51 protein-coding genes (1 of these 51 running past the window's edge) are annotated in these 56850 nt (G+C 65.0%); 30 read left to right on the top strand and 21 right to left on the bottom strand.

The annotated features are described in order from the left end of the window. Nucleotides 1-168 precede the first annotated feature (168 nt). A complete protein-coding gene (locus NWE53_RS03235) occupies nt 169-1062 on the bottom strand; it encodes a hypothetical protein (protein WP_265052943.1) in 894 nt (297 codons plus the stop codon). Nucleotides 1063-1512: 450 nt separating this feature from the next. Here NWE53_RS03235 and NWE53_RS03240 point away from each other — a divergent pair, with 450 nt between their 5' ends. Genes NWE53_RS03240 through NWE53_RS03270 form a run of 7 tightly spaced genes read left to right on the top strand, consistent with a single transcriptional unit; the run spans nt 1513 to nt 8992 of the window. Further along, nucleotides 1513-2298, top strand: coding sequence for a DeoR/GlpR family DNA-binding transcription regulator (locus NWE53_RS03240; RefSeq protein ID WP_265052944.1), 786 nt, complete (start codon nt 1513-1515; stop codon nt 2296-2298). A gap of 43 nt (nt 2299-2341) precedes the next feature. Further along, the gene (locus NWE53_RS03245; protein ID WP_265052945.1) at nt 2342-3892 is read left to right on the top strand and encodes an ABC transporter substrate-binding protein; all 1551 of its coding nucleotides are present in this window, start codon (nt 2342-2344) and stop codon (nt 3890-3892) included. 2 nt (nt 3893-3894) lie between these two features. Next, nucleotides 3895-5646: a dipeptide ABC transporter ATP-binding protein gene (locus NWE53_RS03250; RefSeq protein ID WP_265052946.1), complete on the top strand. Its 1752-nt coding sequence runs from the start codon at nt 3895-3897 to the stop codon at nt 5644-5646. Beyond that, nucleotides 5643-6560 (top strand): ABC transporter permease, encoded by a 918-nt coding sequence (locus NWE53_RS03255; RefSeq protein ID WP_265052947.1) that lies wholly within the window; start codon nt 5643-5645, stop codon nt 6558-6560. The genes NWE53_RS03250 and NWE53_RS03255 overlap by 4 nt, the downstream gene beginning before the upstream one ends. Further along, entirely contained in the window at nt 6557-7417 is an 861-nt protein-coding gene (locus NWE53_RS03260; protein WP_265052948.1) for an ABC transporter permease, read from the top strand. Before NWE53_RS03255 ends, NWE53_RS03260 begins: the two co-directional genes overlap by 4 nt. Then, entirely contained in the window at nt 7414-8184 is a 771-nt protein-coding gene (locus NWE53_RS03265) for a glycerophosphodiester phosphodiesterase (protein WP_265052949.1), read from the top strand. The genes NWE53_RS03260 and NWE53_RS03265 overlap by 4 nt, the downstream gene beginning before the upstream one ends. Then, on the top strand, nt 8177-8992 hold the full coding sequence (locus NWE53_RS03270; RefSeq protein WP_265052950.1) for an HAD-IIA family hydrolase: 816 nt from the start codon (nt 8177-8179) through the stop codon (nt 8990-8992). Before NWE53_RS03265 ends, NWE53_RS03270 begins: the two co-directional genes overlap by 8 nt. Before the next feature lie 151 nt (nt 8993-9143). Here the strand turns inward: NWE53_RS03270 and NWE53_RS03275 are convergent, their stop codons facing one another. The 3 genes from NWE53_RS03275 to NWE53_RS03285 all read right to left on the bottom strand — a co-directional run bounded on the left by NWE53_RS03275 (nt 9144) and on the right by NWE53_RS03285 (nt 11549). Next, on the bottom strand, nt 9144-9599 hold the full coding sequence (locus NWE53_RS03275) for a cytochrome P460 family protein (protein ID WP_265052951.1): 456 nt from the start codon (nt 9597-9599) through the stop codon (nt 9144-9146). A 22-nt stretch (nt 9600-9621) separates the two neighbouring features. Next, nucleotides 9622-10455, bottom strand: coding sequence for an SDR family oxidoreductase (locus tag NWE53_RS03280; protein ID WP_265052952.1), 834 nt, complete (start codon nt 10453-10455; stop codon nt 9622-9624). 107 nt (nt 10456-10562) lie between these two features. Next, nucleotides 10563-11549 carry an aldo/keto reductase gene (locus NWE53_RS03285; protein WP_265054806.1) on the bottom strand — a complete coding sequence of 329 codons (987 nt, stop codon included), beginning with the start codon at nt 11547-11549 and terminating at the stop codon, nt 10563-10565. A gap of 290 nt (nt 11550-11839) precedes the next feature. Here NWE53_RS03285 and NWE53_RS03290 point away from each other — a divergent pair, with 290 nt between their 5' ends. Beyond that, nucleotides 11840-12733, top strand: a complete 894-nt coding sequence (locus tag NWE53_RS03290) for a LysR substrate-binding domain-containing protein (RefSeq protein WP_265052953.1) — start codon at nt 11840-11842, stop codon at nt 12731-12733. A gap of 183 nt (nt 12734-12916) precedes the next feature. On the opposite strand, the gene NWE53_RS03295 is transcribed toward NWE53_RS03290, so the two are convergent. The 4 genes from NWE53_RS03295 to NWE53_RS03310 form a co-directional block, all read right to left on the bottom strand. After that, nucleotides 12917-14947, bottom strand: coding sequence for a putative bifunctional diguanylate cyclase/phosphodiesterase (locus NWE53_RS03295; RefSeq protein WP_265052954.1), 2031 nt, complete (start codon nt 14945-14947; stop codon nt 12917-12919). 765 nt (nt 14948-15712) lie between these two features. Further along, nucleotides 15713-16150 (bottom strand): class I SAM-dependent methyltransferase, encoded by a 438-nt coding sequence (locus NWE53_RS03300; protein ID WP_265052955.1) that lies wholly within the window; start codon nt 16148-16150, stop codon nt 15713-15715. A 428-nt stretch (nt 16151-16578) separates the two neighbouring features. Beyond that, nucleotides 16579-16860: a hypothetical protein gene (locus tag NWE53_RS03305; RefSeq protein WP_265052956.1), complete on the bottom strand. Its 282-nt coding sequence runs from the start codon at nt 16858-16860 to the stop codon at nt 16579-16581. Between the two features lie 151 nt (nt 16861-17011). Then, entirely contained in the window at nt 17012-18181 is a 1170-nt protein-coding gene (locus tag NWE53_RS03310; RefSeq protein ID WP_265052957.1) for a zinc-dependent alcohol dehydrogenase, read from the bottom strand. 651 nt (nt 18182-18832) lie between these two features. Here NWE53_RS03310 and NWE53_RS03315 point away from each other — a divergent pair. The 3 genes from NWE53_RS03315 (at nt 18833) to NWE53_RS03325 (ending at nt 19883) form a co-directional block, all read left to right on the top strand. Continuing rightward, nucleotides 18833-19336: a YciE/YciF ferroxidase family protein gene (locus tag NWE53_RS03315; protein ID WP_265052958.1), complete on the top strand. Its 504-nt coding sequence runs from the start codon at nt 18833-18835 to the stop codon at nt 19334-19336. Nucleotides 19337-19398: 62 nt separating this feature from the next. Further along, a complete protein-coding gene (locus NWE53_RS03320) occupies nt 19399-19641 on the top strand; it encodes a hypothetical protein (protein ID WP_265052959.1) in 243 nt (80 codons plus the stop codon). Continuing rightward, the gene (locus tag NWE53_RS03325; RefSeq protein ID WP_265052960.1) at nt 19638-19883 is read left to right on the top strand and encodes a hypothetical protein; all 246 of its coding nucleotides are present in this window, start codon (nt 19638-19640) and stop codon (nt 19881-19883) included. The genes NWE53_RS03320 and NWE53_RS03325 overlap by 4 nt, the downstream gene beginning before the upstream one ends. A gap of 235 nt (nt 19884-20118) precedes the next feature. On the opposite strand, the gene NWE53_RS03330 is transcribed toward NWE53_RS03325, so the two are convergent. Continuing rightward, complete coding sequence (locus NWE53_RS03330) at nt 20119-20340, bottom strand: hypothetical protein (protein ID WP_265052961.1); 222 nt, start codon at nt 20338-20340, stop codon at nt 20119-20121. 305 nt (nt 20341-20645) lie between these two features. On the opposite strand from NWE53_RS03330, the gene NWE53_RS03335 reads away from it, so the two are divergent. Then, a complete protein-coding gene (locus tag NWE53_RS03335; RefSeq protein WP_265052962.1) occupies nt 20646-20948 on the top strand; it encodes a DUF982 domain-containing protein in 303 nt (100 codons plus the stop codon). A gap of 61 nt (nt 20949-21009) precedes the next feature. Here the strand turns inward: NWE53_RS03335 and NWE53_RS03340 are convergent, their stop codons facing one another. Next, nucleotides 21010-21309, bottom strand: a complete 300-nt coding sequence (locus tag NWE53_RS03340) for a PRC-barrel domain containing protein (protein ID WP_265052963.1) — start codon at nt 21307-21309, stop codon at nt 21010-21012. Nucleotides 21310-21393: 84 nt separating this feature from the next. On the opposite strand from NWE53_RS03340, the gene NWE53_RS29970 reads away from it, so the two are divergent. Further along, nucleotides 21394-21714, top strand: coding sequence for a DUF6894 family protein (locus NWE53_RS29970; protein WP_442864946.1), 321 nt, complete (start codon nt 21394-21396; stop codon nt 21712-21714). Between the two features lie 311 nt (nt 21715-22025). On the opposite strand, the gene NWE53_RS03345 is transcribed toward NWE53_RS29970, so the two are convergent. Further along, nucleotides 22026-22400, bottom strand: coding sequence for a VOC family protein (locus NWE53_RS03345; protein ID WP_265052964.1), 375 nt, complete (start codon nt 22398-22400; stop codon nt 22026-22028). Nucleotides 22401-22461: 61 nt separating this feature from the next. On the opposite strand from NWE53_RS03345, the gene NWE53_RS03350 reads away from it, so the two are divergent. The 8 genes from NWE53_RS03350 to NWE53_RS03385 all read left to right on the top strand — a co-directional run bounded on the left by NWE53_RS03350 (nt 22462) and on the right by NWE53_RS03385 (nt 34014). Next, nucleotides 22462-22839 (top strand): cupin domain-containing protein, encoded by a 378-nt coding sequence (locus NWE53_RS03350; RefSeq protein WP_265052965.1) that lies wholly within the window; start codon nt 22462-22464, stop codon nt 22837-22839. A gap of 143 nt (nt 22840-22982) precedes the next feature. Then, nucleotides 22983-24161, top strand: a complete 1179-nt coding sequence (locus NWE53_RS03355) for a pyridoxal-phosphate-dependent aminotransferase family protein (protein ID WP_265052966.1) — start codon at nt 22983-22985, stop codon at nt 24159-24161. Nucleotides 24162-24520: 359 nt separating this feature from the next. Continuing rightward, complete coding sequence (locus NWE53_RS03360) at nt 24521-25387, top strand: ImuA family protein (protein ID WP_265052967.1); 867 nt, start codon at nt 24521-24523, stop codon at nt 25385-25387. Next, nucleotides 25293-26837: a Y-family DNA polymerase gene (locus NWE53_RS03365; RefSeq protein ID WP_265052968.1), complete on the top strand. Its 1545-nt coding sequence runs from the start codon at nt 25293-25295 to the stop codon at nt 26835-26837. Before NWE53_RS03360 ends, NWE53_RS03365 begins: the two co-directional genes overlap by 95 nt. Then, nucleotides 26834-30499 carry an error-prone DNA polymerase gene (locus tag NWE53_RS03370; RefSeq protein WP_265052969.1) on the top strand — a complete coding sequence of 1222 codons (3666 nt, stop codon included), beginning with the start codon at nt 26834-26836 and terminating at the stop codon, nt 30497-30499. Before NWE53_RS03365 ends, NWE53_RS03370 begins: the two co-directional genes overlap by 4 nt. Nucleotides 30500-30653: 154 nt before the next feature. Then, a complete protein-coding gene (locus NWE53_RS03375; protein WP_265052970.1) occupies nt 30654-31463 on the top strand; it encodes a phosphoadenylyl-sulfate reductase in 810 nt (269 codons plus the stop codon). Further along, nucleotides 31460-32362, top strand: a complete 903-nt coding sequence (cysD, locus tag NWE53_RS03380) for a sulfate adenylyltransferase subunit CysD (RefSeq protein WP_265052971.1) — start codon at nt 31460-31462, stop codon at nt 32360-32362. The genes NWE53_RS03375 and cysD overlap by 4 nt, the downstream gene beginning before the upstream one ends. After that, a complete protein-coding gene (locus NWE53_RS03385) occupies nt 32362-34014 on the top strand; it encodes a sulfate adenylyltransferase subunit 1 (RefSeq protein ID WP_265052972.1) in 1653 nt (550 codons plus the stop codon). The genes cysD and NWE53_RS03385 overlap by 1 nt, the downstream gene beginning before the upstream one ends. Nucleotides 34015-34134: 120 nt before the next feature. Here NWE53_RS03385 and NWE53_RS03390 read toward each other — a convergent pair whose 3' ends face one another. The 6 genes from NWE53_RS03390 to NWE53_RS03415 all read right to left on the bottom strand — a co-directional run bounded on the left by NWE53_RS03390 (nt 34135) and on the right by NWE53_RS03415 (nt 39693). Then, on the bottom strand, nt 34135-34542 hold the full coding sequence (locus NWE53_RS03390; RefSeq protein WP_265052973.1) for a RidA family protein: 408 nt from the start codon (nt 34540-34542) through the stop codon (nt 34135-34137). A gap of 45 nt (nt 34543-34587) precedes the next feature. Beyond that, entirely contained in the window at nt 34588-36228 is a 1641-nt protein-coding gene (locus tag NWE53_RS03395; protein WP_265052974.1) for a benzoate-CoA ligase family protein, read from the bottom strand. A gap of 65 nt (nt 36229-36293) precedes the next feature. Next, nucleotides 36294-37553 (bottom strand): acyl-CoA dehydrogenase family protein, encoded by a 1260-nt coding sequence (locus tag NWE53_RS03400; protein WP_265052975.1) that lies wholly within the window; start codon nt 37551-37553, stop codon nt 36294-36296. A 1-nt stretch (nt 37554) separates the two neighbouring features. Further along, on the bottom strand, nt 37555-38388 hold the full coding sequence (locus tag NWE53_RS03405) for an enoyl-CoA hydratase family protein (protein WP_442864947.1): 834 nt from the start codon (nt 38386-38388) through the stop codon (nt 37555-37557). Further along, nucleotides 38388-38936, bottom strand: coding sequence for a MarR family winged helix-turn-helix transcriptional regulator (locus NWE53_RS03410; RefSeq protein ID WP_265052976.1), 549 nt, complete (start codon nt 38934-38936; stop codon nt 38388-38390). The genes NWE53_RS03405 and NWE53_RS03410 overlap by 1 nt, the downstream gene beginning before the upstream one ends. Before the next feature lies 1 nt (nt 38937). Beyond that, nucleotides 38938-39693 (bottom strand): SDR family NAD(P)-dependent oxidoreductase, encoded by a 756-nt coding sequence (locus NWE53_RS03415; protein ID WP_265052977.1) that lies wholly within the window; start codon nt 39691-39693, stop codon nt 38938-38940. A gap of 233 nt (nt 39694-39926) precedes the next feature. Here NWE53_RS03415 and NWE53_RS03420 point away from each other — a divergent pair, with 233 nt between their 5' ends. Beyond that, on the top strand, nt 39927-42251 hold the full coding sequence (locus tag NWE53_RS03420; RefSeq protein WP_265052978.1) for a bifunctional salicylyl-CoA 5-hydroxylase/oxidoreductase: 2325 nt from the start codon (nt 39927-39929) through the stop codon (nt 42249-42251). A 7-nt stretch (nt 42252-42258) separates the two neighbouring features. On the opposite strand, the gene NWE53_RS03425 is transcribed toward NWE53_RS03420, so the two are convergent. Continuing rightward, nucleotides 42259-43515 carry an MFS transporter gene (locus NWE53_RS03425; protein WP_265052979.1) on the bottom strand — a complete coding sequence of 419 codons (1257 nt, stop codon included), beginning with the start codon at nt 43513-43515 and terminating at the stop codon, nt 42259-42261. A 457-nt stretch (nt 43516-43972) separates the two neighbouring features. Here NWE53_RS03425 and NWE53_RS03430 point away from each other — a divergent pair, with 457 nt between their 5' ends. Together NWE53_RS03430 and NWE53_RS03435 are read left to right on the top strand one after the other, a co-directional pair. Next, nucleotides 43973-45055: a tlde1 domain-containing protein gene (locus NWE53_RS03430; protein WP_265052980.1), complete on the top strand. Its 1083-nt coding sequence runs from the start codon at nt 43973-43975 to the stop codon at nt 45053-45055. Between the two features lie 237 nt (nt 45056-45292). Continuing rightward, on the top strand, nt 45293-45688 hold the full coding sequence (locus NWE53_RS03435; RefSeq protein WP_265052981.1) for a RidA family protein: 396 nt from the start codon (nt 45293-45295) through the stop codon (nt 45686-45688). Between the two features lie 31 nt (nt 45689-45719). Here the strand turns inward: NWE53_RS03435 and NWE53_RS03440 are convergent, their stop codons facing one another. Continuing rightward, nucleotides 45720-47630 (bottom strand): methyl-accepting chemotaxis protein, encoded by a 1911-nt coding sequence (locus NWE53_RS03440; protein ID WP_265052982.1) that lies wholly within the window; start codon nt 47628-47630, stop codon nt 45720-45722. Nucleotides 47631-47765: 135 nt separating this feature from the next. Then, a complete protein-coding gene (gene topA / locus NWE53_RS03445) occupies nt 47766-50432 on the bottom strand; it encodes a type I DNA topoisomerase (RefSeq protein ID WP_265052983.1) in 2667 nt (888 codons plus the stop codon). Between the two features lie 206 nt (nt 50433-50638). Here topA and panB point away from each other — a divergent pair, with 206 nt between their 5' ends. Beyond that, entirely contained in the window at nt 50639-51511 is an 873-nt protein-coding gene (panB, locus tag NWE53_RS03450) for a 3-methyl-2-oxobutanoate hydroxymethyltransferase (protein ID WP_265052984.1), read from the top strand. A gap of 33 nt (nt 51512-51544) precedes the next feature. Here the strand turns inward: panB and NWE53_RS03455 are convergent, their stop codons facing one another. Continuing rightward, complete coding sequence (locus NWE53_RS03455) at nt 51545-52681, bottom strand: serine hydrolase domain-containing protein (protein ID WP_265052985.1); 1137 nt, start codon at nt 52679-52681, stop codon at nt 51545-51547. A 138-nt stretch (nt 52682-52819) separates the two neighbouring features. Here NWE53_RS03455 and NWE53_RS03460 point away from each other — a divergent pair, with 138 nt between their 5' ends. The 5 genes in view from NWE53_RS03460 to dprA are tightly spaced (at most 31 nt apart) and all read left to right on the top strand, a layout consistent with a single transcriptional unit that may run on beyond the window. After that, entirely contained in the window at nt 52820-53764 is a 945-nt protein-coding gene (locus NWE53_RS03460) for an aspartate carbamoyltransferase catalytic subunit (RefSeq protein ID WP_265052986.1), read from the top strand. Nucleotides 53765-53769: 5 nt separating this feature from the next. Continuing rightward, nucleotides 53770-54012 carry a hypothetical protein gene (locus NWE53_RS03465; protein ID WP_265052987.1) on the top strand — a complete coding sequence of 81 codons (243 nt, stop codon included), beginning with the start codon at nt 53770-53772 and terminating at the stop codon, nt 54010-54012. Continuing rightward, nucleotides 54005-55351 carry a dihydroorotase gene (gene pyrC, locus NWE53_RS03470; RefSeq protein ID WP_265052988.1) on the top strand — a complete coding sequence of 449 codons (1347 nt, stop codon included), beginning with the start codon at nt 54005-54007 and terminating at the stop codon, nt 55349-55351. The genes NWE53_RS03465 and pyrC overlap by 8 nt, the downstream gene beginning before the upstream one ends. A gap of 31 nt (nt 55352-55382) precedes the next feature. Next, nucleotides 55383-56006 carry a glycerol-3-phosphate 1-O-acyltransferase PlsY gene (plsY, locus tag NWE53_RS03475; protein ID WP_265052989.1) on the top strand — a complete coding sequence of 208 codons (624 nt, stop codon included), beginning with the start codon at nt 55383-55385 and terminating at the stop codon, nt 56004-56006. A 15-nt stretch (nt 56007-56021) separates the two neighbouring features. Next, nucleotides 56022-56850, top strand: the 5' portion of a protein-coding gene (gene dprA / locus NWE53_RS03480; protein ID WP_265054808.1) for a DNA-processing protein DprA. Its footprint extends 389 nt past the window's final position; only the first 829 of its 1218 coding nucleotides appear in the window; the start codon lies at nt 56022-56024; the stop codon falls past the right edge of the window.

The following is a 56850-nucleotide window of genomic DNA, read 5'->3' on the forward strand; positions in this document are numbered from 1 at the left end:
GCGTTCGAGTTCGGGTCCGGTGATCCTTTCCAGGGAGTTGCAGCAGCCAACTGGCTCCCGCGCCTAAGGGCGATGCTCCGGCGCTTCCAGGGCTGACGACCTGACCGGGGCGTATTAGTTCTGCAGTCAGAAAGGCGCCGTAGTCAGAACCGCCATGCTGGCCCTGCTTCAGAACCGCAGGCTGAGCCCGACGACGGGCCCATGCATTAACATATCGAAAGCGTAACGCCGACGCCCCTCGCCCTGAGCATAGTCGGCATAGAGCGCCCGATAACCGATGACGCCCGAATAGGTGATGCCGTTCTTCTCGGCAAAATCGAAGCTGTAAGCGGCAATGCCCTGCCACGAGAAATTGCTGCCGCCACCACCCACGTCGCCGCGCACCACGAATTCCTGACCAGGCGCCAGGCCAATCCGCACGCGGGCACCAGCAAAGCCGTCGATCCAGTCCACCGAGCCGGAGCGGGCGATCGCCACGTTGCGCCTGAAGCTGAGGTCGCCGATGTCGACCGTCGCGCCCGCATCGAAAGAGAGCTCGGCGCGCTGATTCCAATAGCGCGCGCCCGCGAGGATGTCGAAGGCGACCGACCCGAAGCGGGCGACCTCGTAAGTAGCTCCTGCTTCGAGGATGGCCATCGAGGTCTTGGCGTCGCCCGACGCGCCGATGGCGCCCGCGATATCCGGCGTTGCGCTACGTGTTCTCACGCCCCCGCGATCCACGCTGACCTTGAGCCCGGCGAAATTGCCGAGGAGGGAGAACCTACCATTGCGGGCCTCAATATCTGCCATCAGCGCAAACAGAGTGCCTCCGTCGCCTAGCGAAGCATCGAGGATATCGATGAAGCTCGCATCGACCCTAGCGGTTCGCCCCTTCACTGTCTGATTTCCGTTTAGCGAAATGAGCCAGCCATAGGGCGTAAACCGGTAGGTCCACGCCGAGGTCATCACGGGCGCCACGGGTGCGGCGGGGGGCGGTAGATCGGCGGCTTGCGCCGCGGCGCTGCCCAGCCCCAGGATTATCGATAAAGTGAAGCCGCAGGCCTTCGCGTGGCTGAGTGTCATCGCAATCCCCATTGTTGCGATTCATGCTGCGAATTCGAAGGCACAGCATCTGCCGAACACTGCTCCCGCACAATGCGGAACTTGCTTCCCACTGCAAGGCAGCGATGGATGTGACATATTTACTAATAAGGTATGCCCGAATTCGACGTCGAAATCACTCGCCCTGCTGGTATGAACCTGAATTTGCTGCGTTTGCACGGCGCGGCGAAAACGTCCGCTCTCGCCGGGAATTCGGACACGGACGAATCGTTTTCCAGTGTCCGAGATGGGTCGCCAACAGACCTCACGTAGATGAACTCCGAAGGTCCGGGTCCGGGCAACCATCCAGAGTCCGCTCCTGGCGCTGTCCGGAATAGGAACCGCTTTCCTTACATAAAATCCGGACTGCAGGGGAGGCTGTGGCGGTTTTACATCCTTGACAGAAGTCTCTCCTTTCGCTCGAATGAACATATGAATGCTTCATATGAACGAGATGGGCAACTTGTGGAATTCGTTCAATCGAACGGATATGTTTCGATTGAAGATCTATCTCGCTCGTTCGGCCTTTCGCCTCAAAGCATTCGACGCCTCGTCAACCGGCTGTCTGATCAAGGCAAGTTGAAGCGCTCTCACGGCGGGGTCAGCCCGCCTACCGACGGGGCCAATCTGGAATACAGGACGAGGCAGGTGCTTCGTTTGGCCGAGAAGAAGCTGATCGCAGCCGCAGTCGCGCGGTTCGTGCCCAATGGCGCTTCGTTGTTCATCGGACTGGGGACGACCCCGGAATGTGTGGCGGTCGCTCTCGCGGATCACAGTGATCTGCGCGTGTTCACGAACAGCCTGAACGTTGCGGCTGCCTTGTCGGCCAATCCCGGCGTCGAGATTGCCATTGCCGGAGGACTGCTGCGCCGCCGCGACCGCGACGTCATCGGTTCGGGGGCTGTCGCTTTTTTCCGACGCTACAAGGTGGACTTCTCCATTTTCGGTGTAGGCGGCGTCGACCCCGACGGTATGCTCCTCGATTTCGACGAGGGCGAGGTCGAGGCGCGCGAGGCGATGGTCGAAGGATCGCGAAACTCGCTTCTCGTCGCCGACCACACGAAGTTCGGCCGCAGCGTCCCGGTCAGGGGCGGCAAGATTGGCGAGGTCGACCATCTCTTCACGGATCGACTCCCGCCGGCCGAATTCATGCCGGCCATCAGGAAAGGCGACGTTCAGGTGCACCACCCACCTGATGACCGTGTCACGGCCGCGTAACGCGGCCGGGCAAGAACAAAAAAGAAAACATAGGGAGGAAGAGATGACGCTTTTGAGAGCATCGGCGCTTGCGGGCGCCTTCGTCGCATGCCTCGTTCTGGCGGGCCCCTCGTCGCAGGCGCAGGACAATCGACCGACCTTGCGCATCGCGGTTCAGGCCAACCCGCCCACGGCTGAGCCGCTCGATGCCGAATCGAATGTCGGCTACCGCACCAACTATTCCATCCACGACACACTGCTGCAGTTCGACTATGGCGGCGATTTCCAATTGAAGCCGCATCTCGCGGAAAGCTGGAGCTGGAAGTCGCCGACCGAGCTTGAAGTGAAGCTTCGGCATGGCGTGAAATTCCACGACGGCAACGAGATGACGTCCGAGGACGTGGTCTTCTCGTTCGGCCCCGAACGTCTGACGGGGCAGAAAGCGCCAGGCTTTCCGATGGTTCGGCGCTACTGGGTCAGTCTCGACAAGGTGGAAGCCGTCGACCGCTACACGGTGCGTTTTTCCTCCAAGTATCAGGACCCGATCTTCGAGCAGCGCCTCGCAGCCTGGACAGCGCAGATCATCTCCAAGGCGGCTTACCTCAAGGCGCCGGACTACAATGCCTGGCGTCTCAAGCCCGTTGGAGCCGGCCCCTATAAGGTCGACCGCGTCGTCGCGAACGATGCCATCGTCCTCACCGCCCATGACGATTACTGGGGTGGCAAGCCGAACGCCAAGACGGTGTTGTTCAAGGTCGTCCCGGAGGTGTCCGCGCGCGTAGCCGGGCTCCTGGCAGGTGACTATGACATCGCCTCCGACATCCCGCCCGACCAGCTCAAAGTTCTCGAACGCAACCAGGACATCAAGATCGTCGGCGGCCCGGTGAACAACCACCGTGTGATCTGGTTCGACAAGACGCACCCTGTTCTCAAGGATCCGCGCGTCCGGCAGGCAATGATCGTCTCGATCGACCGGCAGGCGATCGTCGAGGCCATGTGGGATGGCCGCACTAAAATCCCCAACGGGCTGCAATACGATTTCTACGGCAAGATGTATCTGCAGGACTTTCCGAAATACCGCTACGATCCGGAAGAGGCGAAGAAACTCCTCAGGGAGGCGGGTTACAAGGGCGAGGAAATCACCTTCCGCAGCTTCAACAACTACTACACAGCGGAGTTGGCGACGACGCAGGCCATGGTGGCGATGTGGCAGTCGGTCGGCCTCAACGTCCGTATCGTGATGGTTGAACCTGGCGGGGCCCTGTTTGCGCCGGGCGATGGGCGCGCGGCTGGCAACTGGTCGAATTCAGCGCTCCTGCCGGATCCGCTGTTCTCGCTATGGAGCCAGCACGGCCCGGCCAGCGTGCAGAAGGCCCAGGGCGCCTGGGAAAGCGAGGAGTTCTACAAGCAAGGCGAGATTCTGGAACGCGCCACCGATATCCAGACGCGCCGCGAGGCCTTTCGGCGCATGCTGCAGATCAACGAGTGGGACGATCCCGGCGTCAGCAGCCTTCACCAGAACGCTGTGTTCTACGGCATCCGCAAAAATGTGGACTGGGCGCCCTACATCTTCCTCTACATGGATCTCGGCCCGGCGCGGCTGAAGTTCAAGTAGCCATGGCGCTGCTCTCGATCCGGGATCTCGACGTGCACTATCCGGCGGCCGGGCGCCTCGTTCCGGCCGTCAGGGGCGTGAACCTCTCGCTTGGGGAGCGCGAAATACTCGGGGTCGTGGGGGAAAGCGGGTCGGGCAAAACGGTCAGTTGCCTCAGCCTTATGGGGCTTCTGGGGCCGCGGGCCGAGGCGAGCGGCACGGTTCATTTCGATGGCCGCGAAATCGACGTCGCGGCCGTCGTCCACGAACGCCGCCAGGGCAGGTTGCCACTGGCAATGATCTTTCAGGATGCGACAGGCGGACTCAATCCAATCCGGACCGTCGGTTCGCAGATCGCTGAGATTTTCGTTCACAGGGATGGCGCATCTCAGAAGACAGCTTGGGACAAGGCCGTCGAACTGCTGGAAACCGTGGGCATCCGCGAGCCGCGCGAGCGAGCCTCTAGCTACCCGCATCAAATGTCGGGAGGCATGAACCAGCGTGTGATGATCGCGATGGCACTTGCCGCATCCCCGCGCGTCCTTATCGCAGATGAACCCACGACCGCGCTGGACGTCACCGTCCAGGCTCAGATCTGCAAGCTGCTTCGACTGTTGGTCGAGCGCGAGGGCTTGTCGATCATCTTCGTCTCCCATGATCTGGATCTTGTCACGAGCTTCTGCGATCGCGTCGCCGTGATGTACCGCGGAGCGGTCGTGGAGTGTGACACCAGCGAAGCTATCCGCCGCGCACCCAGGCATCCCTACACCGCAGCGCTCTTCGCCGCGATTCCCGGGCATCGACCGCCTTTCTCGCAGCTCGAGGAAATCCCCCAGAATCTCGACGCTCCGCTGTCGGCATCGCCGACACAGCCGGACCTGCAGAAGGTGGATGTGACGCCGCAGCTTGCGTCCGAGCCCGCCGAGCAGCCGGCCATGATCGAGGTCTCGGACGTCGCCTATCATTTCGCGAAACGGCGCTGGTTCAGCCGCTCCACGCATATCACCAAGGCGGTCGACGGCATCTCCTTCGCGGTTCCGGCGGGAACGACCTTCGGTATCATCGGTGAAAGCGGCTGCGGCAAGAGCACGCTCGCGAGCTTGCTCATTGGCGATCGCGAGCCGCAGAGCGGCGGCATCAGCGTCGGCGGCCGCAGCATGAAGGAGCTTCTGGCGCATGGCCGGCGGGCCTATGCACGCCGGGTCCAGATGGTTGCCCAGGACCATTACGGATCGATGGATCGGCGCCAGACCGTCGGCCCGCAGATCGAGGAAGCATGTCGCATCCATTTCCCTGAGCGCTCCGGGGCGCGTCGGCGCGAGGATGCGCTGCGTATGCTGCAGGCGGTCGGCCTCGGCGAAGCGCACTACGCCAAGCTCCCGCACCAGCTCAGCGGCGGCCAGCGCCAGCGCGTCGCGATCGCGCGCGCATTGATCGTCGAGCCCGACATCCTGATCTGCGACGAGCCGACCTCGGCGCTCGATGTCTCGATCCAGGCGCAGGTCCTCAATCTTCTGCTCAGGCTGCAGCGCGAGCTCGACCTGACCATCCTGCTGATCAGCCACGACATCCGCGTCGTAGCCCATATGTCGCATGCGATCGGCGTTATGCGCGCTGGCGTGATGGTCGAGCAGGGACCGGCCCAGGAGGTGCTCTCCAATCCCAGGCATGCCTATTCGCGCAGCCTCTTCGCCGCCGCCCCGACCTCGCGGCGCGCAAGCATTCCCATGTCGCTACCCAGCACCGAATCGCTGCTGAAGGACGCGATCCCATGACCAGAACCGTCCTGATCGCCTTCGCGCGACTCCTGATAACCGTCCTGCTCGCTGTGACCTTCGTCTTCGTCATCCTGCGCGTCAGTGGCGATCCTGCACGCGCTCTGCTGCCCGTCGATGCGCCCGAGGACCAGATCGCGGCGGTGCGGACCGAATGGGGCTTGGATAAGCCGCTTCCTGAACAATACCTCACCTACGTCATGAAGCTGGCAAGCGGCGATTTCGGCCTCTCGCTGAACGATAGACAGCCGGCCTTGCGGGTCGTCGCCGAGAAGATTCCGGCGACGTTGCTGCTGATGGGGACGGGTCTTGTCATTGCCTTTACGGTCGGATCGGCGCTGGGCCTTCTCGCCGCCAGCTATCGCGGACGCGCTCCCGACCGTCTGATCATGTCGCTGGCGATCTTTGTTCACAGCATACCGAGCTTCCTGTTCGGCATCCTGCTCATACTCCTCCTCGCCGTGGCGCTGCGCCTGTTGCCGAGCGGCGGCGGGCCATCGCTTCTGCACCTCGTCATGCCTGCCGCGGTGATCGGCCTGTCCCAGGCCGGCGTCGTCGCCCGTTTCGTCCGCTCCAGCACACTGGAGGTGTTGGCGCAGCCCTACATCACGGTCGCAAGCCTCAAGCCCCTGCCGCGCTGGTATTTCATTCGCGCCCATGTGCTGCCGGGTTCGGCACTGCCATTGCTGACGCTCTTTGGGTTCTCGCTCGGAGGGATCATCGCCGGCGCGGCCATCGTCGAGTCAGTCTTCGCTTGGCCGGGAGTCGGCCGGTTCCTCGTGTTCTCGGTGGCACGCCGCGACGTGGCGGTCGTCCAGACAATCGTGGTGCTGGTCGCGACGATGATGGCGTTCGCCAATCTCGCGACGGATCTCCTCTACGCCATCTTCGACCCTCGGCTGCGCACGTCATGACGGACCTGATCGCTCCCGGACCGGTGCGGCCCCGCAGGCGGCGCGAGATCGCCGTCACCCTGGCTGCGGTTATGGTGATCCTGTTCATCCTCGTCGCGATCTTCGCCGAACGACTGGCGCCCTATGGTTTCGCGTCCATCGATCTGCGCGCGCGCAACACGCCGCCCATCTTTTTCGGTGGCTCATTCCACCACGTCCTGGGCACGGACGAACTGGGGCGCGACATCCTCAGCCGTCTGATGATCTCGGTGCGAGTCAGCCTCCTCGTTTCGGTACTCGCCTGTCTCATCGCCGCGACCATCGGCGTCACGCTCGGCCTCGCCGCCGCCTTCCTGCGCGGCTGGGTGGACAGCCTCATCCGGGTCGCGATCGATTTCCACGCATCCGTCCCTTTCCTCATCTTCGCGCTAGCGATCCTCGCCTTCTTCGGAAACAACATCGTTCTGTTCGTCGTGTTGCTCGGCACCTATGGCTGGGAGCGCTATGCCCGGCTTGTGCGCGCTCTCGCGCTCGTCGAGTACGAGAAGGGTTATGTGCTCGCCCTGCGCCGACTCGGCGCCGGCGAGGTAGCGATCGCCGTCAAGCATGTGCTGCCCAACGTCGCGGCGATCATCATCGTCAACATGACAATCGCGCTGCCCGAACTCATCCTGCTGGAATCGGGGCTAAGCTTCCTGGGGGTCGGCATCCAGCCGCCGCTCGCCAGTCTCGGCAACATGGTCGGCCTCGGACGCGACTATATCGTCACGTCCTGGTGGATCGCGACGATCCCGGGCATCGCCATCTTCATCCTTACCCTGTCGATCAGCACCATCGGCGACTGGCTGCGCGACGTCACGGATCCGAGTCTGAAATGAACGATACACAGCATTTCCCGCTCCCGGAGATCGCAGCTCACCGTGGCGGCAGCCGCTTTCCGGAGAATACGCTATCGGGATTTCGCCACGCTGCCTCTTACGGCGTCGAACAGGTTGAACTGGATGTTCATCTGACCAGCGACGACCAGTTGCTCGTCATGCATGACGAGACACTGGATCAGACCAGCTTCGGCACGGGGCCGATCAGCCGCTTCACGCTCGCGGAAATCCAATCCAGTTCGTTGCGTCAGATCGACGAAAGCGCCCCGTCGCTCGACCAGGCGCTGGCCGCCCTCGCGCCTAGCCGGATGCGAGTTCGTATCGAGGTCAAGCCTGGCGGTTCGCCTGGCGGCTACGAGAAGACCCATCGCCAGGTGATGTTGCTGGCCGGCAAGCATGGCATGAGCAACCGCATCACCGTCATGTCCTTCGATCCGGCAGCTTTAGCGTTCTTCACGGGCTCGGGGGTGCCGACGAGCCTGTCGGTCTGGCCGCACGCCCAGGCATCCATCCAAACTTTCGGGCCTGTCGTCGCGCAAGCGGCCGAGGCCGGAATCGACGATCTCGGATTGTCGTTCGCACGAACCACGCCCGACATGCTCGCACTGGCCGGCGAGGCCGGGCTTACCGCCGGCATATGGACCGTCAACGATGCGAGCCGGCTCGACTACTGGCTCAGGCAGCCGGTAGCCTACATCCTTACCGATCATCCGGACATCGCTAAACGGGTACGAGACGGGTTGCAGGGCATTGCCTCTGATGTCTGATCTCCTTGCCGGGATCGCCTCGATCGCGTCGCGCTACCAAGCATTCGTTTTCGATCTCGATGGGACGATCCTGCTCGGCGAGACGTTGCTGCCCACGGCGGCTAGAACCGTCAGCGAGCTACGGGCGCAAGGTCGCACTGTCCTATTCCTGACCAACAACACCACGGCTCGCTCGACGGAATACGCCTGCAAGCTGACTCGTCTGGGCCTGCCGGTCGAGGCAGAGGACGTCGTCACCGCCGCGCATGTCCTGATCGAGCTGCTCAAGCGGGAAACACCAGAGGCGCGCCTGATGGTGCTGGGCGAGAGCGCCCTTGTGATGGAGCTGGAACTCGCGGGCTTCGTCGTGACCGACGAGATATCGGATACCGATATCGTCATAGCCAGCTTTGACAGGGCCTTCTGCTACGAGAAACTGAAGCGCGCGTTCCGTGCGGTTCGGGCCGGTGCTCGGCTGATGGCGACCAACGCCGACCGCTTCCGGCCTACGGTGGACGGCGGCGAGCCAGACGCCGCCGCGATCATCGCAGCGATCGAAGCTTCCTCCGGCGCGAAGTGCGAAGCCATCGTCGGCAAGCCGTCCGATGTCATGACTCGCTATCTGCTGGGGCGGCTCGATGCCGCTCCCGGTTGCTGCCTATTGGTCGGCGATCGCTTGGATACGGATATTGTGATGGCCAACAACGCCGGAATTGCATCGGCACTCGTACTCACTGGAGCGACGTCCATGGACGAGGCCGAAAGCTCCGCAATTGCACCCACCTACATTCTGAGATCTCTCTCCGAAATTCTGGACGTCAAAAACTGAGTTGTGCCGCTGGCAGCGAAGATCCTGAATCAGATTTGGGAAGCGGCCTGAGATCGAGCCATCCCGGGTGACATGATAAAAAGCCGAGTGCGCTTACGGGTATCCACCGAATGTCCCGAAATGGCGCAAGATCGATATTCCGGGGCAAAACCTATGGAACATAGGCTCGCATCCGGTCGATCGTGAAAAGATAGTCGTCGCGCGATTGCGAGCTGTGGCAGGACTGGCACCGATCTGCGAAGGCCGTGCGCCTGATCTGGCGGCTGGTATCGAACTGTTGGAAATGCCAGTCGCCGGTGCTGACGTCTGCCGGGAAATCCGCGCCCCAGTTCACCCCTTTCTCCATCACGAAATACTCGGCGAGCTGACGCGCCCTCCAGACGCCGAGGACGAGCCGGGTGCCCGGCGGGAGCGGCTTGCCGGCCTTGGCCAGAGCGAGCGTCTCCGGCAGTGCGAACGCTTCCTCCTTGTTGAAGCCCCGATCGTACGTGGCGTAGAGCACGTACTTGTCGAAGTCCTTCGGGAAGGTCGCGCGGTTGGTCTGGGCGTTCGCCGTCACGATCGAGCACAGTAGGAACGCGATCGCAGCTATGCGGTGGACCGTCATGCTGTTTCCCTTTCGATGCGGTTCAATCCAGAGCGAGCGAGGTAGAGAGTTCGCGATGCTCGTCGATCTGCTGCTGGATGGTCTTCAGGTTCGCCTCGACGGCCGCCATGGCGTCCGCGCCGGCGACGAAGCGCAGCGGGAGCTTCCCGGAATCGGACAAGGTGACCATCGCACCGGCCAGCTTCGCCGGATCACCTCCCTGGAGACCATTCATGCCTGACCAGGCAGCGACGGTCTGGGCCGTGCGCTCGGCGTAATCGTCGACCGCCAACTGGGGCCAGATCGTCGAGGCGCCCTCGACGAGGAGCTCGGTGCGAAAGAAGCCCGGCTCGACGGCCATCGTCTCGATGCCAAACGGTGCCACGTCATAGCGGAGCGATTCCATCCAACCTTCGAGGGCGAACTTCGAGGCGGCGTATGCGACGACGAATTCCTGCCCGATCAGGCCGGCCAGGGACGTGACGGTGATGACCTGGCCGGCGCGCTGCTTGCGCATGATCGGCAGGATTGCGCGGGTGACGATCGTAGGCCCGAAGAAGTTGGTCTCCATCTGCGCCCGGAAATCGTCGGGGCCGATGTTCTCGAAGTACCCGGCGTAGAAGTTGCCGGCGTTGTTCACCAGCACGTCGATTCGACCGAAGCGATCGATCGCTGCCTTGGCGGCGCTGCCGGCGGCCTCGGGATCGGTGATGTCCAGCGCGACCGTGAGCAGGCTGTCATGCGTGCCGATCGCCTTGCGCACCCTCTCCGGATCGCGTCCCGTCGCGACGACGCGATGGCCGGCCGCGAGTGCCTTGCGTGCGATATCAATGCCCAGGCCACGGCCGGCACCGGTGACGAACCAAATCTTGGTCATGATGTTTGCTTCTTTTGGCGATGACGCTTCGTGCCGAGGCCGCCTCATCGCCTGGGGAATCGGGCGCTCGATGGGAGCCGAGAACGTCTCGGCCCCCCTTCTGCGGATCAGATCGAGTAATCGATCGAGAGCATGTGGTCCTTGCCCATGCGGTCGCCATAGACCGGGAACTTGGACAGAGAGGTGTCGATCGCGAGGACGTCAGCGGCGTCGAGCTGCACGCGGGTCGCGCCGAGGTTCTCCAGCAGGTGGGTCTCGCTGCGGGTGCCCGGGATCGGGACGATGTTGGGGCTCTTGGCCATCAGCCAAGCGAGCGCGACCTGGGACGGCGTCGCGCCCTTCTTGGCGGCGTACTCCTTCAACCGCTCCACGATGGGCATGTTGAGCGGCATGAACTCCTTCGAGAACCTCGGGAAGCCGGCACGGAAATCCGTCTTCTCGTCGTACTTGGTCGACGGGTCGTACTTGCCGGTCAGGAAGCCCATCGCCACCGGAGACCAGGGCACGAGGCCGATGCCCAGTTCGTTGCAGGTGTCGAGGATGCCGTTCAGCTCAACGTTGCGGGTCCACATCGAATACTCGTTCTGAACGGCTGTGACGGGCTGCACGGCATGGGCGCGGCGAATGGTCTTGGCGCTCGGCTCAGACAGGCCGAAACCCAACACCTTGCCCTGGTTGATCAGGTCCTTCACCGCTCCGGCGACGTCCTCGATTGGCACGGCGGGGTCGACACGGTGCTGGTAGTAGAGATCGATATGGTCAGTCCGCAGACGCTTGAGGGATTCCTCGACGACGCGCTTGATGCGCTCCGGCCGGCTGTCCAGGGCGACGGTGCCGTCGATCGCGAACCCGAATTTGGTGGCGATCTTGACCTTGTCCCGGAACGGTTGGAGCGCCTCGCCGACGAGCTCCTCGTTAATGTAGGGGCCGTAGACCTCGGCGGTGTCGAAGAACGTCACCCCGTTCTCGAAGGCTGCGCGGATCGTCTTGATGCCTTGATCCTTGGGCACCGGGCCGTTGTAGTTGCCGCTCTGGTTCATGCAGCCGAAGCCGAGTTCCGAGACTTCCAGTTTGCCGAGCTTGCGGGTTTTCATCGTCGTGCCTTTGGTTCCGGCTGGCTGTGCGTCTGCCGTATGGGCGCCCCAGAGCGGTGCAATCGCCGCGGCGGCGCCAAGCAAAGCGGTCGATTTCAGGAATCCGCGCCGGCCGTTGAAGACGGTGGCGGGTGTTTCGGCGGACGCGTCGGTCATGGCCATTCCCTTCGATGGAGGCTGCCATTGGGATGCCCAAGGGCCAGCGCTGTTCCGTTGGCGTGAGCCTAGGCGCTGTCGCGTCCAGCGATTAGCCGCTATGAAGTGCATGAACCTAGAAGCAGGCGCACTGAATGAAACGCGAGGACCTAGCCGATCTCTCGGCGTTCCTGGCCGTGGCCGAGGCCGAGAGCTTCACGCTGGCGGCGTCGAGGCTCGGCATGTCGCAGTCGGCGCTGAGCCAGATTGTGCGACGGCTCGAAGGCCGGCTGGGCCTGCGGCTGCTGCGTCGCACGACCCGGAGCGTGTCGCCAACCGATGCCGGCGAGCGGCTGCTGGAGACGTTGGTGCCGGCGCTGAGCGGGCTGGACGCGAGCCTCGCGGCATTGAGCGAGATGCGCGAGAAACCGGCGGGCACGATCCGCATCACCTCGGTCGAGCATGCGACCGACACCATCATCTACCCGGTGCTCAAGACATTCCTGCCCAAATATCCCGACGTCAGCGTCGAGATCGTTTCCGACTACGGCCTGGTCGACATCGTGGCCGAGCGACTCGACGCCGGCGTTCGCTTGGGAGAGCACGTCGATAAGGACATGATCGCCGTCCGCATCGCGCCGGATCTGGATATCGCGATGGTCGGGTCACCCGCGTACTTCGCCGAGCGGCCGCCGCCGATGGTCCCCCAGGACCTGGTTCGTCACCGATGCATCAACCTTCGCCTCTCGGCGTCACGGGGGCATTTCGTGTGGGACTTCAGCAAGGACGGACGCGAGCTCAAGGTCCGCGCTGACGGACCGCTGGCGTTCAACACGATCGAGTTGATCGAGAAGGCAGCGCTGGATGGCTTTGGGTTGGGTTTCCTGCCGCGGGATAAAGTTCGGCATCATCTGGAAGCCGGCCGCTTAGTCAGCGTCCTTGAAGACTGGTGCCCAAGCTATCCAGGCTATCACCTCTACTACCCCAGCAGACGGCAGCCTACGCCGGCTTTTGCCTTGCTAGTGGACGCGTTGCGCGTCAAACGGTGAAACAGCGAAAGCGCTCTGGGCGATAGTCACAAGTTCTGCGTCTGCTTTGCGGCAGCGACGTCATGTCAGCAGTTGGCGCAAGTTTAGCCTGCGGCTACTTGGTGGCGCACACCATCGGTGACTTGGAGCCGGGAAGACGGCGAGTAACGGTAAACTCGCAATACACGCTTCCTACTTTCACCCTCAAAGCTCTGACTTGCCTGTCGGGAACCAACTCTGAATGGTCTTCGGCACCATTTCCCCTCGCAGCGGCTTCGCATAAAAATAGCCCTGAGCAGAATCGCACCCTGCTTCTCGCAGGCGTGCGGCCTGTTGGGAGCTTTCGACCCCTTCCGCAGTCGTATGCATTCCCATAGCGTGACCGAGGCTTACGATGGCGGCGACAATCGCAGCGTCACTGTCGTCGCTGATCAGGTTCCGCACGAAACTCTGGTCGATCTTGATGTGGTCCACGGGGAACTGCTTGAGATGGAGAAGCGACGCAAAGCCCGTCCCGAAATCATCCAGAGCGATGGAGACGCCGGCGTCGTGCAACTTGTTCAGGATGAAGGACGCCGTCGCCGTTCTGCGCCCGAGGAAAGCCGTTTCCGTCACTTCGACTTCAAAATGCGCCGAGGAGACACGTGTATCCTCCAGGATGCGGATAATCCTGTCGGCGAGCCTCGGGTCGGAGATCTCGGCGGAAGACAGATTGACCGCCACGCGACCGCATTCGAGACCCTGATTCAGCCATGATCGAACATCGGCCGCAACCTGGCGGATCATCTGCTCGCCCAGAGCAATCGAAATGGCCTGCTCGGCGAACATCGAGCCAAAATAGTCAGGCGTGAGAAGCCCTTTGGTCGGATGGTTCCAACGCGCGAGGGCCTCGAAGCCGACGATCCGGCCTGTCACCAACGACACTTTTGGCTGGTAATAGGGAACGAACTGCTGTGCTGCGAGCCCTTCGCGGACGTCGTGTGCGATGGTCACGCGATGCTCCATCGTCTCGCGGGCGGCGCTGGTATAAGCAACCGCTTGGCTGCGCCCCTGCTCCTTCGCGCGATAGAGCGCGATGTCGGCGTCCTTCATCAGTTCGACCGGATCGCGGTGATGCTCAGGGAAGGTTGCCAGCCCGATGCTGACCGTTGTGGAAAGAGCTCGTCCTTCGTGCTGGAAGGGAGCACGGAGAGCTTCTACGATTTCCGTAGCAAGGGCAGTTGCTTCACTTCCCGCTGAAATATCGGCGAGTATGATGGCAAACTCGTCGCCCCCGAGGCGTGCCACGGTATCGCCTTCTCCGACAAAGCTTCTGAGCCGAATGGCCGCCTCCTGAAGGAGGAGGTCTCCAACCGCATGGCCGAGCGTGTCATTGACATCCTTGAAGTCGTCGAGATCCAGTAGCAACAGCCCCACGCCGGCCCCAGAGATTCCGGCATTCGCCAGCGCCTCGTTGAGGCGAGCCTGGAAGAGCGCCCGGTTCGCCAGGCCCGTCAGAGGGTCGTGATTGGCGGTTCGCCAGATGGCCTCTTCGGCGGCCTTCCGATCTGCGATGTCGAAGGTCAGTCCGATGAGCCGATTTTCGTCCTTTCGCTCGGCCCTGAGAGCAAGCCACGTTTGCGAGCCGTCAGGAGAAAGGTAGCGCACTTCGGCCGCGCCACTCCCTTCCGACCTGACGGCGCTCCAGAAGGCCGTCACTATTCCTCGGTCGTCGGGATGGACCCTGTTGATGAAATCGCCTGCCGGTCCCGAGGAAATGCCAAGCAGCATCATGGAATTCTCGGAGCGGTCGACCCACTGCGTCTCGAGATCGAGCTCCCAAGCAGCCATCCTGCTGGCCTGCAAAGCCAGCCGCAGGCGCTCCTCGCTCACCCGGATCGCGTTCTCGGCCGCTTTTCGTATGGTTATGTCAGTAAAGGTGCGCACCATTCCGCCGTTGGGGAGGCGGTTGGTTCGAACTTCCAGCACCGTTCCGTCTGGTCTCTGCCTATCGTAGTCCAGGATTTCTACGTGTATACCTTCATATTTGATGGCCCGAAGAAGCTCCTCGGTGACAGTACCAAATTCACCTTGTTCCATCTGCCATCTCTTCACCGCCTCGAAAGATGGATTGGAACGCATCAGGTCGGGTGGCAGGCCGAGCAGATCGATCGCGCGCTGATTGCAGACGGCCACATAGCCGTTGGCATCGACCATCAGAATTCCCTGGTCCACATGCTCCAGGACAGCGTTCAATAGAGCACTGTCCACGGGGAAAGATCGAGTCATGCGCTGAGTAGTCAAGCGTCGGCCTCTCGCCAAGCTAACGGTCGATCAGGGTATGGCCGCGCGCTTTCGAAATGCTGAAAGATCGAGATCGATTTGCCCGATATCCTGTGTCCAGCGGTGGCTTGGACGACCTTCCTTTACCCAGCTGCCCGAGGCGCCGTTTAGCCTCCACCAAGACCTGGCGGCTACGAGGATGCGCTCGCCATGATGAAGGATGTCGGCAAGCGCGCGGCGCAAAAGCCTGATGAAGGTGTTCCTACCGGCAACGGTTCGGAGCGAGCGAAAGGCTGATCGTTATCACCAGCCGTGCATGACATCACTTTCGCCCTGTCGTTATGAGCAAAGTGTTCGGCCCGCTCCAACCGTCCGGCTGCGTAAAAACCGCTAGTTGGTCGCGAATATTCGCCCACGCGGCCTCCTGAGCGGGAGGTGCAAGTCGTGACAGCATGGCCATTACGGGCACGGCGGCCACGCGCAGGAATTTGACGTAATCGTCGACGGATGGAAGGCGGAATGGCGCCTCGAGCCGAGCCGTTGAAACTTCGCCGAAGCCAGCAGCCAGAAAGAGCTGGTCGAGGTCCCCCACGCGCCCGAGGCTGAGAAGGCCGCCGGGCGCAAAAGGATCTCGCGGCGGAAGCCCTGCATGGCGTGAAGCTGTCGTCATGAGACTGCGGAGACAGGGATTCTGATCCGGCCCGGCGAAGACCATGGCTGAGAAGCAGCCCGTGGGCTTCAACGCCGCTTGGACAGCGGCGAGGCAACGCGCCGGCTCGGCATGAGCATGAGGCCCAGGCGGCAGATCGCTGCGTCGAAGACGTCGACCTCGGGCAGGGGCATCTGGGCGTCCGCAACCCGCCCTTCGACGATCGAGAGGCCAGCAGAAAAGGTGTTGCGCTGAAGGCGATCGACCAGCATCGGCGACAGATCGGTGGCAACGATCCGACCTGACAGGCCCAACCGTTTCCCGAGCGCAATCGTCTGGTCACCGGCGCCGGCGGCCACGTCCAGGACGCATCCCCCCGGCTCGACGCCCGCCAGGTCAAACATCGTTTGCGTCGGCTTCGAAAGCCACGCCGCGAGCGCCGCAGATTGGGCGTCCCACCCTTCCGCGGCGGCGTCCCATTGTTTGCGTGTCGCCTCAACCGTGGGGCTGGTTAGCTTGTCGGTCATTGGCCCGCCTTGGAATGAGGACGTCACTCGTCCGTGATGCACGGGTGTCGACAGCAGGCCCAGCTCCGAGAACCTGACGCGCACATTGAACACACCCACGCAACGAACCGAGTCGCCAACGGGCGACGGAATGATTGGTTCCGTTACGGAACCTCGCTCGAAGGCCGTCCGTTTGAATCCGCAAATGCGAGACTTTGTGAGGTATCGCCATGGTTTCGATATGGGGAGCCGCCGGGCCAAATCAGCGCCCCAGCCTCGTCAAGCGGGCGCTCTGCACCGAGCGGTGCCAGGACACAGCTGGCCGCCAGTTTAACGTCATCGTGTGGCGAGATTGGCCGGGTCTTTCGATCACCTCATATTCGCTCGAAGATGGCACTCCCGTCGAATACCACGACGAGTGCTATTTCAAGCTGCCGTCGGGCAAGACGCTAACCCGGTGCGAACACTGACGGTCCATGAGCCGCCGAGCCGTCGAATTTTGCCACGAAGCTGAGATGGCGGTCGGAGTAGGCGGTAACAAGGAGGACAATCTCGTGACCATTCCCCAACTGCGCCCGCATCCCTAGTGAGAAGCTGCCGGGGTCGACCGATCGAATATCACCGATAAGGGTGCCACTGCACCACGAGCCGTATTCATTGTGGACAAGGCGATAAGCAATCGGGAGGTCCGTGCCGTCGCGCAGGATCAACCTGCCTTGGCCGGATTTCATGACGTTCTCGGTTTTGATTGTCCGGCCGAACCGCAATCGGCGGGAGGTAGCGCGCAAAGGCAGCGCTATGCATATTAGGCGCGTGTATTGAAGTGATAGCAAGCGCCCGACCGCGGACCCGGCCGCAGCTCCGCTCGGCTCAGACCTCCCGCTATGGCTTCAATACAACCTTGATGCAGCCGTCCTCCTTGTCGCGGAATTTTCTGTACATTTCGGGGGCATCCTCAAGGTTCGCCGGATGGGTGATGACGAAGCTTGGGTCGATTTCTCCGGCCTCGATTTTGGCCAGCAGCGGCTTGGTGTAAGCTTGGACATGGGTCTGGCCCATTTTAAAAGTCAGGCCTTTGTTCATCGCGGCGCCCAGCGGGATCTTGTCGCCCATTCCGACATAGACGCCGGGGATTGAAACTGTGCCCCCCTTGCGGCAGCACATTATCGCCTCACGGAGAACATGGACCCGGTCGGTAGCGAGAAACGTCGCGGCCTTGACCTTGTCGAGTATGGCATCAGCTGCGCCGTGTCCGGCAGCTTCGCAGCCAACGGCATCAATGCAACTGTCAGGGCCTCGACCCTTCGTCCGCACCATCAGCTCGTCGTAGACGTCCAGTTTGGAGAAGTTGATCGTTTCGGCGCCGCCGGCCTCAGCCATCGCCAATCGTTCGGCAACCTCATCAATGGCGATGACCCGGCCGGCGCCGAGAATGAAGGCGGATCGGATCGCGAATTGGCCGACCGGTCCACATCCCCAAATTGCGACGGTGTCGCCCTCCCGAATCTGGGCATTCTCCGCGGCCATATAGCCGGTTGGGAAAATGTCGGAGAGGAACAGCGCTTGCTCGTCCGAGACGCTGTCGGGGACTTTGATCGGGCCAATATCGGCCATTGGGACGCGCAAATATTCTGCCTGCCCACCGCTATATCCGCCGAGCATATGGCTGAAGCCGAACAAGCCCGCCGGTGACTGGCCCATGGCCTTCGCGGCCATCTCCGCATTTGGGTTCGTGCGGTCGCAGGCGGAGAACATTCCTTGCCGGCAGAACCAGCAGTCGCCGCAGCTGATCGTGAAGGGCACGACAACCCGATCGCCGATCTTGAGATTGGTTACCTCTGAGCCGAGCACGACAACCTCCCCCATGTTCTCATGACCGAGGATATCGCCGCTCTCCATTGTCGGCTGATATCCGTCGAGCAGATGCAGGTCCGACCCGCATATCGCGCAGCAGTTGATTTTGATCACCGCGTCGCGCGGATGCTGAATTCGGGGATCGGGCACCGTATCGACTCGGACATCTCCTTTGCCGTGCCAGCATAGCGCGCGCATTGGGGGTACTCCTCCTTGGGGACAATTCGCGATCGGCTCGCGCTGCTCGACTAGCCCACGTCTTAGGCCGGCCGGCTAGCCGCGATGTGGCTGACTAGTATTCAGGCGACGCAGAGCAACTGCGGATTCGCCTTGCTGCGGAAACTCAAGCTCATGTTCTGCGGCTCGACGTATCGCCGTACTTCCCGCCAAACAATTGCTGAAAGGCGTCAGTTCGGCGTGAAGCTGATCGACCGGCACAAACATCGGATTCTCCTTGAGCCCCAGCCGAAGGAGTAGTGGCGGTCTGCATATTGTCGGGAATTGCCGGCGGCAGCTCTCTGTCGCGCTGGCTCCAGATACGCCACCAACTGAGAGCGAACGGACATAGTTCCGGTCGAACCCATGGATTCTTCCAGCGCACCGACCTCGGCAAAATCTAGCGACGCGTTTGGTTGCTGACGGCAACTTCAAAGCTGGCGCCCCCGCGCGCGAACCTAATCATGGGCGAACGACTGACACTCGGGGGATTCCCGCCGCGCGAACGCTCTAACGCTGGTGAGATTGGGCCCCGGAGGCAGACCGATACCCACATCCATTCAGGTTGGAACAAGTGACTGAGGGCACCGTTCGACCATCAGGCTGGAACAATTCAATCAGATGGAGAGCGGCATGGGTTGGTTCACTAAAGACATCGCCACGATGGACGATCTGTTCGTCCACACCCTTCAGGACATTTATTACGCCGAGAATCAGATCCGGAAGGCCTTGCCGGACATGGTCTCGAAGGCGACGAGCCCGGATCTGAAACGCGGCTTCGAAATGCATCTACGTGAGACCGAAGGGCAGATCACTCGACTCAAGGAGGTGTTCAAGCTCCATGGCGTCGAGGAAAAGGGAATTACCTGCCCCGCCATCGACGGCATCCTCGAGGAGGCCAACGACATCGCTGGCGAAGTCGACGACAAGCAGGTTCTGGACGCTGCTTTGATCGCCGCGGCCCAGGCCGTGGAGCACTACGAGATTACCCGGTACGGCACCCTCGTGGCTTGGGCGAAGCAGCTCGGACGCGACGATTGCGCAGCCCTGCTGCAGCAGAATCTGGACGAGGAAGCTGCCACCGATAAGAAGCTCACCGAACTCGCTGTCAGCGGCATCAATCGCAAGGCTGCGTGATGCAAAGGCCCCATCTCGTCGGATGGGGCCGTCTCTTCGCCGAGCCGATATAGGAGGCGAGCATGGACCCTTCAGAGCCGATCACCACCGGCCGGGATTTGGCATTGCGTCTGAACTCGGCTTTTCCCGAACGCGATTGGGTTGCGCTCCTCGCGGAGCGATCCGGCACAGGCCGCGATTTTGTCGAATGGCATCTGCAGGAAGACATGATGCCTCCGGAAACGCTTATTCGGGCAGCTGCCGAATTGCTCGATGAACAACCGGCGGGCCGGCTAAGCTCAAATGATTTCAGAGCAGTTCAATGACGATCCTCGACCACGACGAGTATCGTGCGGCCGTTGAGCGCGCGGTGGCTCTTAGCGACGCATCCGAGGGGTCCGAAGAGGCCCGGGAGTTCAGTCGTCTTACGGCGGAGATTCGCGACTGGGATGAAGCCCACAAGGGCGATAATGCTCATGGTCCAGAGGAGGACCAGAGCCTGCTGCGGCCGGACGACCTTCCATTCTCTGGACTGCCAGGCAATCTCGGAAGGCTATACAAGGACTGATTGGTGCCATTCGGAGCAGTACCCCACGTGCCATGGTCTACCGGCCGATAGGCGCTGCCGGTACATCCGCGGCTAACGCCCGATCGGCGGTAGCAGAAGGGAGTCAGCGGGGTAATGTCGGCTCCCTTCGATGGTCATCTTGGCAGATAACCATCGCTGCCGGCGCTTGGTAACAAGCAGCGGTAGCGCTGCCACAACGGGGTAAGCCACGGTCGGGTTCCGCCGCTGCAAAGACTCATGCAACGACAGAGTGTCGATATCGCTCGATCGCACGTAGCGTCAGATCGTCCTCATCCTCAGCGACCGCGACCAAGCTTGCGACGATGTAAGCCAGCTTGGTTCGCTCTTGCTCGTCAAACGCATCGGGAATGGTCGATCGAATCTCGGACCAGGCTGCATCGAGCGCTGCTTGCGCGCGGGCCAGGTCGACCGGGTCACTCAACGATGAGAATGGCATGGCTCCTTCCTCCGCCTGGGTGTGCGGCCGAAAATTTAGGCAGTCGCATCACCGGTGCAAGACTGAAGCGAGACAAAAAAAGCCCGCCGGCAGAAGCCGGCGCGGCAGTTCGTTCAAACCGAAGGAGACCATCGGTTAACAGCGGCGCGACGCTGAGGTTCCCGGCAGGAGTGATGTAAAAAGCCCGGTCCACCCAAGCGTGACCGGGTCTTGAACAACTCAACATGGGACACCTAAATCATCGTGATCCGGGCGCCAACGGCCGCGCGGACCCAAATCCATGTTGCTTCTAGGAGGATGTGGCTATGGCACTAACGCCTTCGGATGAATTTGAACGCCCCGTCGTCATTCTAACCGGTCTCGGAATTCCGACCGCCGTCTCGTCGGCGATGGAGGCCTACATGTTCCTGGCCGATTGGCCGAAAAGCCAGCGAGACCCTGGCCACGCCTTTGCGGTGAAGGCCTGCCTGGCGGCGGTCCGCGGCGAGATCGAGCCCGAGACTGCGAAAGGTCTCTTTGCCTCGTGGGCTGAGAAGCAAGACATTTTGGCTCCAGACATCGCGGCGTTTGCCAGCAGCGGACGGAAAGGTTCGCACGGCACCGCCTGAAGCGAAGAGGCCCCGCCAGCCGGAGCTGGCGGGGCCAATAAGCGCGGCTTGGGGATATCAATCAGCGATCGATGTGCTCCGGCATCTCCGTCAACTGATCCTTGGTCCAGTTCGTGACGGCATGAACATTGCCATCTTCGTCGCGCATGAACTCAAGGTCGCTGATAGCTACGCCCACAGGCTTTGCGCCGATGCCAAGGAAGCCACCCACGTCGATCACGACCTGACTTGTGGGTCCGGCGCCGTGGACATGGGAAACTGAGCCGATCTTTTCATCGCCTGGTCCGTAGATCGTCGCGCCATCGAGGATATCGCCAGTCAAGTCGGTCTCGGTAAGAGGGATATGGTGGGAGTGGTCCATCGTTAGCTCCTCATGCTCGATACCGATAAACGAGCTGAGGTCTGAGGCGTTCCAGGATCAGAACAGATCGTCCTTGAAAGGCTGTTGGCCAGCGACAAAGCCGCCGCAGACGCGGCTCAGGTGGCGTTGGCGGACATGGCTCACGATGTCTTACCTGATGGTACATCCGTCGATCTGACTGCCGCTGTAGAGAATTCGGCCGGCGAAGAAATCTATCACGCTCGCTCAAATTCCGCGGCGAAACGGCCGAACAGGCACGATCTAAGACTGCCGATTTCGAAACCGCGGCGGATGATGCGGCTGAAGCAGTGGCCAGGGCCCTTGATGCGAAGCCGGACGCGCGAAGCTGAAGGAGGATGGCGAAAAGGAGTGGGGGCGTTGGAGCGCCATTGGCAGGATGCGTGAGGTGCTCTTCCCAGATTGGATTCTGAGCGCCCGTGAGTCAGCGACTTGAGGCGTGCCGGTTTTGCTGACCATACTACCATCATGAATAGCAGTGCGAGTGCGGCTTAGCTGAAGGAGGCGGTGGGCACGACGTGGTAGGTTGGACTGAGCACGGTTCCTCCGCCTTCCGGCCAGGAGACCGACTCCTCCTAATGGAGCGCGTCACCCTTCGCCCGTTGCTGCCGCATCCGCAACTCATCGCTCCTGTCGCAGAATTCGAGCGGCCGTCTCCGGTGGCGCGGAGTCCTTCGGCGCGGCTGTTTTCGATCGTGCTATGCCGTCGGCTGCGAGCGCGCGGTAAGCTTGTTTCCGTCCGGATCGCGAAGGTAAGCGACGAAGGCTCCGTTCGGGCGCTCGCTGGGTGGGCTCTCGATCGCACTCCCACCATGCGTAGTCCCGGCCTTGTGCCACGCGAGAACGTGGTCCCGGCCGGACGCGGAGATTCCGATCGTTCCGCCGTTGGCCGAAGTAGCCGGATTGCCGTCGATGGGCTTCGTGATCATCAGCCGCCCGCCGTCGTGGGCGTAGATTAGCCTGCCTCGGGCATCTACCGCGCCAGGCTTGCCGCCTAACGCGACGAATGTGGCGTCATAGAAGTCTTTTGACCGCTCCAGATCGTTGCTGCCGATCATGACGTGGGTGAACATGCTTTGATCTCCGATAAGGCCCCGCGCCCTAGTGCGGGCGAGCGGCTGAAGGGAGGAACGCATGCGCGTGATTGAACCGCTATCTGAGCTCGAAAAATGGCGAGAGGGCGTACTGACCTCAATGCGGGTCTCAGCGGTTGTGGGATCGCATCAGCTCTGCATCTTCGAGCAGTTTTGCCAACCTGGCCTGGGCGCGCCTATGCACTCGCACACCGTCGAAGAAATCCTCGAGGTCATTGAGGGGCAGGCCGAGATACGCATCGAGGACGAGGTGATGTCCGTGCTCCGCAACCAGTCGGTCATCGTGCCCGCCGGCAGCCGTCACGGGTTCACGAATACCGGCAGCGGCATCCTGAAGGTTCGCGCCACTCTCGCCTCGCCGGTTTTCGAGGCGAGTTACGACGACAGCGGAGAGCTGAAACGGCGGTACAGCCCGTAGGAGCTTCTGGGCGCTCTCTGCCGGTCCAGCTGGGCTCATGTGTCATGCAAAGCGGGATGCCGAGCAATGCGCGCACGAGCTTGCTCGGAACATGCTCATAGCGGAACTCTGCAGAGATGAATTTCCTGTACTGAGAATTCGGCATGTCTCTGGCTAATGGCCGGCCGCTGCTCGCGATGCCCGGTCCTACAAACATTCCCGATCGCGTGCTTCCGGCGATGATGCGACCAGCGGAGGAACTAAGTTCCGACAGCATCGTGACCCTAACTGAAACGGTTCTCGTCGATCTCAAACGCGTCTTCCGGACTGACGGCGAAACCTTCGTCTACGCCGCCAACGGGCATGGCGGCTGGGAGGCAGCCTTCACCAATGTCCTTTCGCGTGGCGACAAGGTGCTGGTGCTTGAAAGTGGACGCTTCGCCATCGGCTGGGGCGAGATGGCGCGCTTCATGGGCGTTGATGTCGAGATGCTTCCTGGGAGCTGGCGTCGGGCTGTTGATCCCGTCGCAGTCGAGGCTCGGCTGCGCGCCGATACGCAGCACACGATCAAGGCTGTGATGGTCGTTCAGATCGATACCGCCGCCGGCATCGTCAATGACATCCCCGCGATCCGAAGGGCCATCGACGCCGCGGGCCATCCTGCCCTCTTCATGGTCGATGCCATCGCATCGCTGGCCTGCATGGAATTCGAGATGGATGCCTGGCGCATCGATGTCGCTGTCTCCGCCTCACAGAAGGGACTGATGTCATCGCCAGGCCTGGCTTTCGTTGCGGCCAACGACAAAGCCCTTGTCGCTCACAAGCGCGCCGACCTGCGCACCGGCTATTGGGACTGGAGCGGTCGGATGAACGTGCTCGCCTACATGAAACATTGCGGGACCGCGCCGGAGCACCTGCTCTTTGGACAGCGTGCCGCGCTCGACATGATCTTCGAGGAGGGGCTGGAGGCAATCTGGCGCCGCCACACCGCCCTTGCCAAGGCGACACATGCTGCCGTCGATCTCTGGACGAGTGGTCAGGCTCTGGCTTTCGGAGTCACGGAGGCAACCGAGCGAGCGCCGTCCGTGACGGCGGTCCTGACGCCTAGCGTAGACGTAGGGGTCATCACCGCCTTCGCACGCGATATCTGTGGCGTGACGCTTGGCCTGGGCATAGGAGACTATCACAACAAGGCCTTCCGTATCGCCCACATGGGCCATTTCAACGCTGCAGCCTTGCTGGGCGCGCTCGGAGCAGTTGAGATGGCGCTTCAGGCGAGAGAAATCCCGCACGGCTCTGGCGGTGTCGCGGCAGCAATCGCCAGCTTAGCCGCCGCAGCGTGAAAGAGGCTGCGATTCTATCGCGTGGCAGCCTTGAACAGACAGGATGTCCCTACAGGCGGCCGATTCACTGAAGCAACTCCTGTCCTCGCCGGCCCCGGCGCTGGGTCCAAACTCAGGGACGCGGCCAAGCATGGCGTCGAGGTGATCGATGAAGGCGGCTGGTTCGATCTGATAGGCGGTTGAGGCCGTAAAAGGGCTGTGCCGACAAACTATGGGCGCAAATGCCGACATACTACCCTCTCCAGCCGACAAACTTTGCGTATCGCACACAGGGACGAGTCGGAGTTCGGAAGACTCGACTCGCCTTCCGGCGCGGTGCGTTTTATAAAGAACAAAGAGAGAACAATTTTCGAGTTTCCATGCCAGCAGCGACCGCCCAGACCCTGTCCGATCTGCGCCGCAGCCTCGCGGAGGCGGCTTTGCGGGCTGGCCCTGTCGCGGGTGCGCGGATCGGCCTTGGCGTGACTTCGCTCGACGAAGCCCTGAGCGGCGGGCTCGCGCGAGCGGCGCTGCATGAGGTCTATGCCGCCGAGGTCGCCGATCTCGCGGCCGCGACGGGTTTCGCGCTCGGGATCGCCCTGCGGGCTGGGCACGGAGAGGGCGAGGTGCCAGAGCGCCCGATCCTGTGGGCGCGGCAGGATTTCGTCGATGCCGAAGCCGGCCGATTGCATGCGCCGGGGCTGAACGAGCTTGGCCTCGATCCCTCGCGCCTCCTGCTGGTGCGGGCGCGCGACGGCGAGGGCGTCTTGCGGGCGGGCGCCGAGGCGGCGCGCTGCTCTGCGCTAGGCGCCGTGCTGATCGAGCCCTGGGGTGAACCGCGCCCTTTCGACCTGACGGCGAGCCGGCGCCTCGCTTTGGCTGCCGAAGGCGCGGGCGTGCCGGTTCTGCTGCTGCGGGTGGCGGCTGCGGAGGCGCCGAGCGCGGCCCGCACGCGCTGGCAGGTGCGTGCACTGGCCTCGCGGGCGCTGGAGGCCAATGCCCCCGGCGCTCCGGCTTTCGCCGTGAGATTGCTGCGCCAGCGCGGCGGCGCGGCGGAGCGCGAGTGGCGTGTGGAGTGGGACCGTGACCGACGATCTTTCGAGGAACGCAGCGTTTTCGACCGTTCCGACAGACTGGCTCCCCGGACAGACCATGCCGCGCCGCTATCTCGCCCTCTGGTTCCCCTATCTGGCGACCGACAGGTTGCGGCGGACGGGCACGATTCCGGCCTTCGGCGCGCCGGCTGAGAAGCCCCATGTCCTGGTCGAGACGCAGAACAATGCGCTGCGCATCGTCGATTGCGACAGGCGCGCCGTCAGGCTCGGCCTGACGCGCGGGCTGACCCTGGCCGATGCCCGCGCCCGGATGCCCGATCTGGTCGCGTTGGAGGCGCAGCCGCAGGCGGATCGCCACTTTCTGGAGGAGGTCGCGAATGTCTGCGACCGCTTCACGCCGCTGGTCGCGCTCGACGCCCGCGACGGCCTCCTGCTCGACATCACCGGCTGCGCCCATCTCTTCGGCGGCGAGGAAGGGCTCGTTGCCCGTGTCGACCACGTCATGCGCCGGATCGGTCTTGGGCTGAAGACCGCCATCGCCGGCACGCCCGATGCCGCCCGCTCCTATGCCCGTTTTGGGCAGGGCGGCATCATCGCTCCGGGGCGGGAGGAAGTGACGCTGCGCCCGCTCCCGGTCAACGCGCTCGATATCGAGGTGGAGACCGTGATCGCGCTGTCGCGGGCCGGCCTCAAGACGTTGGCAGATCTCGCCGAACGCCCGTCCGAGACGCTTTCGGCCCGCTTCGGCGAGGCGCTGGCGACTAAGCTGAGGCGCACGCTCGGCCGAGAGGATCGCCGCATCACCCCCTTGCGTCCGCCGCCCGATTGCGTGGTCGAGCGCCAATTCGCCGAGCCTTTCGCCGATACCGCGAGCCTTGAGGCGGTCGTCGTCCGGCTGATCGGGGAGGCGGCGCGGGTCCTGGAGGCGCGCGGCGAAGGCGGGCGCGTCTTCGAGATCGGCTTTTTCCGCAGCGACGGGGCCGTCCGCCGCCTCGCCATCGAGACCGGCCGGCCCTCGCGCGATGCGAAGGCTTTGCTCAGGCTCTATCGCGAGCGCATCGAGGCGCTGGCCGATCCGCTCGATCCTGGCTTCGGCTTCGACGCGGTCAAGCTCGCGGTGCCGATCTGCGAGCCGCTGACGGATCAGCAGCACAGTCTCGACGGCCGCGCCGTCGAGGAGGAGGCAGTGGCCGATCTGGTCGACCGGCTCGTCACCCGCTTCGGCCGCGACCGCGTACTGCGCTTCGCGGCGCAGGATACGCATCATCCCGTCCGTGCCGCAAAGGCGCTCTCAGCCGCCGCGCCACTGCCGGAGGCGGCATGGCCCGAGCCTGAGCCGCAGGAGCCGCCGGCCCGCCCGCTCCAGCTCTTCGAGCCGCCCCAGCCGGTCGAGGCCATCGCCGAGGTGCCGGATGGCCCCCCGATCCGTTTTCGCTGGCGCCGCCTCATCCATGACGTCGCCCGCGCCGAGGGGCCGGAGCGCATCGCGCCGGAATGGTGGCGCGACGGCAGTGACGAGCCGATGCGCGACTATTATCGCGTCGAGGATGCGCAGGGGCGCCGCTTCTGGCTGTTCCGGATCGGTTTCTACGAGGCCGAAAGCGCCCCGCCGCGCTGGTTCCTCCACGGGCTCTTCGCATGAATCAGATTGCGAGCTCCTTCGCCGAACCCGTTGCCGCGACGAATTTTTCCTTCCTGCGCGGCGCAGCGCCGGGGCCGAACATGGTGCTGACGGCGCTGCTGCTGGGATATGCCGGCATCGGTATCGCCGACCGCAACACGGTCGCTGGCGTGGTGCGGGCCTGGGCCGCGCTGCGCCAGTTGCGGGAAGACGGCCTCCCAGCGCCCGAGAAGATCCGCGAGGGCGGCAGCCCCGGTGAATATGTCTGGATCGAGAACCCGGATTTCGCCGGTCTTCTCTTCAAACCCGAGCAGATGAAGGTGACGGCGGATCGCTTCAAGCTCGCGACCGGCACCCGCCTCGTCTTCGCCGACGGCACACCGGACATCATCGTCTATCCCGCCAATCGCGAGGGCTGGGGACGGCTCTGCCGGCTGCTCAGCCAAGGCAATCTCAGGGCGGAAAAGGGCGAGTGCATCCTCCACCTCGGCGATCTGCTGAACGATGCGCGCGACCTCCTGCTCATCCTGATGCCCAGCCGCAATCTCGATGGCCTGCCGGCGCTGCTTGCCCGGCTCGACGAGGCTGCGCCCGGCGCGATCTGGCTCGGCGCCACCATGCACCGGCGCGGCGACGACCGTCGTCGTCTGGTGCGGCTCAAGGTCATCGCCGCCGCGACCCGCACGCCGCTGATCGCGACCAATGACGCGCTCTACGATTCCATTGAGCAACGCGACTTGCAGGATGTGCTCACCTGCATCCGTGAGGGCGTCACCATCGAGCGTGCCGGGCGGCGGCTGGAGGCCAATGCCGAGCGCCACCTCAAGCTGCCGCAGGAGATGGCACGTCTCTTCCGCGACGCGCCCGAGGCCATCGCCGAGACGCAGCATCTCTTCTCCCGCGTCGAGTTCGATCTCGGCCAGCTGAAATACGAGTACCCCGAGGAGCCCGTCCCACCCGGTTGGAAGGATCAGGACTGGCTCGCGGAGCTGGTCCGCCGCCGCAGCCTGATCCGCTATCCGGACGGCGTTCCCGACAAGGTCGAGAAACTGCTGGTTAAGGAACTCGCTCTCATCGAGAAGCTGGAATACGCCCGCTACTTCCTGACCATTCGCCAGATCGTCGAATTCGCCGAGAGCGAAGGTATCCTCTGCCAGGGGCGCGGCTCGGCCGCCAATTCTGCCGTCTGCTACGTGCTCGGTATCACCGCCGTCGACCCCACCGACAACGACGTGCTGTTCGAGCGGTTCATATCTGAGCAGCGGCGCGAGCCGCCCGATATCGACGTCGATTTCGAGCATCAGCGGCGCGAGGAAGTGATCCAGTGGATTTATGAGAAGTATGGTCGTCATCGCGCCGGTATCGCCGCCACCGTGATCCGCTATCGGCCGCGCAGCGCTATCCGCGAAGTCGGCAAGGTGCTGGGGCTCACCGAGGACATCACCGCTCGCATCGCCGATACGCAATGGGGAAGCTGGGGCACGGAGATCGGCGATGACCGCGTCCGCCAAGCCGGGCTGGACCCGACGAACCCGTCGATCCGCCGCGCCGTCGGTTTCGCCATTCGGCTGCTCGGCTTCCCGCGCCATCTCTCGCAACACGTCGGCGGCTTCGTACTGTCGCGCGGCCGTCTCGATGAGACGGTGCCGATAGGTAATGCCGCAATGAAGGACCGCACCTTCATCGAATGGGACCGCGACGATATCGATGAACTCAAGCTGATGAAGGTCGATGTCTTGGCTCTCGGCATGCTGACCTGCATCCGCAAAGCGTTCGATCTGATCGAGGGCTATGGGGATTTGATTAAGGGCTATGAGAAAAAGCGGTACGAACTCGCTGACTTCACGGACGGCGACGAAGGCACCTACGACATGCTCTGCGAGGGCAAGTCGCTAGGCGTCTTCCAGGTCGAGAGCCGCGCCCAGATGAACATGCTGCCTCGTCTCAAACCGCGGAAGTTCTATGATCTGGTCATTCAAGTCGCGATCGTCCGGCCCGGCCCGATCCAGGGCGATATGGTCCATCCTTATTTGAAGCGGCGGGCCGGTTTGGAGGAGGTGAGCTATCCTTCGCCGTCACCCGAGCACGGGCTGCCGGATGAACTCTACCCGGTGCTGGAGAAGACCTTCGGCGTGCCGCTCTTTCAAGAGCAGGCGATGCGCCTAGCCATGGTTGCCGCCAAATTCACCGACCCGGAAGCCAACGGCCTGCGCAAGGCGATGGCGACCTTCCGTAATGACGGTACCATCCATCATTTTCAGGACATGATGGTCGAGCGCATGGTCGCGCGCGGCTATGAGCGCGATTTCGCCCAGCGCTGCTTCGACCAGATCAAGGGCTTCGGCAGCTACGGCTTCCCGGAAAGCCACGCCGCCTCCTTCGCCAAGCTGGTCTACATCTCCTCCTATCTGAAGAAGCACCACCCGGCGGCATTCGCCTGCGCGCTGCTGAACTCCCAGCCGATGGGCTTCTACGCCCCGGCCCAGATCGTGCGGGAGGCGCAGGAGAATGGCGGCGTCGAGCCACGCCCCGTCGATGTGAATGCGAGCGGTTGGGACAACGGGTTGGAGCCTTTGGAGGAACTGAACATCGTCATCCCGGGCGACCGTAGGGAGACCCGGGATCCATGCCTGAGCGTTTCCGATGAAGGCTCGGATATGGATCCCGGGTCTTCGCTTCGCTTCGCCCGGGATGACGTCCAGCATTCTTCCAACTTTCGCAGCCCTCATCCTGAGGAGCCGCGAAGCGGCGTCTCGAAGGATGGTCCAGAGCGGTCCAGTGCCTCACGAACCATCCTTCGAGACGCGCCTGCGGCACTCCTCAGGATGAGGGCTGAGAAGGAGGAGACGAAAAAACACCCCTTCGCGCTCCGCCTCGGCTTCCGCCAGATCGACGGCTTCAAGGAGGAATGGGGCCTCGCCATCGTGCAGGCGCGGGAAGCGGGAGGCATTTACCGCGACGTCGAGGAGCTGATGCGCCGGGCCGGGCTGCCGGCCCGCGCCATGCGCCTGCTCGCCGATGCCGATGCCTTTCGTTCCCTCGGCCTTGATCGCCGCGAGGCACTCTGGGCCGTGCGCCGCCTGCCGGACGATCCGGCACTGCCGCTTTTCGCGGCCGCGCAGGCCCGCGAGCTTGGGCGCGAGCCTGCGATGGCGCTGCCTGCCATGCCGCTGGCGGAGCATATCGTCACCGACTACCAGACGGTCAGGCTTTCGCTGAAGGGCCATCCGATGCAGCTGTTGCGTCCGCGCTTCCGGCGCGAGGGCATCCTGAGCTGCGCCGAAACCGAGGCGAAGCCGGACGCCGCTTTCGTCCGTACAGCGGGTGTCGTGCTGGTGCGCCAGCGGCCGGGCAACGGCAGGGCGATCTTCGTCACGCTGGAGGACGAGACCGGAATCACCAATGTCGTGATCTGGGCCCGGCTGTTCGAGCGTTTCCGCCGCGAGGTCATGGGCGCTCGTTTGATGCTGGTCGAGGGCAGGGTGCAGAAGAGCGTCGAGGGCGTCACACACCTTATGGCCCAGCGCATCTTCGATCGTTCCGCCGATCTGCTCTCGCTTTCCGATACGCACCGCGCCGAGATGCCGCCGCCCTGCGTCGATGAGCTGAAGAACCCGCCATTGCCGCGCCACCGCCACCCGCGCAACGTGCGCATCCTGCCGAAATCGCGGGATTTTCATTGAAATCCTGAAGGTCGCCCACCCGCAAACCATCAGCCGAAACAATCTTCTCCAATGGAAGTAAAATAAGAAAAAACACGCTACCGGCTGTGAATTGAAGCTTTGGCCCTATGGGTATAAGTGGTTCGTTCGATTTACCGAACGAACGGCCAAAACGATGGCGACAAGCCCCGGCCCGGATGAAATAACGACGGACGTGCAGTCCATCGACACGCTGGCGCACCGTTCGGCCGCGCTCAATACAGCCTTCGGTGCAGCCGATGTCGCCCAGCGCCTTGCCGGCATCGTTGCAGGCGCGGCCGGGCCCGTGGTCTTCACCACCTCCTTTGGCCTCGAAGATCAGGTCCTGACCCATTTCATTGCGGCTGCGAAGCTGCCGGTCACCGTCGCCACGCTCGATACCGGCAGGCTTTTCCCCGAGGTCTATGCGCTCTGGCAGGAGACGGAGGAGCGCTACGGCATCCTGATCCGCCCCTACTATCCCCGGCACGACGCAGTCGAGCTCCATGTCCGTCAGAACGGCATCAACGGCTTCTACGGCTCTCGCGAGGCTCGCAAATCCTGCTGCGACATCCGCAAGGTCGAGCCGCTCGGCCGCGCGCTCGCCGGCGCCGATGTCTGGCTGACCGGCCTGCGCGCCGACCAGTCGGCCGCGCGCGGCGATGTCCAGCTTACGGAAGCCGATCCGGCGCGCGGCCTCGTCAAGGCGAGCCCGCTCATCGATTGGACGCGTGAGCGCGCGCTCGCCTTCGCCGAGGCGAATGGCGTGCCGATCAATCCGCTCCACGCGCGGGGCTTCGTCTCGATCGGCTGCCAGCCCTGCACCCGCGCCATCCGCCCCGGCGAGCCGGAGCGGGCGGGGCGTTGGTGGTGGGAGGACGACGCCGCCAAGGAATGCGGCCTGCATGTCGGGCCGGACGGAAAGCTGGCGCGGGCCCAGAGCGCTCCGGCACAGGTGCACGCATGATCCAGCTCAGCCATCTCCAGAAGCTCGAAGCGGAAGCCATCTTCATTATCCGCGAGGTGGTGGCGACCTGCGACAAGCCAGTGCTGCTTTACTCGATCGGCAAGGACTCCGCCGTCCTGCTGCATCTCGCCATGAAGGCGTTCTATCCGGCCAAGCCGCCTTTCCCGCTGCTCCATGTCGATACGACCTGGAAGTTCCGCGACATGATCGCCTTCCGCGACGAGACGGCGAAGCGCCTGGGGCTGGATCTCATCGTCCACATCAACCAGGACGGAGTCGCGGCCGGCATCAACCCTTTCACCTCGGGCTCCCGCATCCACACCGACGTGATGAAGACGCAGGGGCTGAAGCAGGCGCTCGACTTCCACAAGTTCGATGCGGCCTTCGGCGGCGCGCGCCGCGACGAAGAGAAGAGTCGCGCCAAGGAACGCGTCTTCTCCTTGCGTTCGCCCGAGCATCGCTGGGACCCCAAGAACCAGCGCCCGGAACCCTGGCAGCTCTTCAACACCCGCAAGCATCGCGGCGAAAGCTTTCGTGTCTTCCCGCTCTCGAACTGGACCGAGCGTGACATCTGGGACTACATCGCGCTCGAGAATATCCCCGTCGTGCCGCTCTATTTCGCGGCGCCGCGCCCGGTCGTGCAGCGTGACGGCGCCTGGATCATGCGCGACGACGAGCGCATGGAGCTTGTCCCCGGCGAGGTCGTCGAGACCCGCATGGTCCGCTTCCGTACGCTGGGTTGCTACCCGCTGACCGGCGCCGTCGAGAGCGAGGCGGCCAATCTCACCGACATCATCGCCGAGATGCGCTCCTCCCGGTCCTCGGAGCGGCAGGGCCGCGTCATCGACCATGACGGTTCGGGCTCGATGGAGCAGAAGAAGCAGGAAGGCTATTTCTGATGGGCCTCGCCATCGCCAGGAACCTGGCCAAAAAGAACCTGAAGGCACTGAGGCCGGCGCAGAGCCTTCTCCCCGCCAACGACACGCCCAGCGCCAGCGAAACCGGCCAGCACTCCCTGCTGCGCTTCATCACCTGCGGCTCGGTCGACGACGGCAAGTCGACCTTGATCGGCCGCATGCTCTACGAGGCCGGCGCGGTTTTCGACGACCAGCTCAGCGCGCTCGACAGCGATTCCCGCAAGTTCGGAACGCAAGGCGCCGCCCCTGATTTCGCCCTTCTCGTCGATGGGCTCTCGGCCGAGCGCGAACAGGGCATCACCATCGATGTCGCCTATCGCTATTTCGCCACCGACAATCGCAGCTTCATCGTCGCCGACACGCCCGGCCACGAACAATATACCCGCAACATGGCGACCGGCGCCTCCACCGCCGACCTTGCCATCATCCTGATCGACGCCCGCAAGGGCCTGCTGCCGCAGACGCGCCGCCATTCCTTCATCGTCTCGCTGGTCGGCGTCCGCCATATCGTCGTGGCGATCAACAAGATGGACCTCGTCGGCTACGACGAGGCGGTGTTCGAGCAGATCGCGGCCGATTACCGCGCGGCGGTCGCCTCGTTGGGCTTCGCCTCGATCCGCTTCATCCCGGTCTCGGCGCGGGACGGCGAGAACGTCATGCGGCCGTCGGCGGCCATGCCTTGGTATGACGGGCCGGCGCTGCTGCCCTATCTGGAGAGCGTCGCGATCACGCAGCCGGCGCCGCGCGACGAAAGCTTCGTCCTGCCGGTGCAATGGGTCAATCGTCCGGATCTGGACTTTCGCGGCTATGCCGGCGCGCCCGTCGCAGGCCGCGCCCGCGTCGGCGATCCGGTGATCGCGCTGCCCTCCGGCCGTACCAGCCGCATCGCCCGCCTGATCGGCGCGGCCGGCGAGGCCAGCCAGATCGGCGCCGGCCAGGCGGCGACGGTGACGCTTGAGGACGACATCGACATCTCGCGCGGCGATGTCATCGCTGCCGCCGGCTCGGCGTTGCGCATCAGCCGGGGCGTGGAGGCGCGGCTACTCTGGACCGGCGAGCGCGCCATGCTGGAAGGCTCGCAGTTCCTCGTGAAGCTCGCGACGCAGAGCGCGACGGCCACGATCGAGGCGCTGCATCACAGCGTCGACATCGAGGGCTTCCGGCCCCAGCCGGCGCAGAGCCTGCGCATGAACGGCATCGGCCTCGTGACGCTTCGGCTCGACCGGCCGCTGGTCTCGCTGCCCTATGCCGAAAGCCACGAGCTCGGCGGCTTCATCCTGATCGACCGCATCAGCAACGAGACGGTTGCCTTCGGCTTCATCGAGCCCGGAGAGGGGGATACGCAGCAGGCGGTGGGCGAGGGCGGGGCACTGGCAAAGGCCAAGCGCGCCCTCATCCGCATCGTCGGTCGACGTGGCACGCCGGACCGTCGCGCCTGGCTCGCCGCCTTGAGCTGGCGCGTCCTGAGCACCGCGGGGCTGTTCGCCGCGGCCTTCCTGCTCACCGCCAATGCCACGGTCTCACTGGCGCTCGCCCTTGGCGACATCCTGCTGCGGCCGAGCTTGCGCGCGCTGCACATGCATCTTTGGCGCAAGCAACCGGCCGGCGCGCTCCAGGACGGCGCGGGGATCTGAGGATATCCAGCCGTCATTCTCGGGCGGCGGAACGCCGACCCGAGAATCTCTGGCCGATGAGGCGCGGGAGCGTTCCGGGACGAGAGATGCTCGGGTCAAGCCCGAGCATGACGCAAGACTTCAACCCCCGACAACCGCCGTCGCCTCGATCTCCAGCAGCGCCTCCGGCTCGACCAGCGCACTCACGGCCACCACCGCCATCGCCGGGAAATGCCGGCCGAAGGCCTCGCGATAGATCGGCCCCATCTCCTTGAGGCTGGCGCGATAGGCCGCGATGTCGGTGACGTACCAGGTCAGGCGCACGATATCCTCGACGCAACCGCCGCCGGCCTCGACCACCGCCTTGATGTTGAGGAAGGTCTGGCGCAGCTGCCCGATGAAGTCTTGCGCGAAGACGCCTTCGGCATTCCAGCCGACGAGCCCGCCGGTCACCAGCACGCGGCCTTCGGCCACCATGCCGTTGGCGTAGCCGCGCGGCTGCGGCCAGCCTTCCGGCAGGATGGCGCGGGAAGAGGAAGCGTTGGACATGGTGTCGCCTCGGTTTCGGCCGTTCGGCTCTGGTTGGTCGGAGGATCAGGCCTCGTCGCGCGCCATCTGGCGCAAGGCGAAGCGTTGCAATTTGCCGGTCGCCGTCTTCGGCAAGGCGGCGACGAATTCGATGGCGCGCGGATATTTGTAAGGGGCGATACCGGCCTTCACATGCTCCTGCAACGCCTTGGCCATCGCCGCATCGCCAGTGACGCCCTGGCGCAGCACGATATAGGCCTTCACGATCTGCCCGCGATCGGGGCAGGGGGCGCCGACCACGCCGCACTCGGCCACCGCCTCGTGCGTCAGTAGGCAGGCTTCGACCTCCGGCCCCGCGATGTTGTAGCCGGCCGAGATGATCATGTCGTCGGAGCGTGCCTGATACCAGAAATAGCCGTCGGCATCGCGCAGATAGGTGTCGCCGGTGATGTTCCAGCCGTCGAGGACGTATTTCGCCTGCCGGGGATCGGCGAGGTAGCGGCAGCCGGTCGGCCCGCGCACGGCGAGCCGACCTGGCGTGCCATCCGGCACGTCCTTGCCCTCATCGTCGACGATCTTCGCCTCGTAGCCCGGCACCGGAAGCCCGGTCGCGCCCGGCCGGATCGCCTCGCGCGGCGCGCCGATGAAGATATGCAGCATCTCGGTCGCGCCGATGCCGTCCATCAGCGGCAGGCCCGTCCGCGCCCGCCAGGCGTCGAATGTCGCCTTCGGCAGCGCCTCCCCGGCCGAGACGCAGATGTTGAGCGAGGAGATGTCGCGCCCCTCCAGCTTGTCGAGAATGGCGCGATAGGCGGTCGGCGCGGTGAAGACGACGCTGACCTTGTGACGCTCGATCGCGTCGATCAGGTCGGCCGGACCCGCCTTCTCGGGCAGCACCATCGCGGCGCCGATCCGCATCGGGAAGAGCACGAGCCCGCCAAGGCCGAAGGTGAAGGCGAGCGGCGGCGAGCCTGTGAAGCGGTCGTCGGGCGAGGCCTTGAGGACGCGCGCGCCGTAGCAGTCGCAGATCGCCAGCATGTCCTGGTGGAAATGCATGGTGCCCTTCGGCTCGCCGGTGGTGCCGGAGGTGAAGGCGATCAGGCAGACGTCGTCGCGGGCGGTGTCGGCGGCCTCGAAATGCTCGTAGCCCGGCTGCGCCATCAGCGCTTCCAGCTCGCTCCCGGCTGAACCGAAAGCGACGATGCGGGAGAGCTCCGGCGCCTGCGTTTTCGCGGTTTCGAGTTCGGCGGTGAGGCGGTGGTCGCAAAGCGCGAGCGCGATCTTCGCCTTGCGCAGCGGATAGGCGAGTTCGCCAGCCCGCAGCATCGGCATGGTCGCGACCGCGATGCCGCCGGCCTTGATGACGGCGAGATAGGCGGCGACCATCATCGGCGTGTTGCCAGCGCGCAGCAGGACGCGATTGCCGCTGGCCATGCCGAGATCGCGGGTCAGCACATTGGCGATGCGGTTCACCCGCTCCGCTAAGTCCGCATAGCTCCAGTTCAGGTCGGCCGCGAGCACCGCGGTCCGGCCGCCGCGCCCCTCGGTGATGTGCCTGTCGAGCAGCTCTGCGACGCAGTTCAGCCGCTCGGGATAGGCGAGCCCTGCCTCTTCCACTCTCAGATCGGGCCAGCTTTCGCGCGGGGGCAGGTTGTCCCGCGCGAAGTTGTCCTTATGCCCCGATCTCGCGAATGCGGTTGCTGTCATCTCGTTCCCCTGCCTAGAGGCGGATTCACTGATCAGGTCGAGAGACCTGATCAGTGAATCCGCCTCTAATTATTGAATGGAGAACGCGTTATCCGATCAGGTTGCGGTGCAACCTGATCGGCGCGTGCTCCAGCGGCATGTGCTTTGAGCAGGTCGCGCGCGATCACGACCTTCTGGACCTCGCTGGCACCCTCGTAGATGCGCAGCGCCCTGATCTCCCTGTAGAGTTCCTCCACCTTGACGCCCTTGGTGACGCCGAGGCCGCCATGGATCTGGACGGCCCGGTCGATCACGCGCTGGGCGTTCTCCGTCGCGATGAGCTTGGCGAGCGCGGCCTCGCGGGTGACGCGCGCCGCGCCGCGGTCCTTGGTCCAGGCGGCGCGGTAGACGAGGAGGGCGGCGGCATCGACCTCCGCCGCGCTGTCGGCGATGGCCGCCTGCGAGAGCTGGAGGTCGCCGAGCGTACCGCCGAAGAGCTTGCGGCCATTGGCATGGGCGAGGGTCTCGTGCAGCGCCCGCCTGGCGAAGCCGAGCGCGGCGGCGCCGACCGTCGAGCGGAAGATGTCGAGCGTCGCCATCGCGACCTTGAAACCATCGCCGGGCCCGCCGATGCGGTTATCGAGCGGCACGCGGCAGCTCTCGAAGCGCAGCGTCGCGAGCGGATGCGGCGCGATCACCTCGATGCGTTCGGCAATGGTCAGGCCGGGCGTATCGGCCTCGACCAGGAATGCGGAGAGCCCGCGCGCGCCCGGTGCCTCGCCCGTGCGGGCGAAGACGACGTAATGGTCGGCGATGCCGCCATTCGAGATCCAGCTCTTCTCGCCGTCGATGCGGACATGGCTGCCACCATCCGGCGTCGCGGTCGTCGCCATGGCGGCAACGTCCGAACCGGCTTCCTTCTCCGAGAGGGCGAAGGCGGCGATGCGCTTGCCGGCCGCGACATCCGGCAGGATGCGCCGTTTCATGTCCTCAGAACCAGCGATGCTGATCGAGCCCGTGCCGAGCCCCTGCATGGCGAAGGAGAAATCGGCGAGGCCGTCATGAGCAGCCAGGATCTCGCGGGCGAGGCAAAGCGTGCGCACGTCGAGCTTGTCGGAAAGCCCGCCATAGGCAGCCGGCACCACGGCTTTCAGGAAGCCGGCTGCGCCCAAGGCGGCGACACGCGCCCGGCAGGCCTCGTCGACATCGTCATGCGGCAGGTCTGCAAGATAGGAATCGGCCCAGCCGGAGAGTTCCGCAGCGAAAGCGCGATGGCGCTCCTCGAAGAACGGCCAGTCCAGAGTATCGCCGAGGATGTCGAGGCCGAGATGAGGAGCGCGGTGCATATCAGTTGCCCTCGAAGACCGGTTTCCGCTTCTCGGCGAAGGCATGGTAGGCGCGGGCGAAATCCTCGGTCTGCATGCACAGAGCCTGCGCCACGGCCTCGGCCTCGATCGCGCTCTCGACCGACATCGCCCATTCCATTTCCAGCATGCGCTTGGTCATGGCATTGGCGAAGGTGGGCCCGTCCGCCAGCTCGGCAGCGAGCGTCTGCGCCTCGGAAAGCGCGGCCTCGGACGCACAGAGCCGGTTGAGGAAGCCCCAGCGCTCCGCTTCCTCGCCCTTGAGCACGCGGCCGGTGTAGAGCAACTCGGCGGCGCGGCCCTGGCCGATGATGCGTGGCAGCATCGCGCAGGCGCCCATGTCGCAGCCGGCGAGGCCGACCCGGTTGAACAGGAAGGCGATCTTGCTGCCGGCCGTGCCGAACCTGAGATCGGATGCCATCGCGACGATGGCGCCGGCCCCTGCGCAGATGCCGTCTATGGCGGCGATGATCGGCTGCGGGCAGGCGCGCATCGCCTTGACCAGCTCGCCCGTCATCCGGGTGAATTTGAGCAGGTCCTTGGTCTCCATTGCAACCAGCGGGCCGATGATCTCGAAGACGTCGCCGCCCGAGGAGAAATTGCCACCGGCGCCCGTCACCACGATCGCCTTGACGTCTTCCTCCTTCTGCGCGGCGAGGAAGAAATCCGTGAGTTCGCGGTAGCTTGCGAAGGTCAGCGGATTCTTTTTCTCAGGCCGGTTGAGCGTCACCGTCGCGACCTTGCCGGCGACCGAAAGGGCGAAATGCTGCGGCGTGAAGCCGGCCAGCGGCAGGGTGGTGGCGTTGGCGATCGTCATCAGGCGTCTCCCTTCGCGGCCCCGTCGGCTGCGTCCTTCGCCCGGCCGGCAATGGCGCGATGAAGCGAGGTCTTGGTCTCGCCGAGCAAGCGGAAGAGCTGCCCGATCTCGGGCTGGTCGAGCCCGGCGAAGAGTTCGGCGATCCAGCTTTCGTGACGCTCGGCCATGGCCCTGAAGGCCTTGCGACCCTGCGCCGTCAGCGTGAGGATTTGCACGCGCCGGTCCTGCGGCGCGGAGCGCTTGTCGACCAACCCATCCGTGACGAGCCCGGCCACGACGGCCGTGACATTGCCGTTCGAGACCATCAGCCGCTGCGAGACCTCGCCGACGGTCATGCCGACCACGGTCTTGTCGAGCTGCGCCATCAGGTCGAAGCGCGGCAGCGTGGTCTTGAATTCTTCGCGCAGCCGGTTGCGGATCTCGGTCTCGATCAGGGTCGAGCAGGTGAGCAGGCGCAGCCAGAGCCTGAGCTCGTCCTTGTGGTCGCCGGGGCGTTCGCTCGCCTTGGTCTCGCGATCGAGCATCAGGGCGGAAGAGGGCGTGTCCATCTCAGAACTCCCCGCCATTGATGAGGAGCGACTGGCCGGTGACCGCATCGCTGCCCGGTCCGCAGAGATAGAGCACCGCGGCGGCGACCTCTTCCGGCGCGATCAGCCGTCCCTGCGGATTGTCCTTGACCATCTCGGCCAGCGCCTGCTCGCGGCTCTTGCCGGTCTTCGCCGCGATGGCGTCGAGCCCGCTGGCGACCATGTCGGTGTCGGCATAGCCCGGGCAGACGGCGTTGACGGTGACGCCCGAGCGCGCCGTCTCCAGCGCCAGCGATTTCACGAGCCCGATCACGGCATGCTTCGCCGCCGCATAGGCACTCACATAGGCGTAGCCGCGATGTCCGGCCGTCGAGGCGATGGCGATCAGCCGGCCGCGCTGGCGCTCCAGCATGCCCGGTAGCACGGCATGGAACAGATTGACGGTGCCGATCAGGTTGATCTCGACCATGCGGCGGAAGCGCTCGCTATCGCTGCGCATGAACGGGCCGGTCTCGACCGCGCCGGCATTGGCGATCGCGATGTCGAAGGCACGTCCGCCGGAGAGTTGATCCAGGGCAGCGGAAACCGAACTCTCGTCGCGCACGTCGCAGGTCGCGAAATCGGCTGCCGCGCTGGCTGCAACGGCATCCCGCAAGGCAGCCTCGTCGCGGCCGAGAATGCTGACCTGCGCCCCTGCCTGTGTCAGCATGGCGGCGATGGCGCGGCCGATGCCACGTCCGCCTCCCGTCACCAGCGCGCGCTGTCCCTGCAGAGTCATGACCTTCGACCTCCGTCGTCGAATATATTTTAAGTCTCAATCAATTTGCAAGCGGCTTGTCTGCGGGCATGCGATGCGGCGATGGTTTTGCGGTATTCGATGGCGTTTCCGGTCGTGCTTGGCTCAGTTGTGATGTGCGTGCCGGAAAGGTCGAAAGCCCCTTGAGTTCAAAATCATTTTAGGCTTAAAATAATTTCTAGACCGGATCGGCCGGTTCCCTGATGGAGGCGTCGATGCGTATCGCGGTTGTGGGCGGCGGGCCGGCTGGCCTCTATTTCGCGCTGCTGATGAAGCGGGACTGGCCCCAGCTCACCGTCGACGTGTTCGAGCGCAACCAGGCCGACGACACTTTCGGCTTCGGCGTCGTCTTCTCCGACCAGACGCTCGACACCTTCAAGGCGGCGGATGCGGAGAGCTATGCCGCCATCCGCGACAACTTCGCCTATTGGGACGATATCGAGATCCGCTTCAAGGGTGACACCTACCGCGTGCCCGGCAACGGCTTCTGCGGCTGCTCGCGCCGTTCGCTGCTGATGCTGGTGCAGGCGAGGGCGCGCGAACTCGGCGTCAACCTGCATTTCGGAACCGATATCGCCGATATCGATACGCTGAAACGCGATTACGACTTGGTCGTCGCTGCCGACGGCATCAACAGCCGCATCCGCGAGAACTGGCGCGAGCGCTTTCAGCCGCAGGTCGATCTCAGGCCCAACCACTTCACCTGGATGGGCTCGACCCGCCCCTTCGACGCCTTCACCTTCTTCTTCCAGCAGACCGAGCATGGCGTCTTCATCGCTCATTGCTACCAGTACGAAGCAGGGCGCTCGACCTGGGTTCTCGAGACCGACCCCGAGACCTTCGAGAAGGCCGGGCTCGATAAGCTAGACGAAGCGCAGTCGGCCGCTTTCCTCGAAGGCGTCTTTGCCGACGAGTTGCAGGGTCACAAGCTCATCACCAACCGCTCGCTCTGGCGCAATTTCCCGATGATCCGCTGCCGCAATTGGGTGAGCGAGAACGTCGTTCTGATCGGCGACGCCAAGGCGACCGCGCATTTCTCGATCGGCTCCGGCACCAAGCTCGCGATGGAAGATGCCATCGCGCTGCACAAGGCGATGGGGCAGGCCAAGCTCGATGTCGCTTCCGGCCTAGCTTTGTACGAGAAGCAGCGCCGCGAGGAGGTCGAGAAGACGCAGCACGCGGCCGATGTCTCGCTGGTCTGGTTCGAGGAGCTCAGGCGCTTCTGGGATTTCGAGCCGCTGCGCTTCGCCTTCGGCCTGATGACGCGCTCGAAGGCGATCACCTACGACAATCTGGCGTTGCGTGCGCCGGCGATGGTGTCGGCCGTGGACGAACTGGTCGCCCAGGGGCTCGGCCCGCTGGCGAGACGGCGCAAGGACGGCTCGCCGGTCCCGCCGGCCTTCCAGCCCTTCAGGCTCCGGGACATGCAGGTCGAGAACCGCATGACCCTCTCGCCGATGTGCCAATATTCGGCACAGGACGGCCTGCCTGATGACTGGCACCTGATGCATTACGGCTCGCGCTCCATCGGCGGCCCCGGATTGATCTTCACCGAGATGACCTGCGTCGCGCCGGACGCCCGCATAACCCCCGGCTGCACCGGCCTCTGGAACGACGAGCAGGAAGCGGCTTGGACGCGCATCGTCGCTTTCGTCCACGCTCATTCGGCCGCGAAGATCTGCCTCCAGCTTGGCCATGCCGGGCGAAAAGGCGCGACCAAGCTGATGTGGGAGGGCATGGACCGGCCGCTCGCCGATGGCGCTTGGCCCATCGTCTCGGCATCGCCGCTGCCTTACTATCCGGACAGCCAGGTGCCGCGCGAAATGACGCGGGCGGATATGGACAAGGTGAAGGCCGAATTCGTCGCGGCGGCCGAGCGCGGCGGACGCGCCGGCTTCGACATGCTGGAGCTGCACTGCGCCCATGGGTATCTGCTCGCGAGTTTCCTCTCGCCGCTGACCAACAAGCGCACGGACGACTATGGTGGCTCGGTCGAGAACCGGCTGCGCTTCCCGCTCGAAGTCTTCCGCGCACTGCGCGAGAGCTGGCCGCGCGAGAAGCCGATGTCGGTGCGCGTCTCGGCGACGGACTGGGCTGATGGCGGGCTCTCGCCGGAGGATTCCGTCGCCATTGCCGAGGCCTTCGCCGCCGAGGGCTGCGATCTCGTCGATGTCTCGACCGGCCAGACGGTGAAGGAATCCCGGCCCATCTATGGCCGCATGTTCCAGACGCCGTTCTCCGATCGCATCCGCAACGAGGCCGAGGTCGCGACCATGTGCGTCGGCAACATCACCACGGCCGATCAGGTCAACACCATCGTCGCCGCCGGCCGCGCCGATCTCGTCGCGCTCGGCCGGCCGCATCTGGCCGATCCGTCATTCGTGCTGCGCGCTGCGGCCTGGTATGGGGTGGATACGGCCCAGCCGGTGCAGTACCAGCCCGGCAAGGACCAGCTCATGCGCAATACGCCGCGCGAGCGCGAGGATCTGGAAGAGCTGAAGCTCAAGGCCAAGCCGAGCCGCCACGCGCCGGCGGCGTAGGCCCGGATTATTTGCCGCCCTGCGAGCGGCCGGACGGCGAGACGTCGGGGATGGTCGGCGCCGTCGTCGGGCGCTCGCCGAAGGGGCTGGCCGAGGGCGGGTTGCGCCTCAGCCGGAAGGTGAGATAGGCGCTCGCGGCAGCCGAGAGCAGCCCGAGATAAGCCAGCAGCCCGTTGGGGCCGACGACCTGCATGAAGGCGGTCGAGACCAGCGGGCCGATGGCCGAGCCTGTCGCCCAGAGGAACAGCAGCTGCGCCGACAAGCCCAGCGCCCGCTCGCGGCCGAGCCGGAAATAGGCATGGGCGACAGCGACCGTATAGATCGGCATGCTGCCCGCACCGATCAGCGCGAACAGCCCGAACAGCCAGAACCGGGTATGTGGCACGGCGAGCCAGAGCACGGCGCCCAGCGCCAGCGAGCAGAGCACCACAGAGAGCGTGGCGCTCAGCATGATGATCCGGCTCTCGACGCGGTCGGCCAGCAGTCCGAGCGGCCATTGCAGCATGAGCGCGCCGATCTGGATGCCGGCCGTCAGCAGGATCGCCCAGGCCTGGTCGAGCCCGATCAGGATGCCGTAGGCCGGCGCGACATTGGTGAGCGCCCCGCCCATCAGCCCGACATAGAGGCAGCCGATGACCGAGGCCGGCGCATATTGCCAGATCGTGTTGAGCCTGACCGAGACGACCTCGCCTGATTCCGGCCCCTTGGCCTTGGTCATGGCGACGGGGATCAACGCGATCGAGAAGGCGGCGCTGGCGAACAGGAAGATGTCGCCCGACTGTAGCGAGACATAGCCGACGCCGATCTGCGAGCCGATCAGGGCGAGGCGGTTGAGGATCTGGTAGAAGCCGAAGACGCGCCCGCGCTGGCCGGCCTTGGCCTGTCCGCTGATCCAGCTTTCGATGCAGATGGCGTGGCCCGCGCCGGCGAAGCCCATCCCCAGCCGCGAGGCGCCCCAGATATCCAGCGGCGTCATCGCGAAGCTCAAGGTCAGCACGGCCTGCAGCGCCGCGAACACGGCGAAGGCGCGGATATGCCCGACGCGGCGGATGAAGGCGGGGATCACGAAGCAGCCGGCCAGGAACCCGACCGAATAGGCCGAGCCCACGAGGCCGATCAGCAGCGGCGCCTTCTGCTCCACCGCCATCTTCAGCGGCACCACCGTGTTCACGATGGTCGCGGCGACCTGCAGGATGAGCGCGCCGCTGACGATGGCGCCCAGCGCCGCGACGGAGCTGGTCCTCGGCTCGGCTGGTTTGGTCACGGCGCTTCCGGCCTCCTGCGCAGCCATGGCGAAGGCTTGCTGTCCTTGGGATTGTTGTCCCTGGGGCTGCGATCCCTGTGACATAACCGATTCGAGCGTTGAGGTGGGAAAAACGGGCGGAAATCCAGCCTGGCGCAGAATGATGGGCCAATCGGGGCGAAGGGTCGAGAAATTTTCGCCTCCGCCACGAGAAGCGGTCCGCCATCATGGCGCCGTCTTTCCGTGGCCTTGGGAGCGCCGCGGCGGCAGGCGAACGCCGCGACATCCGCAAAAATTATCGATGCGGTTCACCGGCGATTAACCAACAAAGCGCCTTATCGGAACAGAACGAAGTTTGGTTCTCCCGGCATGCTCGGACACATCGCGACGTGCGTCGCGCTCCCTCGGCTGGAGTGCGAGCGGCGAAGCCGTGTCCGCAGCCGTCGGGCGTAGCGTAAGCGTATCGAGAGTGCGGCGGATGACCTATGCGACCTATGTGCGGGAACGTGGCGTGCCTTATGTGCGGTCTCGCCGTCGTCGCCGGCCTCTGCTGAAAGGGTTCTTCCTCGCCGCCGCCCTGAGCTGCGGCGCCATGTCGGGTTTCTGGATGCTCGGGCAGGGCACGCCGGGAAACGACACCGCGAACGCCCCCTCCGCCAATGCGCGCAAGACGCCGCCAGGCCGTGCCGCTTCGCAGGCTGCCCCGGCCTATAGCGGCCTGCTCGACCCCGCGTTGTCCGGCAATGCCGCTTCCTTCGTGCCGGGCGCTCCGGTGCGCTCCGCGTTCCAGCCAGCGAACCCGGCCCCGTCTTCAACCTCCGTCGCTGCTGCAGAGCAGCCCGCCTTGCCCCTGCCGCCGCAGCCGCCCGTCACCTTGGCGGAGAAGTCCGTGCCGATGCCCATGCCGGTGCCGCGGCCCCTGGACCTGCTGCCGAAGGCTGGTCCTCAGCAGCCACCCCAGCCGCGCGTCGCGCAGCCGACCGCGCCTCGCCGCAGCCGCACCGCCGCGGCGACTCCGACGCCCGAGGATAATCGCTCCTTCTTCGACAAGCTCTTCGGCGTGCAGAAGCAGGAGCCGGCCGGTACGGCGCTGGCCTATGCCGCGCCGCAGGACGATGTCGTCGATCGCGGGCGCATCACCCGCCTCAGCCCCTCGGCCGGCACGCCGCCGCGCACGGCAGAGGCCGGCACGGCGATCTACGATATCGGCGCCAGGATGGTCTACATGCCGAATGGCGAGCGGCTCGAGGCCCATTCCGGCCTCGGCGAGATGATGGACGATGCGCGCTACGCCCATGTCCGGATGAAGGGCGTCACGCCGCCGCACACCTATACGCTGACCGAGCGCGAGGCCCTGTTCCACGGCGTCCGCGCCATCCGGCTGAACCCGGTCGGCGGCAGCGGCGCCATTCATGGCCGCGCTGGCCTGCTGGCTCACACCTATCTGCTCGGGCCGCGCGGCGACTCCAATGGCTGCATTTCCTTCAAGGATTACGAGCGCTTCCTGCAGGCCTTCCTGCGCGGCGAGGTGAAGCGCATCGTGGTGGTGGCCAGCCTTTAAACCGGCGCGGGATTTTCACGGAAACACCCCGTCATTCCGGGGGCCGCCGAAGGCCTGAGCACCGGAACCCATGAAACACACGGTTTCGAAACAGAAGCTGCGGCTACGCCGCCGTCTTTCGTTCCGTCGCTGCCCATGGATGCTGGGCTCGTCGCTGGCGCGAAGCCCAGGAATGACAGCTGACTCTGCATCGACACGGCGTGCTACAGCCGTTCCAGTTCCGGCAGCGAGGCCAGCATGCAGCGCGAAGTGATCGAGGTCCCCGTCATCTCCGAAGCCATCCGCAAGCTGGGAGCGCCGACCTCGGCGCTGGTCCGGGCCGGCGATCTGCTCTTCACCTGCGGCATGCCTCCGGTCGACATCCGCACCGGTGAGATCGTGGCGGGCGATATCGGGACGCAGACGCACGCCTGCCTCGACGCGCTGGACATGGCGTTGCGCCACGCCGGCTCGTCGCTGGACAAGGTCGTGAAGGCGACTGTGTTCGTGACCGATCCGGCGCTGATGGGCGCGGTCAACGCCGTCTACAGGGAACATTTCGGCGAAGGCTTCCCGGCGCGTACCAGCGCCGCGATCAAACCCTGGCCCCTGCCGTTCGACATCGAGATCGAATGCGTGGCGACGCGCGGCTGATCAGCCGCATTCCTGTTCCATCCTGTGAACTTCAGGCGGCCATGCGTCCGCTGGTGGCCTCGCGCCGGGTCCGGAATGTCGCGACGAGGTCGTTGAGCTGGCCGATGCGGCTCGAGAGCGAGGAGGCGGAAGCGGCGCTCTGCTCGGCGAGCGCCGCGTTCTGCTGGGTCATCTCGTCGAGATGGGCGACGGCCTGGCTCATCTCGTCGATACCGTTGGCCTGCTCGCCCGAGGCGGCCGAGATGTCTACGATGGTGGCCGAGACCTTCTGGGAGGCCTCCAGGATGCGGGTCAGCGACTGACCGGCCTGACGCACCAGCTTGACGCCCTCGGTGACCTCGGCGTTCGAGGACGAGATCAGTCCGGAGATGTCCTTGGCGGCCTCGCCCGAGCGCTGCGCCAAAGTACGCACCTCGGAGGCGACGACGGCGAAGCCCTTGCCGGCATCGCCGGCGCGCGCCGCTTCCACCGCCGCGTTGAGGGCGAGCAGGTTGGTCTGGAAGGCGATGTCGTCGATCACCCGGATGATGTCGGAGATCTTCTGCGAGGCAGTTTCGATGCGGGCCATGGCCTCGACGGCCTGGCCGGCGATGGTGCCGCCGGACTGCGCCGCGCTCATGGCTTCCTCGGCGATCTCGGTCGCCTGGCGGGCGGCCTGGGCCGAAGCCTTGACGGAAGCCGCTAGCTCTTCGGTGGTGGCGGCAGTCTCCTCCAGCGAAGAAGCCTGCTCTTCGGTGCGCTTGGAGAGGTCGTCGGCGCCCATGTTGATCTCACGCGCCGCGAGCCCGACATCGGCCGAGGTGGTCTGGATCGTCGACACCGTCTCGGAGAGGCGGTCGACGGTCTCGTTGATGGCGCGCTTGAGATCGGCAAAGCGGCCGCGATAGGCGGTCTCGACGCGGTTGGTCAGGTCGCCGCCGGCGATCGCCGCGAGCGCCCCGGCGAACTCGGTCGTGGCGGAATCGACCACCGCGTTGATCTCGTTGATGCCTTCGACGAGGCGCTGCATCTGGGCATCGGAATCCTTGATCTCGAGCCGGGCGCTGAAGTCGCCGGCGGCGGCGGCGGCCACCACCTCGCCGACATCCGAGACCACCGCCTCGATCGACTGGGCACGCGCCAGTCGCGCCACCGCAGCCGCCCGCTCCTGGTCCTGCAGCTCGGCGACCTGCTTGGTCGCCTCCCGCAACACCGCGACGGAGCGAGCCATCACGCCGATCTCGTCGGCGCGCTTTGTATGGGGGACTTCGACGGCGGTGTCGCCCTCGGTCAGGCGCTCCATCACCGCGCTCAGATCCGTCATCGGGCGCACGATCGAGCGGCGCGAGAAGGCCAGGGCGCCGGCGATCGTGCCGCAGAGCAGCACGAGCAGGGCCACCGGCAGGAAGGTGCGGACCTGCGACGCGAAGGAAAGCGTCTCTGCCTCGGCCGCATCGGCGCGCTCCTCGTTGAAACCGCTGAAGGCCGTCAGCTCATCCTGGAGAGCGGCGCGGTTCTTCTTGCTGGCTTCGCCGTTGCCCCAGGCGTCGGCGGCGCGGCCGGAGACCTCGCGGGCGAGACGTGCGGTCTCGGTGCGGATAGTGGTGAATTCGCCGATCAGTTTGCTGATCTTATCGATGCGTTCGCGCTCGCTTTCGGGGGCGAGCCTGACCAGCCCCTTCATGCGTTCGTCGACCTGCTTGATCCCGGTCTCGACCGTGCCCGCGGCGATGCCGGCATCATGCGGATTGCGCGCGGTATAGAGCTGCAGCGAGTTGGCGACGACCTGGTTGACCGCGACGTTGAGGCGCTCGGCGATCAGGGCGAGATTGTTCTGTTCGGAAGAGCGGCCATACATGGCCTCCATCCGCGAGATTGCGAGCAGCGCACAGCCCAGCGCGATCAGGGCGCCGACCGCGACGATCGCGATCTGCCCCAGGATCTTGGTCCCAATCGACTTCATCCCACCCCCCGACGGCCACTCCACGGCTTTGCCGCGAAACAACTTGTAATAAAGGGCGTTGAATGGCTGGTTAACCTAAGGGCGTGACCTCTGGCGAAATAAGCGTCATGCGGGGTGAGAAACGAGGCAGCGCCTTCAGCCCTCCGACGTCTTGCTCTTGCGGGCCGGTGACTTTGCGGCCGGCTTGCCTCCGGCGGCTTTGCTCTTGGCGGCTTTGCCCTTGGCTGCCGGCTTCGTGCTGCTGGCCCGCGCGCTGGTCCTGCCGCCCTTGGCGCCGCCCTTCAGCTCGGCCTTGGCGTTCACCAGCTCGATCGCCTGTTCCAGCGTAATGCTTTCCGGCGCCATCGTCTTCGGCAGGGTGGCGAAGATCTTGCCCCAGGCGACATAGGGGCCGTATTTGCCGGCCTTCACTTCGAGCCCGCCGCCCGTGGGATGGTCGCCGAGTGCGCGACCCGGCGTTGCCGCGCCGCCGCGCCGGCCGCCTCCGCCGCTCTCCTTGGCGACGATCAGGTCGATGGCGCGGTTGGCACCGAGCTCCAGGACGTCATCGTCCTTGTCGATATTGGCGTAGACCTTGCCGTGCTGGACATAAGGCCCGAAGCGGCCGATGCCGACGAGGATCGGCTCGCCCGACACCGGGTGGCGCGCCACCTCCCGCGGCAGCGAGAGCAGCGCCAGCGCGTTGTCGAGCGTGACACTTCCCGGGCTCATGCCCTTCGGCAGGCTGGAGCGCTTGGGCTTCTCGCCCTCGCCGAGCTGGATATACGGGCCGAAGCGGCCGTCGCGCATCGTGACTTCGAGGCTGGTCACCGGATCGGTGCCGAGGATGCGCACGCCCGGCGTGCCTTGGCCGCCCTCGGCCGAGGCCTCGCCTTCGGCGGCGGGGACGGAGAGGGGGCGCGTATAGCGGCATTCCGGATAGTTCGAGCAGCCGACGAAGGCGCCGAACTTGCCGAGTTTGAGCGAAAGCTGGCCGTTGCCGCAGGTCGGGCAGATGCGCGGGTCGGTTCCATCAGCCTTCTTCGGGAAGATGTAGTCGCCGAGGATGCCGTTCAGCGCCTCCAGTACGTCGCCGACGCGCAGATCCTTGGTCTCGCCGATCGAAGCCTGGAACTCCTGCCAGAAGTCGCGCAGCAGCGCCTTCCAGTCGATCTCCGCATTGGAGACGCGGTCGAGGTTCTCTTCGAGGTTCGCCGTGAAGTCGAACTCGACATAGCGCTTGAAGAAGCTCTCGAGGAACGCCGTGACCAGCATGCCCTTGTCCTCGGGCACGAGGCGCTTCTTCTCGATGCGGACATATTCGCGGTCGCGCAGCGTCGAGAGCGTCGCGGCATAGGTCGAGGGCCGGCCGATGCCGAGTTCTTCCATGCGCTTGACGAGGCTGGCTTCCGAATAGCGCGGCGGCGGCTCGGTGAAGTGCTGGTCGGCGGCGATGGCGCGCTTCTCCAGCTTGTCGCCGGCCTTCATCGCCGGCAGCTTCCTGGAATCCTCGTCCTCCTCGTCGTCGCGGCTCTCCTGATAGAGCGTCAGGAAGCCGTCGAAGAGCACGACCTGACCGGAGGCGCGCAGGTCGAGGTTGCGCGCGCCGACCTTGGCCGCGATGTCGACCGTGGTGCGCTCCATCTCGGCGGATTCCATCTGGCTCGCGATGGTGCGCTTCCAGATCAGCTCGTAGAGCTTCGCCTGCTCCGGCTCGAGCTGGCGCGCGACCATGGCCGGCAGCCGGCCGAGATCGGTCGGGCGGATGGCCTCGTGGGCCTCCTGCGCGTTCTTGGCCCGCACCATGTACTTGCGCGGCGCATTCGGCACGTAGCGCTCGCCGAATTCCTTGCCGATGACGCTGCGCGCGGCGGCGATCGCCGAGCCGTCCATGTCGACGCCGTCGGTTCGCATATAGGTGATGAGGCCGACCGTCTCGCCGCCGATGTCGACGCCCTCATAGAGGCGCTGGGCGAGCTGCATGGTCCGCGCCGGGGCGAGGCCGAGCTTGCGGGAGGCTTCCTGCTGCAGCGTCGAGGTCTGGAACGGCGGTTGGGGGTGGCGCTTGACCGGCTTCGCCTCGACCTCGGTCACGGTGAAGAGGGCGCTCTCCAGCGCTTCCTTGAAGGCCTTGGCCTCCTCGGCATTGCCGATGTCGAGACGGGTGATCTTCTTGCCGTCGGCGCCGACGAGCCGGGCGTCGAAGGTCTGGCCCGACTCCGTCGCGAGCGTCGCGACCAGAGACCAGTATTCCCGCGCCCGGAAGGCCTCGATCTCGCGTTCGCGTTCGCAGACGATGCGCAGCGCCACCGATTGCACGCGGCCCGCCGAGCGGGCGCCGGGGAGCTTGCGCCACAGCACCGGCGAGAGCGTGAAGCCGACGAGATAGTCCAGTGCCCGGCGCGCCAGATAGGCATCGACCAGCGCCTGGTCGATGGCGCGTGGCTCGGCCAGCGCCTTCTGCACCGCGTCCTTGGTCACGGCGTTGAAGGTCACGCGCTCGACCGGGATGCCCTTCAGCGCCTTCTTCTGGTTCAGCGCCTCCAGCACGTGCCAGGAGATGGCCTCGCCTTCGCGATCCGGGTCGGTCGCGAGGATGAGCTTGTCGGCGCCCTTCAGCGCCCTGACGATCTCGGAGACCTGCTTGGCGCCGCGCCCCTCGATCTCCCACTTCATCGCGAAGTCGTTCTCGGGCTCGACCGAGCCGTCCTTGGCCGGCAGGTCGCGGATATGGCCGAACGACGCCACGACCTCGTAGTCGGAGCCCAGGTATTTGTTGATCGTCTTGGCCTTGGCCGGCGACTCGACGACGAGGAGCTTCATGATTTTGGTCTCGATGACAGCCTTTTCAGAGCGCTGACCCGTCCCTTAGAGGGCGGTTCAGCGACCGGCGAGGCTCCGGCGGTTCGGAATTGCGCGCGAAAGTGGTTCAGCACGCCGGCCCTGTCAAACGCCGATTGCGCTTTTCGGGACGGGGGAGAGCGTTTAGGCCCTTTCACGGGCACCGGCCGTTACATGGGGAGAAGAGCGTGTCGTCGCAAGCACAGATCAAGCGCGTGACGGCGCTGGATATCCGCGGCCGCAAGGGCGGCGAGACGGTCGTCTCGCTGACGGCCTATACCGCGCCGATGGCGGCATTGGCCGACCGGCACTGCGATTTCCTGCTTGTCGGCGATTCCCTCGGCATGGTCGTGCACGGCCTCGACAGCACGGTGCCGGTCACGTTGGAGATGATGATCCTGCATGGACAGGCGGTGATGCGCGGCTCGCAGCGGGCGCTGGTCGTCGTCGACATGCCGTTCGGCAGCTATGAGGAAAGCCCGCAGCAGGCCTTCCGCAACGCGGCCCGGGTCATGCAGGAGACGGGCTGCGGCGCGGTCAAGCTGGAGGGCGGGGCGCGCATGGAGGAGACGATCCGCTTCCTCGTCGAACGCGGCATCCCGGTGATGGCGCATATCGGTTTGACGCCGCAGGCGGTGAACGTGCTCGGCGGTTTCAAGGCGCAGGGCCGCGACCGGGCCGAATGGCCGGCGATCATGGCCGATGCCGAAGCGGTGACGCGGGCCGGGGCTTTTTCGGTGGTCGTCGAGGCCGTGGCCGAGCCGCTGGCGGCGGAGATCACCGGCAAGGTCGCGGTTCCCACGATCGGCATCGGCGCTTCCGCGGCGTGCGACGGCCAGATCCTGGTGCTTGACGACATGCTCGGCCTGACCGGCCGCGTCCCGAAATTCGTCAAGCTCTTCGGCAATCTCGCCGAGGGCGTGGACAAGGCTGTCGGCGATTATGCCGCCGAGGTGCGGGCCCGGCGCTTCCCCGGGCCGGCGCATGTCTATGCGGTGAAGGATAAAGCCCGGAACCACCTCGTCATTCCAGGCTCAAGCCTGCGGCTTGCCCCGGAATGACGAAAGTGTTTCCCAGGCGAATGCGGCGAGCTTTCAGCCCCGCGCCGCCAGCAGCCGGTCGATGAAGCCTTCGGTCGAGGCGCCGTTGATCCAGCGCAGCACCGCGACGATATCCTGCTCGGGCTCGACCCAGATCACGTTGCTGCCGGCGCCGAGCGCCGAGAAGGCGGTCGGCGGCAGGTTCGGCCGCGCCGCGGGTCCGCGTGCCAGCCACCAGAGATAGCCGTAATTGCCGAGGGTGGGAGAGGGCGTCAGCATCCGCTCAACCCAGGCCTGCGAGAGCAGCTGCCGGCCGTTCCAGAATCCCTTGCGGCCGATCAGCAGGCCGAAGCGGGCATGGTCGCGCGCGCCGATGAACAGGCCGCCGCCCCAATGCCCGCCGCCCGGCACCGACTGAAGCCGGCGGCCGTCGATTTCGACGAAGGAAGTGCTGTAGCCCTGCCACTCCCAATCGGCCGAGGCGCCGATCGGGTCCATGACGCGCTCGCGCAGCACCTCCGGCAGCGGGCGACGGAAGCGCTGGAGCAGGGCATAGCTCAGCACGTTCACGCGGACATCGTTGTATTCGTAGAAGCTGCCGGGCGTCTTCAGCTCGCGGCGCTCGCCCTTGCGGCTGTTGTCGGCGCCCGGGCCGATCTGGCGGTTGTGATCGACCTGGTCAGATTTCCCGAAGAGCTCGCCCTGCCATTCGCTCGACTGCTGCAGCAGATGCCGCCAGGTGATCGTGCCGTTATGCGGGCCGGCGAAGGCGGCATCGTCGACGCTCTTGCCGACCGGCTCCTCGACATCGTGGATCAGCCCGTCATCGAAGGCGATGCCGGCGAGCACCGCCAGATAGCTCTTGGCGATCGAGAAGGTCATGTCGGTGCGGGCGGTGTCGCCCCATTCGGCGACGAGGCGGCCACCTTTCAGGATGAGGCCTGCCGGCCCGCCGCGCTCGCGCACGGGGCCGACGATCTCGGTCCAGGGGCCGCGCTCGTTCCATTCGACATTCCCGACATAGCTGCCGTCCGGATAGTAGAGGCTGCGCGGCCAGGGGCTCTCGTTCTCGCTGGCGAAGGCGACGGCGGCCTTGAGCCGCTCCGGGTCGAAGCCTGCCTCGGCCGGCGAGATCGCCTGCCATTCGGCGCCGTCGGGAGCTGGAGCGTAAGCGTCAATCGGGCTGGACAAGGCTCGAATCCTCTCGCGGCGAAAGGATGTGACCTAGCGCCGTTTCAGCGAAAGTTCCACGGTTCACAGGACATGGCCCCATCCCGGCCATGAGCGGCTTGCGCCCGGCCCGACTCGCGCCTAAACAGCCTGCTTCAAATGACATCGCCAGCACCGCTCTACCCGCACCGCCATCTCCTCGGCATCGAGGGATTGTCCCATCTGGACATCGAGGCGCTGTTGGACCGCGCCGAGGCCTATGTCGCGCTCTCCCGGCAGGTCGAAAAGAAGACCGCGACGCTGCGCGGCCGAACCCAGATCAACCTGTTCTTCGAGCCCTCGACCCGGACACAGGCCTCCTTCGAGCTGGCGGGGAAGCGTCTCGGCGCCGACGTCATGAACATGTCGGTCGCCTCGTCCTCGGTGAAGAAGGGCGAGACGTTGATCGATACCGCGGCGACGCTCAACGCCATGCGCCCCGACATCATCGTGGTGCGCCATCACGCGGCAGGCGCGGTCAACCTGCTCGCCCGCAAGGTCGACTGCTCGGTGGTCAATGCCGGCGACGGCGCCCATGAGCATCCGACGCAGGCGCTGCTCGACGCACTGACGATCCGCCGCAACAAGGGCCGCATCATGGGCCTGACCGTGGCGATCTGCGGCGACATCGTGCACTCGCGCGTCGCCCGCTCGAACATCATCCTGCTCAATGCGCTCGGCGCGAAAGTCCGTCTGATCGCACCCTCGACGCTGATGCCGCCCGGCATCGAGCGCATGGGCGTCGAGCTCTACACCGACATGAACAAGGGCTTGGAAGGCGCTGATATCGTGATGATGCTGCGCCTCCAGCTCGAACGCATGCACGGCGCCTTCGTGCCGTCCTCGAAGGAATATTTCCGCTATTACGGGCTCGACCGCGAGAAGCTGGAGCGCGCCCAGCCGGACGCGCTGGTGATGCATCCGGGCCCGATGAACCGCGGCGTCGAGATCTCCTCCGAGGTTGCCGACGGCGCCCAGTCGCTGATCCGCGAGCAGGTCGAGATGGGTGTCGCGGTCCGCATGGCCGTGCTCGACGCGCTGGCCCAGCACCTGCCGAATGTCTGAGCGGGATGGAGGGAGCTCTCGCCTGGCTGCTCTCCCTGATGCACCGGGCGCGCTTCGTCTTCACGGGGCTTTATCTCGTGGTCGCGGCGGGCTTCCTTTATGCCGATCCGCGCGCGGGGTGGACATGGTTCATCGTGATCGCCGGTGGCCTGCTCTGCCTGCTGTTCTGGGGGCTCGTCGCCTTCTGGAGCTACGTCTTCACACGCCGGCCGAGCGCTGATCGCCGGGATGGAACCGAACATGGCTGAATCTCAGGACATCGCAGCGCAGGACTTGGCAACTCGGGACATCGCATCGCGGGACCTGGCGATCGTCAACGCCCGGCTGGTCGACCCCGTGACCGGGCGCGACGGGGCCGGCTCCGTGCTGCTACGCGACGGCGCGATCGCCGCGGTCGAATGGGGCGCCGCGCCCGCGACGCCCGAGGGCGTGCGCCGCGTCGATGCGAAGGGGCTCGTGCTGACGCCGGGCATGGTCGACCTGCGTGCCTTCCTCGGCGAACCCGGCGCCGAATTCCGCGAGACGCTGGGCACGGGCTCGCATGCCGCCGCTGCCGGCGGCGTCACGACCGTGGTGTGCCGGCCCGACACCGATCCGCCGATCGACGACCCCGCGATCATCGACTTCCTCAAGCGCCGCGCCCGCGACAAGGCGATCGTCAACGTGCTGCCCTGCGCGGCGCTGACCAAGGGGCTGGAAGGCAAGGAGATCACCGAGTTCGGGCTGCTGCTCGAAGCCGGCGCGGTCGCCTTCTGCGATGGCGCCAGGAGCCTGCGCAATCCGCAGGTGATGCGCCGCGCCATGATCTATGCCCGCGATTTCGACGCCCTGATCATGAACCATCTCGAGGATCCCGAGCTGCGCGGCTTCGGCGTGATGAACGAGGGCGAGTTCGCCAGCCGGAAGGGCCTGCCGGGCATCCCGCTCGAGGCCGAGACGGTGATGCTGGAGCGCGATATCCGCCTCGCGAAAGCCACGGGCGCCCGCTACCACGCGGCGATGATCTCCTGCGCGGAATCAGTCGAGCTGGTCCGCCGCGCCAAGCTGGACGGCGTGCGCATCACCTGCGGCGTGTCGATCAACAACCTGACCCTCAACGAGAACGACGTCGGGGACTACCGCACCTTCTGCAAGGTCTCGCCGCCGTTGCGTCACGAGGACGATCGCCTCGCCTTGGTCGCCGCGCTCGCCGAAGGCGTGATCGATGTCGTGGTCTCCGACCATGATCCGCAGGACGTCGAGACCAAGCGCCAGCCCTTCGCCGAGGCGGCGGACGGCGCGCTGGGCATCGAGACCATGCTTTCGGCATCGCAGCGCATGGTGCAGGCCGGGCAGATCGGGCTGCCGCAGCTTTTCGCCGCCCTGTCGGCGCGCCCTGCCGCCCTGCTCGGACTGGAAGCGGGGCGGCTGGCGCCGGGTGCCCCGGCCGACCTCATCCTGTTCGATCCCGAGGCGCCCTTCGTCGTCGACAAGCGCAAGCTGAAATCGCGCGCCAAGAACTCGCCCTTCGACGAAGCGCGCCTGGAAGGCATCGTCCAGGCGACGATCGTCGGCGGACGGGTGGTGTACGAATACGAGCCGGGCTAGGCTCTGTGCGGACTGCGGGAAAAGGGGCGGCATGACGGATGTTTTGAACTGGAGCCTCTCCGGCTCCGCCACGCTGATCGCCCTCGTCGTCGGCTATCTCTTCGGCTCCATCCCCTTCGGCATCGTCCTGACGCGTCTGGCCGGCGGGCCGGATCTGCGCAGCATCGGCTCGGGCAATATCGGCGCGACGAATGTGCTGCGCACCGGCAACAAGAAGCTCGCGGCCGCCACCCTCGTCGGCGACATGCTGAAAGGCACAGTGGCTGTCATCGTCGGCTCGCGCCTGCTCGGCGGGCCGGAGGCAGCGCTTGTTGCGGGCATCGGCGCCTTCATCGGCCATCTCTTCCCGGTCTGGCTGCGCTTCAAGGGCGGCAAGGGCGTGGCGACCTATCTCGGCGTGCTCATCGGCGTGAAGGCCTCGATCGCGCTGGTCTTCGCCGCCGTTTGGCTGAGCATCGCCTATCTCTCGCGCTATTCATCGCTTTCGGCGCTGGTCGCCAGCCTGCTGACGCCGCTTCTGCTCTGGTTCTGGGCCGGCATGCACCAGGCCGCCATCGTCATGGGCATCCTGACGGTGCTGCTCTGGATCATGCACCGAACCAACATCGCCCGGCTCCTGACCGGGCGCGAAGGCAAGATCGGCCAGAAGGGCTGAACGCGGATGGCTGGCATCGCTCTCTCCGATCGCCAGCGCCTCGATTGGCTGAGGCTGATCCGCAGCGAGAGCATCGGCCCGCGCAGCTTCCTCTCGTTGATGAACCGTTTCGGCGGGGCCGGAGCCGCGCTGGAGGCGCTGCCGGACCTTGCACGTCAGGCCGCCCGCCCGATCCGCATCTGCACGCTTGCCGAGGCGGAGCGCGAGCTGGAAGGGCTACGGCGCCTCGGCGGTCGCCTCGTTGCACTGGGTGAGGCGGACTATCCCTTGCCTCTGCAGGCGATCGATTCCGCGCCGCCGCTCATCGCGGTGCTCGGACAGGTGCAAGCCTTGCAAAGGCCAGCGGTCGCGCTTGTCGGCTCCCGCAACGCCTCCGCGGCAGGGATGAAGTTCACCGCGCGGCTGGCGCGCGAACTCGGCGAGGCCGATTACATCGTGGTCTCCGGCCTTGCGCGCGGCATCGACACGGCCGCCCATCAGGCGAGCCTCGATACCGGCACGATCGCCGTGCTCGCCGGCGGCCTCGACGAGATCTACCCGCCGCAGAACGCTCCCTTGGCGGATCGCATCGCCGAAAGAGGTGCCATCGTTAGCGAGATGCCGCTCGGCTGGGTCGCACGGGCGCGCGACTTCCCGCGCCACAACCGGCTGGTCTCGGGTCTTTCGCTGGGTACGGTCGTCGTCGAGGCGGCGCGGCGCTCCGGTTCGCTGATCACCGCGCGCTTTGCCAACGAACAGGGCCGATTAGTCTTCGCCGTGCCGGGCTCGCCGCTCGATCCGCGCGCAGAGGGCGGCAATCACCTCATCCGGGAGGGAGCCACGCTTTGTGCCGAAGCCTCCCATG

Origin of the sequence: Bosea sp. NBC_00550, assembly GCF_026020075.1 — a bacterium.
GTDB lineage: Bacteria > Pseudomonadota > Alphaproteobacteria > Rhizobiales > Beijerinckiaceae > Allobosea.

Coding starts and splice junctions, on each gene's coding strand:
- NWE53_RS03235 (WP_265052943.1), bottom strand. CDS start 1,062: ATGACACTCAGCCACGCGAAGGCCTGCGGCTTCACTTTATCGATAATC.
- NWE53_RS03240 (WP_265052944.1), top strand. CDS start 1,513: ATGAATGCTTCATATGAACGAGATGGGCAACTTGTGGAATTCGTTCAA.
- NWE53_RS03245 (WP_265052945.1), top strand. CDS start 2,342: ATGACGCTTTTGAGAGCATCGGCGCTTGCGGGCGCCTTCGTCGCATGC.
- NWE53_RS03250 (WP_265052946.1), top strand. CDS start 3,895: ATGGCGCTGCTCTCGATCCGGGATCTCGACGTGCACTATCCGGCGGCC.
- NWE53_RS03255 (WP_265052947.1), top strand. CDS start 5,643: ATGACCAGAACCGTCCTGATCGCCTTCGCGCGACTCCTGATAACCGTC.
- NWE53_RS03260 (WP_265052948.1), top strand. CDS start 6,557: ATGACGGACCTGATCGCTCCCGGACCGGTGCGGCCCCGCAGGCGGCGC.
- NWE53_RS03265 (WP_265052949.1), top strand. CDS start 7,414: ATGAACGATACACAGCATTTCCCGCTCCCGGAGATCGCAGCTCACCGT.
- NWE53_RS03270 (WP_265052950.1), top strand. CDS start 8,177: ATGTCTGATCTCCTTGCCGGGATCGCCTCGATCGCGTCGCGCTACCAA.
- NWE53_RS03275 (WP_265052951.1), bottom strand. CDS start 9,599: ATGACGGTCCACCGCATAGCTGCGATCGCGTTCCTACTGTGCTCGATC.
- NWE53_RS03280 (WP_265052952.1), bottom strand. CDS start 10,455: ATGACCAAGATTTGGTTCGTCACCGGTGCCGGCCGTGGCCTGGGCATT.
- NWE53_RS03285 (WP_265054806.1), bottom strand. CDS start 11,549: ATGAAAACCCGCAAGCTCGGCAAACTGGAAGTCTCGGAACTCGGCTTC.
- NWE53_RS03290 (WP_265052953.1), top strand. CDS start 11,840: ATGAAACGCGAGGACCTAGCCGATCTCTCGGCGTTCCTGGCCGTGGCC.
- NWE53_RS03300 (WP_265052955.1), bottom strand. CDS start 16,150: ATGACCGACAAGCTAACCAGCCCCACGGTTGAGGCGACACGCAAACAA.
- NWE53_RS03305 (WP_265052956.1), bottom strand. CDS start 16,860: ATGAAATCCGGCCAAGGCAGGTTGATCCTGCGCGACGGCACGGACCTC.
- NWE53_RS03310 (WP_265052957.1), bottom strand. CDS start 18,181: ATGCGCGCGCTATGCTGGCACGGCAAAGGAGATGTCCGAGTCGATACG.
- NWE53_RS03315 (WP_265052958.1), top strand. CDS start 18,833: ATGGGTTGGTTCACTAAAGACATCGCCACGATGGACGATCTGTTCGTC.
- NWE53_RS03320 (WP_265052959.1), top strand. CDS start 19,399: ATGGACCCTTCAGAGCCGATCACCACCGGCCGGGATTTGGCATTGCGT.
- NWE53_RS03325 (WP_265052960.1), top strand. CDS start 19,638: ATGACGATCCTCGACCACGACGAGTATCGTGCGGCCGTTGAGCGCGCG.
- NWE53_RS03330 (WP_265052961.1), bottom strand. CDS start 20,340: ATGCCATTCTCATCGTTGAGTGACCCGGTCGACCTGGCCCGCGCGCAA.
- NWE53_RS03335 (WP_265052962.1), top strand. CDS start 20,646: ATGGCACTAACGCCTTCGGATGAATTTGAACGCCCCGTCGTCATTCTA.
- NWE53_RS03340 (WP_265052963.1), bottom strand. CDS start 21,309: ATGGACCACTCCCACCATATCCCTCTTACCGAGACCGACTTGACTGGC.
- NWE53_RS03345 (WP_265052964.1), bottom strand. CDS start 22,400: ATGTTCACCCACGTCATGATCGGCAGCAACGATCTGGAGCGGTCAAAA.
- NWE53_RS03350 (WP_265052965.1), top strand. CDS start 22,462: ATGCGCGTGATTGAACCGCTATCTGAGCTCGAAAAATGGCGAGAGGGC.
- NWE53_RS03355 (WP_265052966.1), top strand. CDS start 22,983: ATGTCTCTGGCTAATGGCCGGCCGCTGCTCGCGATGCCCGGTCCTACA.
- NWE53_RS03360 (WP_265052967.1), top strand. CDS start 24,521: ATGCCAGCAGCGACCGCCCAGACCCTGTCCGATCTGCGCCGCAGCCTC.
- NWE53_RS03365 (WP_265052968.1), top strand. CDS start 25,293: ATGCCGCGCCGCTATCTCGCCCTCTGGTTCCCCTATCTGGCGACCGAC.
- NWE53_RS03370 (WP_265052969.1), top strand. CDS start 26,834: ATGAATCAGATTGCGAGCTCCTTCGCCGAACCCGTTGCCGCGACGAAT.
- NWE53_RS03375 (WP_265052970.1), top strand. CDS start 30,654: ATGGCGACAAGCCCCGGCCCGGATGAAATAACGACGGACGTGCAGTCC.
- cysD (WP_265052971.1), top strand. CDS start 31,460: ATGATCCAGCTCAGCCATCTCCAGAAGCTCGAAGCGGAAGCCATCTTC.
- NWE53_RS03385 (WP_265052972.1), top strand. CDS start 32,362: ATGGGCCTCGCCATCGCCAGGAACCTGGCCAAAAAGAACCTGAAGGCA.
- NWE53_RS03390 (WP_265052973.1), bottom strand. CDS start 34,542: ATGTCCAACGCTTCCTCTTCCCGCGCCATCCTGCCGGAAGGCTGGCCG.
- NWE53_RS03395 (WP_265052974.1), bottom strand. CDS start 36,228: ATGACAGCAACCGCATTCGCGAGATCGGGGCATAAGGACAACTTCGCG.
- NWE53_RS03400 (WP_265052975.1), bottom strand. CDS start 37,553: ATGCACCGCGCTCCTCATCTCGGCCTCGACATCCTCGGCGATACTCTG.
- NWE53_RS03405 (WP_442864947.1), bottom strand. CDS start 38,388: ATGACGATCGCCAACGCCACCACCCTGCCGCTGGCCGGCTTCACGCCG.
- NWE53_RS03410 (WP_265052976.1), bottom strand. CDS start 38,936: ATGGACACGCCCTCTTCCGCCCTGATGCTCGATCGCGAGACCAAGGCG.
- NWE53_RS03415 (WP_265052977.1), bottom strand. CDS start 39,693: ATGACTCTGCAGGGACAGCGCGCGCTGGTGACGGGAGGCGGACGTGGC.
- NWE53_RS03420 (WP_265052978.1), top strand. CDS start 39,927: ATGCGTATCGCGGTTGTGGGCGGCGGGCCGGCTGGCCTCTATTTCGCG.
- NWE53_RS03430 (WP_265052980.1), top strand. CDS start 43,973: ATGACCTATGCGACCTATGTGCGGGAACGTGGCGTGCCTTATGTGCGG.
- NWE53_RS03435 (WP_265052981.1), top strand. CDS start 45,293: ATGCAGCGCGAAGTGATCGAGGTCCCCGTCATCTCCGAAGCCATCCGC.
- NWE53_RS03440 (WP_265052982.1), bottom strand. CDS start 47,630: ATGAAGTCGATTGGGACCAAGATCCTGGGGCAGATCGCGATCGTCGCG.
- topA (WP_265052983.1), bottom strand. CDS start 50,432: ATGAAGCTCCTCGTCGTCGAGTCGCCGGCCAAGGCCAAGACGATCAAC.
- NWE53_RS03460 (WP_265052986.1), top strand. CDS start 52,820: ATGACATCGCCAGCACCGCTCTACCCGCACCGCCATCTCCTCGGCATC.
- NWE53_RS03465 (WP_265052987.1), top strand. CDS start 53,770: ATGGAGGGAGCTCTCGCCTGGCTGCTCTCCCTGATGCACCGGGCGCGC.
- pyrC (WP_265052988.1), top strand. CDS start 54,005: ATGGCTGAATCTCAGGACATCGCAGCGCAGGACTTGGCAACTCGGGAC.
- plsY (WP_265052989.1), top strand. CDS start 55,383: ATGACGGATGTTTTGAACTGGAGCCTCTCCGGCTCCGCCACGCTGATC.